Source organism: Litoribacter ruber, assembly GCF_018449405.1.
In the GTDB taxonomy this organism is placed as follows: Bacteria; Bacteroidota; Bacteroidia; order Cytophagales; family Cyclobacteriaceae; genus Litoribacter; species Litoribacter ruber.
Map to the genome: position 1 here is coordinate 1 of NZ_JAHCMY010000006.1, position 57,671 is coordinate 57,671.

Below are 57,671 nucleotides of genomic sequence, written 5' to 3' on the forward strand. Positions count from 1 at the left end.
CAATGACGCGGGGTCTGGCAAAAATCACGAGACCTGGAAGGTTTGATTCTCGTTTAAGATTGCTTCTCCCGACTTGTTTTCTGGGAGAACAGGAGGGTCGGGATCGCAATGACGGGTGGGGACGCCGTGCACCCCCTAAACTCCTAAACCTCCCGCCGCGCACCAGCGCCGGGAATAAACCTCTAAACGGTACTCTTGGTACTAAGGATTTTTTTCCCTTACTTTGCATCACTTCAGGCAACTGATTTATAAAGAAGAGGCGAGAGAATAGGCTCGTGGACCCTCTGGCAACCGTCTCCATACGGGAGAAAGGTGCCAAGACCTACCCAAAAGGAACTATAAATTAGCATTCATGACTTATCAAAACCCAGAGACCAGCGCGGTTAGAACCACTGCTGGCCGTTCGGACCAACGGACGCATTCTTCCCCCATTTATCTTACTTCCAGTTTTACTTTCGACGATGCCGAAGAGGCGCGGCAAATGTTTGCCGAGGAGATTCCCGGCAATATTTATTCCCGCTACAGCAACCCCAATTCCGACGATCTGATCAGCAAAGTTTGTGCTGCTGAAGGCACTGCCGACGGCGTGGCCACCGCTTCCGGCATGGCGGCCATGTTTGGCAGCATCGCCTCGGTTTTGCAGCAAGGCGACCATATTTTGGCAGCCAGATCGCTATTTGGGTCCACCCACCAGCTGCTTACCCGCGTTTTTCCCAAATGGGGAATCACCCATACCTATGGTGACATCAGCGATATAGGCAATTGGGAAAAGCTGCTGCAGCCCAACACCAAGATGCTCTTTGTGGAAACACCGTCCAATCCTGGTCTGGAAATCATAGACCTGGAATGGCTGGGCAACTTTGCCAAGGTCCATGATTTGATTTTGGTGGTGGACAACTGTTTTGCCACCCCCTATCTTCAACAGCCGGCAAAATTTGGGGCACATCTGGTAACCCACTCAGCAACCAAATACATTGACGGGCAGGGAAGGGTGCTGGGAGGCCTGATCCTGGGAACCGAGGAACTGATACAGGAAGTGAGGTTTTTCACCAGACATACAGGCCCTGCCATCTCCCCTTTCAACAGCTGGTTGTTGGCCAAAAGCATGGAAACCCTCCCCGTGAGAATGGACAGGCATTGTGAAAATGCGCTGACCTTGGCCAGGTATTTTGAGGGAAATCCCAAGGTGGATCAGGTGAAATACCCTTTTCTCCCCTCCCACCCACAATATGAGATTGCCAAAAAACAGATGAAACACGGCGGAGGAATCGTCACTCTGGAAATAAAGGGTGGGCTGGAAAAGGCCAAAAATTTTATCGACAGGCTTGAGATGGTCTCCATTACGGCCAACTTGGGCGATAGCAGGACCATTGTTACCCATCCTGCCTCCACCACCCACAGTAAACTTTCTCCGGAGGAAAGGAATCAAGTGGGTATAACCGACGGTTTGGTGAGGATATCTGTTGGCTTGGAGCATGTGGATGACATCATTAAAGATATTGAGCGGGGTTTGGGTTAAATTAAACGTTTATTTTCATGACTAAACATTGACTAGAGCACTGGTTTTCAGTAAATTGAATCATACTTTTTAATTCTTTCTTATCGGTCATCATGAAAAACAATTTCCTTTCTAAGCAATCCAAAAAGCAATTGGGGGTGGCAAAGCTTGCCACCCCTGTTTTGGAACCCAGCGGCAGCGAGATTATCTATGCAAAGTTGAGGCAATTTGCTTGTTACCTCCTGACTCTAATCAATAAAACGTATAGTTTGGTTTTATATAAATTAAACCCACCACCAAAGTTTACCACTGCGCTGATTACGCGATCCGGGAGGGTGCGTTTGATTGATAGTGAGCACCTGTTTGTGTACAGTCCTAAAAGCCGTAACACTTTGCTTCCCCTGTTTTTGGATGATTTTTTTAGGTTTTTCGACAAACCTATGATCTCTACGGCCCGAATAAAAGGGAAATCCTACTTTAAGGAAAGGTTTTATGGCAGGGAGCAACTCCATGAGAGCTATCGCTGCCATGTCTATTTCAGGCAGATTTGTCAGAAGTATTCCCAGTATCTTTCCTATAGAAAGGGGCTTCTTATGCCCGATCTTTTTTGGGGCACGATGAACATACTGGACAGGACACTGAAATCAGAAACCTTTTCGGAATTTATTGCAGAGCAATTTGACAACCTGCTTTGGGCCGAGGAGCATATGCTGTACTATCCAAGCCACGGTAACCTGCGATCAGAAAAAGTCATCGTTTGCAAGAAGCGGTTTTTCATCCTGAACTTGGTGAACTTTGGTATGCTGATGCCCGGCTTTTATGATGTGGTCATCCTACAAAATGATCTCAAATCAAAAGATGTCCTGCTGGATGAAAAAAGTGAGGAATTTATAGAGCAGTGTGTAGCCCTTTCATTTGATGAAAAGTCCAACCTCAGCCCACAGGTAATCCATTTTATAAGTTGGGTATTTTGGGCAGCCAATATGATTGAAAAGCAGGGGTCCGAAATCCTTCCAGAGCTTGTGGAAAGGTGGGAAGGGTTTTACCTGGAGATACTGGAAAGTAATTTGATGGAAAAGTCGAAGGTCCGATGAAAAAGAGGACACATAGGAGTTTTGCAGAGTTTTTCCCGATAGCTATCGGGAGAGTTTCGCGAAGCTTCTTCGGGGAGAAAATTGGTCACCAAGTCGCACAAAGTTTAAAAAATAAGTCGCACGAAGCTTCATCGCGGAAATGCCTTGGTCACAGAGTTTAAAATGAGTTATGGCACTGCGTTACACAGAGTGCCTTTTTCACGAAAGAAACCGGGTTCAATAAAAGTAGCGTTTTTAGTATTTCATTCGTCTTTAAAAGAAAAAGGCGATACCATGAGAACTTTCCTATTCTATTCTGCACTCTTCTTAATTGTGGCATCCTGTGTGGGACAGGAAAACCCGGAGGAGAATTTGCCCAACCTGAGGGCCTTAAGCCATTATGAAAAGGAGCTTTCCAAATCCAGCCAGGCTTTTGCGCTTGATTTTTTTCAGCAGGTCAGCGATCCCAATGAAAATCAATTTTACAGCCCCTACAGTGTCCAATTGGCTTTGGCAATGGCCATGAATGGGAATGTCGATGAAATTCTGGAGGAGTATCTGGAAGCGTTGAGATTCGAAAACTTGGATATTGAAGATGCCAACCGCGCTGCCTTGGAATTAACCCAGTACCTGAAGGATGTGGACCGGAAAGTGAAGCTGAATATTGCCAACGGCATTTGGTACGATCGGAATCTTAATGTGAAGGTTCCCTTCAAAGAGCGGATGGAGCATTATTATCAAGCCAATATTGATGCGGCTGATTTCACTTCTCCCCAGGTAGTTCGAAATATAAACGACTGGATAGACAGACAAACAGAAGGACTGATTAAGGACATGTTGGACAGTATCAGCCCTGATGCTGTGATGCTTCTTGTCAATGCAATATATTTTAAAGCCGAATGGAAATCCCAGTTTGACAGGAACCTGACCACCAAAAAACCTTTCAAATTATCCAATGGAGGAAATGTGCAGGTGGACATGATGAGAACCAAGGAAGCTGCCAGCATACGGGCCTCTTATGGAGTCGATAATTCCTATCTGGAAATCCCTTACAGCACAGGCCAATATAGCATGGGAATTATCTTGCCTGAGAACGTAGGGTTGGAGGGCATTAAAGAAGAGTTGATTCTCAGCAATTTGGAAACCTGGAGGGAAAACTCTCATGAAACCTCGGCCATTCTGGAAATGCCAAAGTTCAAGATGTCCTATAAGGTAGAAAACCTGAACAATGACTTGATAGCAATGGGTCTGAAGACACCTTTTGAGGGTCATCCAAGAAACTTTTCGGAGCTGTTTGAACAGCAACCGGGTCCATTGAAAATCAGCCGTGTGGTACATGAGGCTATAATAGAGGTAGATGAAAAGGGCACTGAAGCGGCTGCCGCCACGGTGGTGGAAATAGTGGTGACGAGCATGCCCTCCGGTCCACGGGTGATCAGCATCGATAGGCCGTTTGTATTTTTCATCCAGGAGAAGGCCTCTGGGGCGATATTGTTTATGGGGCAGCTGGTGAATCCGGGGGAGTTGTAAAGTGGAAGTACGAAAACTTTTTCATCGCGGAAAGAAAGGGGGCACAGAGTTTTTGTACTGCGGTTTACTTAGTACTCTTGGTACCTAGTACTTGGTACCAATCGTAAGTATGAAATTGAAGATGAATGATGAGTGATGAATGATGAATGTTGAATGATGAATGATGAATGGTGAATGGTGAATTATGAATGATGAATGGTGAATGATGAATTATGAATGATGAATTATGAATGATGAATGGTGAATGATGAAGAATTATTCTCGTTACACTGATGCCCCATCCGAGGAGCGGAGCTACCAGGGAGGGTCGCGGGAGTAAGGACGGTAATTATTAAAAAGCCTTCAAATTATACCGTATAGCATCACATAACACTGTCCTGCGGTTTACTTGGTACCTGGTACCTAGTACTTGGTACCAATCGTAAGTATGTAATTGAAGATGAATGATGAATGTTGAATGTTGAATGATGAAGAATTATTCTCGTTACACTGATGCCCCATCCGAGGAGCGGAGCTACCAGGGAGGGTCGCGGGAGTAAGGACGGTAATTATTAAAAAGCCTTCAAATTATACCGTATAGCATCACATAACACTGTCCTGCGGTTTACTTGGTACCTGGTACCTAGTACTTGGTACGAATCGTAAGTATGAAATTGAAGTTGAATGATGAATGATGAATGATGAAGAATTATTCTCGTTACACTGAGGCCCCATCCGAGGAGCGGAGCGCCGAGGGAGGGTCGCGGGAGTAAGGACGGTAAGTATTAAATAGCCTTAAAATTATACCGTATAGCATCACATAACTATGTACTTCGGTTTACTTGGTACCTGGTACCTAGTACTTGGTACCAATCGTAAGTATGAAATTGAAGATGAATGATGAATGATGAATGTTGAATGATGAATGGTGAATGGTGAATGATGAATGATGAATGATGAATGATGAATGATGAATGTTGAATGATGAATGATGAGGAATTATTCTCGTTACACTGATGCCCCATCCGAGGAGCGGAGCGCCGAGGGAGGGTCGCGGGAGTAAGGAGAAAGCCTTCAAATTATACCGTAGAGCATCACACTGTCCTGCGGTTTACTTGGTACCTGGTACCTAGTACTTGGTACCAATCGTAAGTATGAAATTGAAGATGAATGTTGAATGATGAATGTTGAATGATGAATGATGAGGAATTATTCTCGTTACACTGATGCCCCATCCGAGGAGCGGAGCGACGAGGGAGGGTCGCGGGAGTAAGGAGAAAGCCTTCAAATTATACCGTATAGCATCACACTGTCCTGCGGTTTACTTGGTACCTGGTACCTAGTACTAGGTACCAATCGTAATGGCGGGGCAGCCACGGGAGGGCATGATGAATGTTGAATGTTGAATGATGAGGAATTATTCTCGTTACACTGAGGCCCCATCCGAGGAGCGGAGCGACGAGGGAGGGTCGCGGGAGTAAGGAGAAAGCCTTCAAATTATACCGTATAGCATCACACTGTCCTGCGGTTTACTTGGTACCTGGTACCTAGTACTTGGTACCAATCGTAATGGCGGGGCAGCCACGGGAGGGAATGATGAATGTTGAATGTTGAATGATGAATGTTGAATGTTGAATGAGGAATGAGGAATGTTGAATGATGAATGTTGTATGAATATACTTACGGATCAGTCAAGAGCCTTTCGAACCAAGACAAAACCACTCAACATTTTGGTCTTCCATTTTCACTAGATTGAAAGGAAAGTAGATACATTTTTTCTAAATTGGTGTTTAAGCAATTTTGCGAGCCAACTTAACACCAACCTTTTTAGATGAAAAAAGATCAATCACCTAAGCAAAATAATTCAAGAAGAGACTTTCTCAAATCATCGGCCCTGGCTGTGGCGGGATTTTATTTGGTTCCTAGGCATGTGCTAGGCGGACCGGGTTTTACTGCTCCCAGCGACATGCTCAATGTGGCAGGCATCGGCGTGGGCGGCATGGGTTACAATGATGTGACCGGCGTCTACAAAAGTGGAAAGGCAAACATAGCCTACTTATGTGATGTGGATGACAGAAGGGCGGCCAAAGCCCGTCAGGAACATCCAAAGGCAAAATATTATAAGGATTATCGTGAGATGCTGGAAAAGGAACATGGCAATATAGATGCCGTGATCATTTCCACCCCCGATCATAACCATGCCGTGCAGGCCATGGCTGCCATGCAGCTAGGAAAACACGTGTATGTGCAGAAACCACTAACTCATGACATCTATGAGGCGCGGAAGCTTACGGAAGCTGCCGAAGAATACAAGGTGGTGACCCAAATGGGCAACCAAGGATCCTCCGGCGAGGGCGTGCGGCAAATGATGGAATGGTACAATGCCGGTATAATTGGGGAAGCCCATACGGTACGCTGCTGGACGGACCGGCCCGTGTGGCCTCAGGGCATTCCTTGGCCACAGGAAAGCAAGCCCGTGCCGGATGAGTTGGATTGGGATCTATGGTTAGGCACCGCCCCGTATCGTGAGTATGTGGATGGACTTGTGCCCTTCAACTGGCGGGGCTGGTGGGATTATGGAACAGGGGCGCTTGGTGACATGGCCTGCCATATCATGGAGTCCCCATTTCGCGTACTGAATTTAGGTTACCCGACTGAAGCGGAATGCTCTGTAGGTTCAGTGTACGTGGATGAATTTAAGAGGGGGTATTTCCCTGACAGCTGCCCGCCCTCTTCACATGTTACTTTAAACTTTAAAGGAGAAAAGGGCCAGGACATCCAATTCCACTGGATGGATGGAGGTATTCAGCCAACTAGACCGGAAGAGTTGGAGCCAAACGAAACCATGGGTGACGGTGGCAACGGGGTGATCATCGAAGGTACCAAAGGTAAAATGATGGCTTCCACTTATGGCCGAGATCCGAGATTACTCCCTACCTCCCGCACGGATGAGGTAAATGTTCCTAAAACCGTTGCGAGAGTGGAAGATGGAGAAGCTGGCCACTACAAACAATGGGTAAATGCCTGTATAGCTGGTCATGGAAGTGAAGAATTTAACAACCTCAGCTCACCATTCTCTATTGCCGGTCCTCTGACAGAATCAGTATTGATGGGCAATTTGGCAATTAGGAGCTACGATATACGTAAGCCTGCAGGTCAAGAAGGTCGATATAATTATCCAGGAAGACACATCAAGCTGCTTTGGGATGGTGACAACATGAAGGTAACCAATTTTGATGATGCCAATCAGTTTGTCAAAAGAGAGTACCGTGAGGGATGGAGTTTGTAAGTTATAAACGTGAGGGGCGCAGGGGTGAGGAAGAAGTAAGCACCACTGCGCCTTATCTCTCAGTAATCTTTGCGCTTCTTTGAGCACTTTGCGGTTATACATAAATCTCATTAAACTCTGCGGTGAATCCACCTAGTTATTCTCCGAACTCCAGCTCGTGGTCGAGGTCTTTTTGGAAGGCTTCGATGAAGGCGTTGCGGAAGACGTTAAAGATGGTGGGGATGAGTTTGGTATCTGTGCCCGTTGTGTCACCTTCGAAGGGAATCCTGGTGGCAACCTGCTCCTCTTCCGGATTTTCAAAGAGCCCGAATGCCGCCCCTACAATTCCTTCCCAGGCTCTCCTCCAAAAGGACTGGTCTTCTTCCCTTTGGTCGGATATTTTCACATTTGAAAAAATGGGTTTAGTGTAACCCTCAAAAACCCCATCCTTCATTACGATTTCCGTACCCACATACATTTGTCCTTCGCTAAAAGTAAACTTGGCATATGCCTCGGTAAAATCATTCAGGGCAGTCAGATCCACTCCTTCCAGTTCTATATTTGCATCCATATCCGGATGGGCTTTTAAGATATTAAGATCAATGTTGCCGGTGAGAACCCCTCCCCCATTGGTGGTGCCGGTGATAGATACAGAGGAAGGTAAGGCTTTATCCGTTTCCTGTAGGTTGCCCAGATTGGTCGCTTGGATATCCATGGCTTGAATGAAGACATCCACTTTGGGACTCGCTGTGGGATCGAGGTAGTGTATTTCACCGTTTTCCACCGTAAAGGTGTTGATTCTAAAGGGAACCAAATCATCCAAAACTTTCCCCAAGTCTGCCTCATCCCCATCATCCACTTCCTGACCGTCATAAACATAATTGAGCACAGGATTGATCAGCCCCACATCGCCGACAATCTCCCCACGGAACAAGGAGCTCCACTCCAGGGAAATATCAATGGTGGAAACGGCAAAGAAGGGAATGTCTTCCGGGGTTTGCTTATCGGTAAATATATAAAGAGAGTCAACCTGATATGCACCTCTGTAGAGTTGGATACTTACATCATTGACCCTACCGTGCATTCCTTCTAGATTTCCTAGGGCTCGATTTACTTGACGTAGGGCAATAGGCTCCAAGGCAAAATGAAGAAGTAAAAAAATGAACAAAATGATGCTTAAAGGGATCCAATATCTTTTTTTCATAAGAAAGGTTTAAAGTAAAAAATACTCCTTTCCTTTAGGCGTCAAATCTTATACCATTGTCAACTTTGGTTTGGGTTGTACTTCAATTTGCCCAATCCATAGAGATAGAGCACTTTACTGTAGCGCTGCATGAAAGGCAACAATATCACATTGGCCACCACTACCGTTACAATATATACCCACAAATCGGGGTCGTTGAAGAAAATATTGAGGATAATCATCACGTTGACAAATAAGGCAACCGAGAAAGCGTAGCTTATATAGAGGGCACCGTAATAGAAATCCGGCTCAGGGTGTAAGTTTGCTCCACAATGATCGCAATGGTGCCTCACCTCGGAAAGTTTGCGGAAACTGTAAACGGGTACATTGAACATATTGCCGGTCCGGCATTTGGGGCATTTGGCGTGCAACATGGCGTTGCCAAGTGAATTCTGAGACATATAATACGGGTGTAAATACTCGGATATAAAGATAAGTCAATCCGGCTGTATTCCCGAGGGAAGAGGGAGAAAAGGTTTACCGCTTCGGGGAAAGAAAAGGGACGCCCGCCACGGCGGGCAGGCGGAGTTTCACGGGAAGGAATAGGGAAGACGGGAGACGGAGATGAAACAAGAAAAAACCACAGAGGACCAGAGGTACAGACAAAAAAAAACTTGGCGCTCTTTGCGATTCCTTGGCGGCCTTTGCGTGAAATTTTGGGACGGAAGACCGAAGACGGAAGACAGCAAAAGCAAAAACCACAGAGGATCGGAGGCACAGAAAAAAAACTTGGCGATCTTTGCGATTCCTTGGCGGCCTTTGCGTGAAACTTTGGGACGGGAGACCGAAGACGGAAGACAGGAAAAGCAAAAACCACAGAGGACCAGAGGTACAGACAAAAAAAACTTTGCGCTCTTTGCGATTCCTTGGCGGCCTTTGCGTGAAATTTTGGGACGGAAGACCGAAGACGGAAGACAGGAAACACAAAAACCACAGAGGACCAGAGGTACAGACAAAAAAAAACTTTGCGCTCTTTGCGATTCCTAGGCGGCCTTTGCGTGAAATTTTGGCACGGAAGACCGAAGACCTAATACAGGAAACACAAAAACCACAGAGGACCAGAGGTGCAGACAAAAAAAAACTTTGCGCTCTTTGCGATTCCTAGGCGGCCTTTGCGTGAAATTTTGGCACGGAAGACCGAAGACCTAATACAGGAAACACAAAAACCACAGAGGACCAGAGGTGCAGACAAAAAAAAACTTTGCGCTCTTTGCGATTCCTTGGCGGCCTTTGCGTGAAACTTTGGAACGGGAGATCGAACGAAAATTTAATGGTTCTCTAATTGGCATGATTATTTACGATTAAGAACAATTGATTACTTTTGCAGTATGATTAGGAGGTTGAAGGCAGGTATTTGGTACAAGGTGTTGACCTATATGTTATTGGTCAACTTTGTGAACCTGTCTGCCAATTTTTATCATGCCTCGGAACATGATTCTTCGCTTTTGCAATCTCAGGATCCCATTGACTCCCTTGCCGAGTTGATGCTGGAGTACGTTTTTGACATGGATGATGAGACCATTCCTGATACGGAGGTCCCCCACGAAAAACGCAAAATAGCTGATATCAAATTGCTTTATACCGCAGAGTTGATCGCTTTTGACCAATTTCTGCCCATCGTCAAATCCCCAAAAGCCACCCCTTATCAAAACAATTATAAGGATTGGGCAAATGACATCAATTCTCCACCACCCAAACAGGGCTGATTTTTTCCATTCCAAGTAAATCAATTCTTAAAAATTAAGGGCCAATAGATGCAGCCCTTGAAAACTCCATGCCGATGATTTAGGTTATAGGCCATTCTTTCTATTCCAATGAAAATTAAAAGTATCGCACTTAGCTTAATGTTTGGGCTAATGGCAGTTTGTGCATATGCCCAAGATGGCAGGGAAACCAGAAAAGTAATCGACACCCTGACCTATGAAACGCAATCCGGTCTGCCCATTGCAGCCTCAAAGATTTATTTCACCGATTCAAAATTTACCATTTCCGGATACGGAGAGTCCAATTTCATCAACTATTTGGGTCCCAAAAACACCCAAAGTGAAGATTTGGAGCTTTACATGACCAACATGCAGCGTTTTGTGGCCTATGCTGCCTACAAACCGAAGAAATGGCTGGTCCTGTATGCTGAAATATTTGCCGAATACATGATGGATGGGGGAAGAGAGAGGAAGTTTGAGTTTATGCCCGAAATCTTCGCCGACTTCCTTATCAGCCCCAAGTTCAACCTTCGATTGGGGACTCATCAGGCCACAATAGGTTATCTCAACAATAGCGATGAACCTGTCATGTTCTATACCGTAAACAGGCCTGAAGTGGAAAGAATAATCATTCCCTCCACGTGGATAGATCTGGGAATCATGACTTATGGTAGGATTAACAACGATCTGAAGTGGTCTGCCTCGATTTATCAGGGTCTTGACCCTACCCTACTCAATGGAGCCACCTGGATCAGAAGAGGGCGTGATGAGGCGTTGAGGTTCAATCTTAATGGCTACACATTTAATCCAAGCCTTAAATACACAGGCCTGAAAGACACCGAACTGGCCGTCAATGGAATTCTTGCCAGTATGAGCCAAGACGGCATCAGATCCAACACACATATCCTGAGCTCATACGTTCGCCATAACTATGGCAATTGGTCTTTCATGGCTTTGGGGGCTATTGGTGGCACTGATAATACTCAAGGGCTGTTTGAACTTACACAAGCCTATTCACCGGACAATACTGGTCAGGTGTTGGGCAGAAATGTATATGGGTATTATGCTGAAGTAGGTTATGATATTCTTCCATTTTTGGGAGTAAATAAAAGTAAGGCAAGGGATAAAAATTCCTTTCTGATTAAGCCCAGCGAGCTAAAACTCCCCATATTCGTGCGTTATGAGCGACTGGATACCCATGCTCAGATCAGCCCTGAGCTGATGGGTCAACCCTTCTTCCAAAGTGACCTTACCGCCATTACGGTTGGGGCAAATTTCAATCCGAGAAGAAATGTGGTAATGAAGACAAATTATCAATTCCGAAATAACCGGAGTGCTTTGGCGGATGGGGTATATGAGGGAGATAGGTTTGAATTTGGATTAGGGTTTATTTTTTAGGAGACGGAAGACCGAAGACCGAAGACAGTGTAAATGGGCCACAAAGGCCACCAAGTTTTCACGAAGTTTCACAAAGGCCACTTCGCGGAGAAAAATTTAAAAGTTTGAGAAAAAAGTGTCAAGTAAATTTAGGACGTGACACAGGAAAAGCAAAAACCACAGAGGACCAGAGGCACAGAGAGAATTAATGAAGAATTTTTCTCTGGGCGCTTTGGTCCTCTGTGGTTTATAAAGGTTGCTATAGGAGAATTCTACCTGACTTCATCGAGGTCGTAGTCTTTGCCTTTGCCCCAGCGGAGCAGTTCTTCCAGTTCGTAGATTTCCAGGGTATCCAGGTCTTTGACCTTGAAGTTTTCCCCGCTCAAGCGGGACATGACTTGCAGGTTTCGGATTTCACCCATATTTTGAAAGCGGTACACCCTGCCTACTCTTAAGTTATCCAGTGCCAACGGCATATGTATTCTTTTAATTAATTTACAAAACTCAATTCTCCTTGTCACAGGATTAACCTAACAGTAGCATACAAAAAAGGTTTGCTTTCTTAGCTTGCTATGGCACTTTTTAGCAATACACCGTCAGCTTCAAAAGTAAATTCCTCTTTTGGGCCTTGAATAGCCTCCACTTCCTCTGCAGACTTGCCTGCATCTTCGGCGTAGTGTCTCAATGTTTCTTTGCTTGTGGTGGTCTTGGTAGCACGGCCCTCCAAGACGGCCAAATGGCCCTTGGAATCGGTGGGTACAAAGAACCCATAATCCTTGAAAGTTACCCGCATTAGTTCTCCATTTGGAAGTTCGATGCTCAACCAGCAGCCTTTGGATTTGCAGACTTCCTTGATCTCCCCTACCACTTTACCCTCAAAACTGCCTGACTCATTCAGAGCAGCAAACATGGTTTGGACGTTGGCAACATTTTCATCGGCAACGGTCTCCCCATAATTGCCAACAATTCCAGGAGTTTCCTCGGTTGTGGCATCGGAGTTGACGCTGCTACCAGTGTCACAGGCAGAAAGAAGTAATCCTCCGGCCAGGCAAAAAGTAATGATTTGTTTCATGATTTTTTTTGGTTGTATGCTACAAATTTATGGAAAAACATGGAAGATGGAACGAAGATTTAAAAAACCGCAGAATCGCGGAGGGCACAGAGACCAAATTGGATTAAAAAGCATCAAAAAAATATAAATTAACCAGCATGCTTATGATTTAATTGAATAATAATTAATTTCACGTTATAATATTTAACAATTTCACAAATAATGCCGAATAACAAAAAGTTCATCATAGATTTTGACAGCACGTTTACCCAAGTTGAAGCTCTGGATATTTTGGGGGAAATAAGTTTGGAAAACCACCCTGAACGAGATGATAGACTGGAAAAAATCAAGGAGGTAACCGATTTGGGAATGGAGGGCAGGCTGACCCTGCGTGAAAGTATAGAGCAGCGGATTTCCATTCTAGAGGCCAATCGAGGGCAAATTGATGAGCTGGTTAAGGCATTGAAGAAAAAGGTCAGCAAGTCATTTGACCGGAATCAGGAATTTTTTGCTGAAAATGCAGAAGATATTTTTATTATTTCCAACGGTTTTAAGGACTTCATTGTGCCGGTGGTGACAAGTTTTGGCCTGAAAGAAGAAAATGTGTTTGCCAATGAGTTTGTCTATGATGAGAAAGGCAATATTATAGATTTTAACAGGGACAACATCCTTTCCCAAAACAATGGGAAGGCAGCTACCATTAAGAAACTGGAGCTCACCGGAGATATTTTTGTGATCGGTGATGGCTACACGGATTACGAAATCAAGGCCGCGGGGCTGGCCAACAGATTTTATGCATTTACTGAAAACGTGGACCGTCCGTCCGTTACGGCCATGGCAGACCATATTGCCCCGAGTTTGGATGAAATTCTTTATGTGAACAAAATGAACAAGAAATACAGCTATCCCAAAAGCCGCATAAATGTGCTTCTTCTGGAGAACGTGCACCCCGTAGGCATAGAAATGTTGCAGCACGAGGGCTATAACGTAGAAACCTATTCATCTGCGATGAGTGAGGATGAACTGGCGGAAAAGATCCAAAACGTTTCCATTTTGGGCATCAGGTCCAAGACAAATGTGACCGCCAAAGTTCTGGAGAATGCCAACCGGCTGATGGCTATTGGCGCATTCTGCATAGGGACCAATCAGATCGACCTGGAAACCTGTCAGGAAAAGGGAATTGCCGTTTTCAATGCGCCCTTCAGTAATACCCGCTCGGTGGTGGAGTTGGCCATTGCAGAGATTATCTTTCTTATGCGCAACATCAGTGACAAATCCCGCCTCATGCATGAGGGCAAATGGGACAAGTCTGCCAATGGCAGCTTTGAAATCAGAGGCAAAAAACTGGGCATCATCGGCTATGGAAACATTGGCGCCCAATTATCGGTTTTGGCCGAAAACCTGGGTCTGGATGTCTATTATTATGATGTCATTGAGAAACTTGCCTTGAGCAATGCCACCAAACTCAACAGCCTGGACGAACTGCTCAAGGTGGCAGATATAGTAACCCTGCATGTGGACGGAAGACCGGAAAACAAGAATTTGATCGGGGAAAGAGAATTTGACCTGATGAAAGGGGGAGCGGTATTTTTGAACCTCAGCCGGGGCCATGTGGTAGATGTGAAAGCCTTGAAAAAGGCAGTAGAAAGCGGCAAAGTAAGAGGCACGGCAGTGGATGTATTTCCGCAGGAACCGAAAAACAATGAGGAGCCCTTTGAATCTGATTTAAAAGGTCTGCCCAATACCATCCTGACTCCCCACATTGGTGGCAGTACCTTGGAGGCCCAGCAGAATATTGCCCAATTTGTACCCAATAAAATCATTGATTACATCAATACGGGTAATACGTTTAACAGCGTGAATTTTCCCAATATTCAATTGCCGTTTTTGAAGGATGCGCACAGGTTGATCCACATCCACCAGAATGCCCCAGGGGTTTTGGCCAAGATCAACCAAACCCTGGCAAATTATGAAATCAACATCGTGGGTCAATATTTAAAGACCAATGAAAAGATCGGGTACGTGATCACGGATATCAATAAGAAGTATTCCAATGAGGTGATTGAGGCATTGAAGAAAATTGAGGGAACGATTAGGTTTAGAGTTCTTTATTGAAATACAGCCCACGACGCGGAAGGAAATGGGTCACAGAGTTTAAAAAGAGTTAAGCACTGAGTTGCACAGAGTCCCTGCTTCGCGAAGACAATTGGTCACTAAGCCGCATGTAGTTCCACGACGCGGAAGGAAATGGGTCACAGAGTTTAAAAAGAGTTAAGCACTGAGTTGCACAGAGTCCCTGCTTCGCGAAGACAATTGGTCACTAAGCCGCATGTAGTTCCACGACGCGGAAGGAAATGGGTCACAGAGTTTAAAAAGAGTTAAGCACTGAGTTGCACAGAGTCCCTGCTTCGCGAAGACAATTGGTCACTAAGCCGCATGTAGTTCCACGACGCGGAAGGAAATGGGTCACAGAGTTTAAAAAGAGTTAAGCACTGAGTTGCACAGAGTCCCTGCTTCGCGAAGACAATTGGTCACTAAGCCGCATGTAGTTCCACGACGCGGAAGGAAATGGGTCACAGAGTTTAAAAAGAGTTAAGCACTGAGTTGCACAGAGTCCCTGCTTCGCGAAGACAATTGGTCACTAAGCCGCACGTAGTTCCACGACGCGGAAGGAAATGGGTCACGGGGTTTCGCAGAGTTCCCACTTCGCGGAGAAAAAAAGGGGCACAATGGGCACAATGGAAAAGAGGGGCACAAACGAAAATGGTCACTAGGTGACACTAAGTTCAAAAGAAGGCGCACAAAGTGAATAAGTCCCTGAATGGCCACTAACCAACCTCTGATGGTGAAGTATCTTGGTACTTGGTACCTGGTACTTTGTACCAAAAAAAAAATAGAGTTCGGGCCTTAGAGTGTTACAAACCTCTTTTATAGACAAGATTTGAGCTGCCCAGATTTCGCAACCTTCCACTGTTATCCTGCTTCCGAGGAAACGAGGTTCCGAACCGATAAATCGGTGCGGAATGAGGCCTGGTTTTGAAAAGAGGCTTCACCCGGTATTTTGTTAAATTGTGAAGTTTGAACATGTCGGCGACCCGAACTCCTTACAAATATACAAATAAGAATTGCCTTTGTTTAGTTCCTCCTCCAAATCTATTTTTGCCTGAAAGCTATAAACCCGCTTATATTTTTCAGGCAGCTATTAAGGTAAATTATATAGGCTAAAGAAGGGCATTGAGAAAACATAATATCAAAATGGGCCAGCAGTGAATATTTTTGTTAAAATTGGCAAAAGGAAAGTGAGGAGCGTGTTTAAAATTATGGATGAGGAATGATGGATTGTGATAAGAAAGTTTTAACTCGAAGGAGGTAGAAAATATACAAGAACCAAAAGAATAAATGACATAAAAGCCTAGGGTTATGAATAGATGTTTATTTTTGCAATCCAATCCCATTTTATTTAGGAAATGTATCAGATTAAAAAATTGATTGTTTGCCTTGATCAGTCCCCTCTGGATGAGACCCTGGTCAAGTTTGCCTCTTTTGTAGCCTCGATCAACCGTACGGAGAAGGTTTATTTTATCAATGTGATCCGTAACCTCAACATTCCTAAGGAGGTATTGAAGGAATTTCCTAACCTTATTGACAACATGGTGGCTGAGCGAAAATCGCAGATGAAGAATGTGGTGGATGAGCATTTTGACCATGATCTGCCTGCAGATATCGCTTTGGTGGTCAAAGAAGGGCAGCTATCAAAAAAAATACTGAAACTGGCGCATGAGAAATCTGCCGACATGATCATAGTGGGAAGAAAGGTACAATTGCCTGGAACCAGTGTGGTCACCCAAAGATTGGCTAGAAGGGCTAGCTGCTCGCTTCTTATTGTGCCTGAGGGCAGAGTGCCCAAAGTGGATCGTATCCTAGTGCCCAGTGACTTTTCGGACTACTCCAAAGACGCCATGGAGGAAGCTGTTCTCATAGCGGAGAAAAACGGCGGGGATGTGGAGGTATTCTGTCAAAACGTATTTACCGTGCCCTCGGGTTATCATTTCACGGGTAAAAGCTATCAGGAATTTACCCAGATCATGCAAAACCATGCTGAGGTGAATTACAAAAAATTTATCAGGAAAATAGACACCAAGGGGATCAAAATCACACCTCTATACACCAAAGATGAGGATGAGGATCCGGTGGAAGACATATTGCAAATGGCCTTGGATCTCAAAGTGGATGGGATAATCATAGGTGCCAAAGGCAGGACCGCCGCCACGGCTTTGTTTATTGGAAGTTTGGCCGAAAGGCTGATCCAGCTCAACGACAAGCTGCCCTTGATGGTCACTAGACCAAAAGGAAAAAATGCCGGATTGTTAGACTACATCCTTGAAATCTAAAACATTAAGCCTGGCAGGTCTCCCTGTTAAGTTTTTTTTCGTGTTTCGATTAAACCCTTTTCCCCTTCCGCTGTCTAAAGATTCAATGGTTGGCACAACAGATCAAGAGCTTTTAGAATTAATCCAAAACCCTTTTACCAAAGAGAGAGGTTATCGCATGCTTGTTGAAACCTATCAAAGAAGGGTGTACGGGATAATTCGAAAAATGGTAATTGTGCATGAAGATGCCGATGATTTGACGCAAAACACCTTTATAAAGGCCTTTAAGAACTTGGATAAGTTTCAGGGAAATTCAAGTTTATTCACCTGGCTGTATAGGATAGCCACTAATGAAAGCTTGAATTTCTTGGAGAAGAAGAAAAAACGTTTTTTCTTTTCCATTGAGGACCACCATCAGGTGATGAGCACATACTTGGAAAGCTCCCCCGATATTTCTGGCAGCGAGGTGGAAAAGAAACTGCAAAAGTCCCTGCTTGGCCTGCCTGAGAAGCAGCGGTTGGTTTTCAACCTGAAGTATTTTGAGGACATGAGCTATGAGGAAATGTCGCAAGTTACCGACACTTCTGTAGGTGCCTTAAAGGCCAGCTATCACCATGCGGTAAAAAAAATTGAACAAGATTTGACAACGGAATAAACCTTTGGCCAAAAGCCTTGTCTAACCAACTGAATATGAAAAACTTTCCCAAAAACGACATCTTCAAGACTCCGGACGGATATTTCGACCGGTTGCCGGATGAGATTATGGCCAAGCAGAATCAGAAAGGCAAGCAGGTCTACCTAAAGGCCCTTGTTGGAGTAGCGGCGGCTTTGATCATAGGTTTTACCGTGGTGTTTAACCTATTCCGTACTGAGGAACCCGCATTTACAGCCTCGGCCGATATGGATGAGGAAATCGAACTCCTGATCAACAGCGACTATTGGCAAGCAGAAGACATTCTCCTGCTCAGCGACCATCCGGATGACATTTTGGACAACCTGATAGCCATGGAGTGGGACGACTACTACCTGATGGACGAAATGGACGAGGATTGGTGGTATTAATTTGATTGAAACCGAACAACGATGAGAAAAATATTGATTATTCTATTGCTTCTAACAAGCAGCAGCACCCTATGGGCGCAAAGACCACAAAGGGAATACGACAAGGATAAACTGGAGGCCGCCCGCGTGGCTTTTGTCACCAACAGGATCAACCTCACTCCTACTCAGGCTGAAAAATTCTGGCCTCTTTACAACCAGCATTTGGAGGAAAGATCCGGCTACATGAGGGAAATGATGAGCATCAATCGACAGGCTGGGGAGAGCATTTCTGACAGCCAAGCTGAAAAACTGATCGAGCAGAGGTTTCAGATTCAGGAAAAAATGATGCAAAGTGAGAAAGCATTCACCAAAAAGATAACTGAGGTAATTTCTCCAGTCCAAGCTCTCCAACTCAGTAACGTCAATAGGGACTTTACAAGGCAGCTATACAGAATGCAAAGAGATGACAGAAGATCTCGGCACAGTAATTGATTAAAACAATATATTATATAGAAAAAATATTGGTTTAACGAGATTAAAAGGAGTTGCACTAGCAGCTCCTTTTTTGTGTTTCAGAGCCTGTATTGTTGTAGACATTTGTTAATTTGCGTTATGCAAAACCCCATGACGCTTTTTGAGCTAAACCAGCTTGTAAAACAAACCTTAGATCGAAACCTTGCACCTGCCTACTGGGTGGTGGCCGAAATCAGTGATTTCAAGGAAGGCGCCCGCGGCCATGCCTATTTGGATCTGGTAGAAAAAACGGGCAACCAGGTAACCGCTAAAATGAGAGCCAATATATGGGCTTTCACCTATAGGGGATTAGCTGCGCGGTTTAGGGAAATGACTGGGCAGAGCCTTCAGAATGGCATGAAGGTGCTGGCTCAAGTGACCGTGCAGTTCCATGAATTATACGGGCTAAGTCTCAACATTCGGGATATCGATGCCAATTTCACCATTGGAGAAAGGGCCAAGCGTAAGCAGGAAATCATAGAAAAGTTGGCCAAGGCAGGTCTATTGGAAACCAACAAGCAGTTTTCTCTACCCTCTGTCCCCCAAAAAGTGGCCATCATCAGTTCTGCGACTGCGGCCGGTTACGGGGATTTTATCCAACAGGTGGAAAACAACCGGCATGGCTATAAGCTTCATTACAAATTATTCCCAGCGACCATGCAGGGACATGATGCGCCCGATTCCATCATTGCGGCCTTGAAAAGTATAGAACAAGAGCAGGAAAACCAGCAGTATCAACTCATTATTCTTATCCGAGGGGGTGGCGCCCAGATTGACATGGATTGTTTTGATGATTACGAGTTGGCCAAAGCCATTGCCCAAATGAGAATCCCCGTGGTGACCGGTATAGGGCATGAGCGCGATGAGTGTATAGCCGACTTGGTGGCCCATACCAAGGTAAAAACCCCTACTGCGGTGGCTGAATTTATCCTATCCGGTTTCCAGGAATTTGAGGAAACCCTCAATTTTAACCTCAAAAAAATTGAAAGGGCCGCCAACTTTTACCTTACAAAGGAAAAACAGACACTCAGAGACAGGGAGCACATTCTGATCAATCTTTTCAAGAACCAAATCCAAACGGCCAATCAATACTTGGACTCGGCTGCCCGGCACATTAACAGCCAGTGCCAGGGTAGAATACAATATAACCGACGAGAAATCGACAATTTGGCAGGCAGACTTCAGCGACAGGCAAAGGTCTTATTGCAACAGGAATCTACCAAGCTAGAAGGGCTGGAAAAAGACCTGAATAGACTTGATCCCGTGTTCTTCATGAAAAGAGGTTACACGCGAACCGAAAAAGACGGGAAGTCCATCGAGCTCGCTACGCTTAAACCTGGCGATAAAATCAGCACCTATACCCTAACCAACAAATTAGAAAGTACTATTACAAATATTGAAGAACATGGAAAATGATATAAGTTACGACCAGGCATTGGCCAGAATTGAGGAAATTGTGCAATCCCTAGAGCAGGACAACAAAAGTATAGACGAGCTTTCGGCTATGGTAAAGGAGGCCAGCCATCTGATCAAAAGCTGCAAATCCAGATTGAAGATGACCGAAGAAGATATCCTGAAGGCTTTTGAGGAGGATAGGGAGTAGAATATCCTGACATCGAGAAATCCTGGCAGGTTTAACAGACTGTCACCAAAACCTGCCAGGATTAATTTTTATTCATCCTTGAACCACTGGGCGTACATGGGGTAATTGTTGGAAGTTCTTTCGATGACTTCTTTCATGTTGTCCCCGGTATCTTTGACTTTTTTGGCAGGCATGCCTGCATAAATGCTGTTCGCCTCCACTATGGTGTTGGCCAAAACAACGGCTCCAGCGGCAATGACTGCACCGCTATGGACCACTGCCCCATCCATTACAATCGCACCCATCCCAATCAACACATTGTCATGAATGGTGCAACCATGCACAATTGCATTATGCGCAATGGACACCCTGCTTCCAATATAGGTTCCGGCTTTTTGATAGGTACAGTGGATAACCGCCCCGTCCTGAATATTGGTGTAATCCCCAATACGGATTTCATGAACATCACCACGCACGACCGCATTGAACCACACGGTGCAATGTTGGCCCATGATGACATCCCCTACTACGGTTGAATTTTCAGCCAACCAGCAGTCTTTTCCAAATTGGGGAGCTTTACCCCTCACGCTTTTAATTAATGCCATGTGTTGAATTTGATGTGATTTTGTGATTTTTGAGGCGGGAGCCGGAAGACCGGAGACCGGGGACCGCAATGCCTATTTTTTAATTTTAGGTAAAACTACTTTTTTTATATTATTTACGGAACTTTGGGATGCGATTTTGAATTTACATGTATATACATTAATTTTACCCGTACATAAAATCAAACAACCCATTATGAGAGTTTTAAAAATGACAGGTTTGGCTTTGGCCACCGGATTGATGCTCGCTTCTTGCGACCAGGGAAATACAGTAGAAACCAGAGATGCCCAAGAGGTGGCCAATGGTGAAGGTATGGCATATACTGTGGACACACAGGCAAGCCAGGTAACTTGGACAGGCTACAAGCCAGCAGGTAAGCATTATGGTACTATCGCCATCAAGGATGGTGAATTGAATGTGGATGGCAACAACATCACTGGTGGCCGCTTTGTAATGGACCTTACCGCTCTTGAGATCGAAGACTTGAGAGGTGATGAGGAAAACTATCAGAAACTTTATGGACACCTTCAGTCTCCAGACTTTTTTGACACAGAAAACCACCCTGAGGCTGTATTTGAAGTAACTGGTGTGGAGCCTTTTACTTCTTCTGATGATATTCAGGATGAAGAGGAGTATGAAACTGACAACACTCCAAAGTCTAGCTCTGAGCAGGCTATCGACAATCCTACCCACTGGATTTCCGGTAACTTGACCATGAGAGGCAACACCAAAAACATCAAGTTCCCAGCCAGAGTGAACATCAATGATGGTTCGGTAACGGCAAAAGCTGGTTTCAATATCGATAGAACCCAGTGGAAAGTAGCTTACGGGGACGAGAGCTCAGTAACTGACAAAGCCAAAGATTCATTCATCTACAACACCGTGAATGTTGGTTTTGAATTGAACGCCAACTAATTAGAAGTTGCCCACATAGAAAGAGGAGCCAAAAGGCTTCTCTTTCTTTTTTTAGTGGTATTTTTATGACATGGTCAAACAAGTAATTTCTGATTATAACCCGAAAGATTTTGTAAAGATCCTGACATGGGCATGCGATAAACATCCCTATTCGGCATTTTTCACCAACAACAATATTCCATATCCCCATGATGGATTCAAAAAGGTGCTATTTGCCGGGGATGAGTCTGTAAGCTTTGATGAGATAAGAGAAAATGCAGATCTGGTAGGCATCTTATCCTATGATTTAAAAAATAGCTTTGAACAGCTGAAGAGTGAGAATCCTGCCATCCTCAAGCATCCCATAAGCCTGTTTTTCCGCCCTTCGCTTAAAATTGAATTTACGGAAGGATCCATTATGATACATGCTGCGCATCCCGAGCAAATATGGGCGCAAATTAAAAACTTTACCCAGGAGCAAAAAGGCACTGCGCTAACCTCTCTTACGGCATTGACGTCAAAGGAACAATATCTCGAGCATGTAGGACGAATCAAAGACCATATTGAAGAGGGTGATGTATATGAAATGAATTATTGCATGGCTTTTCAGGCTGAGGTGCAAAGCTTATCCCCAATAGATTTATTTTTAAAGCTCAACGCCAAATCCCCAATGCCTTTTGCGGCGTTTTTAAAAACGAATGACCAGTATTTGATAGGTGCCTCTCCGGAAAGATTTCTCAAAAGAGAGGGTTATAAATTAATTGCCCAACCCATAAAAGGCACTGCTAAGCGCGGCCAGGATGACCTTGAGGATCAAAAACTGAAAGAGGATCTACTGAATTCAGAAAAGGAAAGAGCGGAAAATCTGATGATTGTGGACCTGATGCGCAATGATTTGAGCAGGGTTTCCAAAACCGGGTCTGTGGAGGTGGAGGAGCTTTTTGGTATCTACACCTTCAAAAACTTACACCAAATGATCAGTACGGTGTCATCCACCCTAAAAGAACCAATTTCCTTTCCAGAAATTATTTCAAAAACCTTCCCCATGGGTAGCATGACCGGTGCTCCGAAAATCAAATGCATGGAATTGATTGAGAAATATGAGAATTTCAAAAGAGGCTGGTATTCTGGAAGTGTAGGCTATCTGGAAAAATCCGGCGATTTTGACTTCAATGTCATCATTAGGAGCATATTCTTTGATGAAAAGGCGGGGCAGTTGTATTTTGCGGTGGGAAGTGCTATTACTTTCGATGCGGATGCCGAGGCGGAGTATGAAGAGTGTTTATTAAAGGCTAAGGCGATAATTGAGGTATTGGGTTAGAAACGAGACGGGAGACCGAAGACTGAAGGCCAATTGGCAACTAAGGGAACAAAGTTATAAAGAAGTAGCACAAAGACTTCTTTGCGGAGAATAATTGTAGTGAATATTTTAAGAAGAGATAAAGCACAAAAAAACCTCGATTCAGGAAACCGAGGTTTAAAAAATTAAACTTATCGTTACAAGTATGAAGAAATAAATCAATTTTCCCGTCTAGGTTGTAGATCATAGGTAAGGCCGGATTCCTCATCATCTTCTACAAGTTTTTCCCTGTCGGCACCCAGCACTCTCAGCTGTCCATTTTCTTGGAGCCAAAAATATCGAGGCGCATCGGTCCCAGGGTTCAGCTGGTAAACTACCGCTTCAGAATCTCCTCTATAGCCGGTCAGTCGAGCATACACGCCTTCCAACTCTTCCTCAATATCCCCTTGGGCGGTATTTCTATGAATGGTTTTGATTCTATAATCATTTGTCTCCTGGATGCTATCCTTTTCCAGCCAGAGGGTCACCTCTATTTTATCGCAGTCCACGCAAGGGATTTCCCCTTCAAAGACTAACCACCGTTCGGTGGTTCTTTCTTGGATCGGTGCGGCAATTTCTTGCAAGCCACCTTCTCCTTCCCTGTTTTCACCGTTTCCACAGGATGCTAAGAGGATTACACTAAATAATGCTAATGAAAGTCTATACATGAATATGAGGTTTTAGTTAAAGAAATTATACTTCCGGCTGTCTGGAATGGGCAGCGGGAATATTGATAAATTCTTTAAACCGAAGTTCCTTACTCAGTTTGATATTGATAATTTCCCTTGCCTGCAGGCATGCCATAGAAAAAGATTCGGAAATGACATCCACTCTGAATTCGTTGTGGATCATGTTGATTTTGACAGTAAAGCCAAATTTGGATCTGCTCTCGCTGATTATTTTTTTGATGTCGACATAGACATCCATTAAAAACGGTAGATCTTTTTTATCAAAAGAAAAAGTAGATTTCACTTGGTCTAACAAGGAAGTTTCAGAAAAACTTGGTGAGAAATTGATTGTAGGTTCTATCATGATAATCTATTTTGATAAAGTTCATGTTCGGTAATTATGTCGATAATTTCTTCAAAGTCGTTTTGTATCACCCCAAACACCATCTGGTGGTTGGTTTCGGTAACTTGGTTATAGGTGGCACCGTTAAAATTTTTCAGGTTTGCGATCACCTCCAAATCTTCTGGAAAAGTATTGTGACGGGTAAGTTCATCTGCAGCCTGTCCGATTTCCTGAAGATTTTCATAAACGGTATCTTTGACCTGTTCATTGGATTCAAAAGTCTGATAATCCATCCCCTTTACTTGGGCGAGTACTTCTCCTAAAAGATCTACTATCCGTACTAGATGTTGGTTTATTATTTCTTGATTGTCCATAGGTAAAACTAACAATAGGAAAAACTATTTGTTTTAATTGAAAGATTTATTTTACCAATCAATACCAATTTCGTACCGAGTTTGAAATATACAAGGTTTTTATTAAATAAAAAATGGATGTAAAAAAAATTATTCATGTGGACATGGATGCCTTTTATGCATCGGTGGAACAGATGGATAATCCGGAATTGCGGGGAAAACCGCTCGCTGTGGGCGGGAAAAGCGACCGGGGAGTGGTAGCTGCCGCAAGCTATGAGGCGCGCAAGTATGGCGTAAGATCTGCCATGCCTGGCAAAATCGCGGCATTAAAATGTCCCCACCTTATTTTTATCAAGCCCCGTTTTGAGAGGTACAAGGAAATTTCCACCCAGATCCGGAGCATCTTCTTGGAGTATACCGACCTGGTGGAGCCGTTGTCCCTGGATGAGGCTTTTTTGGATGTCACCATCGCCAAAAAGGGAAAACCTTCCGCCACGTTGATCGCTAAGGAAATCAGGGACAGAATTAAATCGGAGGTGGGTCTAAATGCCTCCGCTGGCATCTCCTACAATAAATTCCTGGCCAAGGTGGCCTCAGATCTCAACAAACCCAATGGTCAAGCAGTGATCCTGCCCGCCGAAGCCGAGTCTTTTTTGGAGCGGCTGCCTATTGAGAAATTTTATGGGGTTGGGGAAAAAACGGCCGACAAGATGAAGAAATTTGGTATTTATACCGGCCATCATCTCAAACAGTTTTCCCTACAGTTTCTGGTCAAACACTTTGGGAAAGCTGGGGTGCATTACCATGACATTGTGAGGGGAATACACCTCAGCGAGGTGAAGCCCGACAGGATAAGAAAGTCCATCAGCGCGGAAAATACCTTCATGGAGGACTTGCATGGACTGGAGCCAATACGGATGGCTTTGGAGCCGATTCTGCAAGATTTGAAAAGACGAATCGAACGGGTGGAAGCAAAAGGACGGACCATTACGCTGAAAATAAAATATAATGATTTTACCGTGCAAACACGGAGTAAGAGTCTTACTTCTTTTATCCCTGAGGAAAAGTATGCCGAAATGATTGAAGAATTATTAAATCAGGCCCCGATCAAACAACCGGTAAGGCTATTGGGTTTAGGTATTTCAAACCTTAACCTCTCAGAAAACCAGGATTATCAATTAAAGATTGAATACACCGATTTTTGAAGGTTATTATTTTAACAACCATAAACCTTACTTAGCTATGAAACTAGGGAAAAATTATTTTGAATTTGGCGTCAAATATGGCGTACCATTGATGATTATAGGTTCCACATTGGCCATGAGAAAAGCCAAAGGACTGGGAAACCTACTTGTTTTCAGTATCGTGACACCGGCCATGCTGGCCTATGTTTACTCGCTATCCAAAGCCAAAGGCGAGATTGACTAGAAAAAACATAGCATAAAATGCAAAAAGACCTCAAACTGAGGTCTTTTTTTGTTTAGAATGGATAGCCGATCGCAAAGTTAAAGATGAGGTTTTCCCGCCTCCACTCACTGCTGCCAATGTCAAAAGTATTGCCCCAGCGTTCATTCTCAGGCAGATAAGGACGTCTTATCGGGGTGGCTATATCAAATCGGATCACAAAGAAATCGATGTCTATCCTCGCACCAAATCCGGTACCCACCGCCAGTTCCTTGTACCACTGCGAAGAAAATGTACCTCCAGGGAGGGCTTCGTTCTCGTTTTGAAGCCAAATGTTGCCTGCATCCAAGAAGAGGGCCCCTTTCAGTACTGAAACTATCGGGAAGCGGTATTCAATATTACCTTCCAAGCGGATGTCCCCCGCCTGATCGAAAAAGGAACCGATGTCAAACTGCTCAGGTCTGTAAGTTCCCGGTCCAAGCGACCTGATCCTAAAGGCCCTAATGCTATTTGGCCCGCCTGCAAAGTATTGTTTTACAAATGGCAGAGACACGGAATTCCCATAAGGGATACCCAATCCGCCGAATAGGCGTGTAGCAATAGTGTTATTGGAGTCAATTTTCCAGTAATATCTGAAATCCACATCCCCTCGGGCGTATTGGGCATAATTAAGCCCAAAAAATGTCGATGGATCTTCTCCAAAAGTCCGGGTGATAAGATTTAAACCATTTCCGGCAATATCAATGGTAGTCCCCACAAAAATGCTGTGGGTACGGTGGGCATCCACCATTTGATTATAGTTAAAGGTATAATTGATACCGGCGATGAACTGCTGCTCAAAACTGTTTCTTAAAAACGGGTTCCCATCAAGAATCGCCTCAAACTCGGGAGAGGCATTGGTCATGTTTACAAAGCTGATGCTGATGGGATTGATCTCGTGGTAGACAAACCTGTTTTGATTCCAGAAGTAGCCATACGAGGCCAAATAACTATAGAGCCTATACAGGTCCCCCCTGTTCAGGTATTCTGCCCCCAAAGACATTTTTGTTTTGGGCACAGAGTAGGAAAATCTTTCACTGATCGGAATAGGAAAGATGACTCGGGGAAAAATAAGGTCTGCTTTCAAGCCCAGCTCCAAGGAATTTAGCCCTTGTCGTTCTCCGGCCGCAATTTGGGTTTCATAGGCGATCTTGGCCGATAGGTTGAGCACCTCGCCCCCATTCCAGAGGTTGCGGTTTTGCAGGGAAACCTGTAGCCCCGGGCCGGCAAAGTTGTTGGATTTTGAAAGCCCTTGAAGCTCGGCCCTAAGTGCCCTTCTGGTAACTGGGGAGAGGTAAATGTTACCGTCTAGCTTTCCATATCCATCTTCGGCAATGCTATCCAGCTCAGAGAATCGCACATTTACATATCTATAATTTCCTATACCACTTAGCCTATTCCTAGTCAACCTGGATTGAGTAGAGCTGTAGGTGTCACCAGGCTGGATCAAAATGTATTCATCCAAAAGGTGTGGCTTGAATACTTTGTTGCCCTGTATGTACTTCTTGTCGTTGATTATTGTGGTATCCAGTTTCCCCCCGTCTTCAAGTACAGAGTAATTAGGGAAAATCTTAATTTCGTTGATTCTGTAGGGAAGGATGCCTGATGAGGGCGCTTCATTTTTTAACCTTAAAAAAAGGTCGATTTTTTTAGCCTCATCCCCACTTGAATCGGCTTCAAAAATCAGGTAGTCGGAATTGAAATTGTAATATCCTCTGGTTTTTAATTCGTTGTCAATTCTGATTCTTTCGGCCTGCAGTTTCTGCAAATCAAATCTGTCTCCTGACTTGATGTCAGCTTCCTCGAGGAGTGCTTTCATCTCCTTTTCGATAGGCAATGAATCCCGGTCGATCTGCACATTGCCGATCAGGTAAGGGGAAGGCAAGTAGGCTTTGAATTCAATTTCGGCAAATTGGTCTTTGCGGATAACCTCAGAGGAGGTCCTGCCAAAGAAGTATCCCATATTTTCCATACGGTTGACCAAAAGCTGTTCGGTTCTCGTGGCACTTATATCGCTTAGGTAAACGGGTTCTTCCCCCAATCTATTTTTCAGAAAACGGTTAATAAAACCCGGCTTTTCCTGACTGCCTTTGTAATGTGCCCAAAGTCCAATCCGTTGCCCTAAAAAGGTGCTGTTCGGCTCGGGTAATAAGGAATTGAGCCTTCCCCGTACTTCGTTGAAGTCTCGCACCTCCCCTTCTTTTATATATTCTACCTCAGATCCCGTGTATAGATACTCCCCTTCGGGAATAAACTTTTTCACGTTACAGGATTCCAGAAGGAAAAAAGTCATGATGGCTATATAGAAAAATAAACTTCTAGTCATTTTCTTCTTGATTTTCTTCAGTTCTACTAGGTGTATTGTTGGAGTTGTTTTCCCTTCTTTCCCTATCTCTTTTTTCCTTCTCGCCGTTTCTGTTTTCTTCTTCTTTCTTAGAAATCGGGTTGACAGGATCACCTTGCTTGGAAAGGTCACTTCCCGACCAAAGCTCTCTAAACATGTTGAACTCCCTATTGAATATCACCGAAATGCCGGTAACGATGAGTTGGCCATCCACGATACTTTCAAATTGGTTTCTTCTAAAACCTCTAAGCCTGTATCTCCCATTTTCGGTCAGCAAGTATTCCACGCTGACATTTCCAATCACTTGGCTGGATTGGTCTTCCATCTGGCTGCTGCCTTCGATATCCATCTGGCTACCTACCTGCACGATGAGGCGGTCATCCATCATCCTTTTCCGGGCACTTACGTTAAGCTGGGTCCTATCCTGGGGGGCTCCGGTCTGATAATCCTGGAAACTGTCCAAATCAAAATCCAGCTCTATACCGGTACCTCCGAGGAGGTTTCCGGCAAGATCGTTCAGCTGACCGGAGAGCACTTGGCTCACACTTGACCTGGCCAGTGTAGACATTCCGCCGCCGGTCCCATCCCCACCTGTATCAGGGAAAAACCGGTTTAAAACCAAGAGGGAGAACACCTGTCTATTCAATTCATCTTCCTGTTGGTTGACCTGTTGTACACGGGTGTACACGTTGCCCCCGATGGCTCCGCGCTGTTCTTCAGGCATATCAAGGCCAAAAGATATTTCGGGTCTTAGCATTTCGCCCTCCACATTCAAGAACACCATAAACGGCAATTCCTGTCTGTAGCGGTTTCTCATATCCGCATCGGCACCCGTAAGCTGGGAGGACATCAATTCAGATGGCGAGGTACGAATCCTATAGATGGCACTTATATCTAGCATAGCATCCATAGGGTCACCTGACCAGGTGATCCTTGAACCCTCATAAAGTTCAAACCTTCTGTTTACCAATTGGTAAAGGCTCATTTCATAATGGCCTTCCATTATTTCATAGGATCCAGACAGATACATCCTACCGTTGGGGTCGATGTCAAAACTAAGGTCTGCCTCTCCCACCACTCGGAGATTGTCACCACTTCTTTCATCAACGACTACATTGAACTCGGCATTTCTATCGATTCCCAAAATGGAGGTCAACCGGAACCCTGAGAAGTTGGTAGCTGCCTCAGGGATTTTTCGGGTCATGATATCATCTGGGTCGGAGCGGTTCACAAATATTACCGTGCCGTCTCTTTCCACCAAGTCCAATTGGGTTTCCGGAACTATAAAGGTCAGTTTGGTTCCCTCCCTTACTTTTAGCCTTCCATCAATAACCGGCAGATTCAAGTCCCCACCGATGGTGACATCCGCATCAATTGCGGCTCTGCCGAAAAAGAGTTCGTTGTCATCACTGGTGGAGTTTATAACCTGAAAATTGGAAGCGGTAAGTCTGAGGTCAAAAGTTGGGTTGGCCATGTCTTCGGTTAATACTTCTCCATCCAAGGTAAAGGCATCCCCTTTTTCATCCAAAATGGTGAACTTATTTACATACAGGCCGGAGTTGTCCACCCTCAAATCCTCTTCTGATAATTTGAATCGGGAATTGAGCTCGGCCACCGTGAATGCCGCCCCGGAAAATTTCAGCACCCCATCGTATTCAAGATCGGCGGTGGTTCCCTGCACATCAACGTTGCCGGATAAATATCCTTCACCATTCAACAATTGATCACCGGAAAGGCCTGTAATGACTTCCATCAATACCTCATTGATGTCCAAATTTAAATTAAGCCTGGCCCCTTCCGGATCGGCTATATAATCTCCTACCAGATCCAAATCAATCCCCCCATCTTTGAGGGCAAGGTTGAAATCATATTGATCTCCTTCCACTGACTTGGCATCCAGGGATAGGTTGCCCAAAAGCACATCCATCGCCCTGAGCTCATTGATGTTCAGATCGGCCAGGATCCCCGTGGCGCCAAATGGCTCCTTGACGACCAGCCTGCCCTTAAGGGCTCCACTAGCAAGCGGTTCATCTGGATTCAACAGGGTCAAGAACGTGCTCAGCTGGAAGTTTTCAAATGTCACCCCAACATGGTCCTCCTCAATGCCTTCTACCCCACAGGTAATATGCATGCGCTGATTGGCCCGTGACCATATGAAATTGTTGAAATTTATGAATTGATCGGCAAGCTGGATTTCGTTGTCCTGCGGTATATCCCAAGTCCGCTTGTTAAACACCAAATCTTCAGGATCAATATGGATACTCAATGTATCCCCCCGGTAGCCTATATCGGTAGCCAGGTGGATAAGCCGCTCTTCCCCGTCAAAGGAATTGAAATCTATAAACAGCCGGTCTCCTTCCACCTCCCCGCTAAAATATGTCCTACCCATGGACACAGGCCCCGTCTCGAGGGCCACCAATCCAAAGCCGAAACGCAAGTCATCCCCCACGCCATTGACCCTAAAGCCTATGCTGTCAATTTCCAGATTGCTGTAATTGACATATGGGAGCAGCATTTCGGCGGCAAATATATTTTCTGCTTCATTGAAATCCACTTCCAGAAAAAGAGAATCCATTTCCTCCAGCCCGGGGAGAAAGACCTCATTCAGCAATTGCGTCTGCCAAAATGCCATTTCCATCCGCATTTCCACCGGTTTCCCGATTGTATCTGTGTACACCGAATCGGAAAGGTATGTTCTAAACTGCCGCTGGATTCCGGCCACCAGTTCTTCAGGTGATGAATTTGATCTCAATTTGGTAAAAAGCATTTCGCTGCTTAGGTCCACGCTTGTTGAGTCTTCCTTAATCCTAGCCGTCAGACCAAATGGACCCAAGGAATACAGTCTTCTTTCTTTTAAAATTGCGCCTTCCTCAATTCGGGCCGTGACATTATAATCCTCCAAATTCCCTTCAAATGTGGCTGTGAGGTACCCACTTGCCCTCAAGATGTCGCTGGTCATACCTAATTCATATAAATCAGCTCCTTTCAAGTCTAGAATAATTTCAGCTTCGGTGTACACTGAATCTAGGTTAACCCAACCGGTGAAATCAAAATCAAGGTGGTCATTTTCAAGTTCTAGCTCCAGGTCTCCCCTACCGTTTTTCATGGTTCCAGAGATGGAAAGATCGGATAGATCCTGACCGTACATCTGGAAGGTGCGGAAATCGGAAGTCAGATAGGCGTCGAGTTCATTCAAACTTCTACCTTGGCCCTCAGATTCCAGCGAGAAGCTTAGCATGCCCATTTCAGGATCCATCAGCAGTTGTCCTAGATTCAAGTCGATCACGTCCAGCTTGGCCCTGTACACCAATTGGTCTTGGTCTTTATAATAGGCACCAAGATTTATCCTGCTATCCGGCAAAATAAGATCTGCAGTGGCTTCAATTTCGGAGGGACTGCCTGTCACATTGCTTTCCAGCCGGATGTTTTTGGGTAGTCTCACACCCATTTCCTCCTCGTTTACAAAGGCCAAAAGCTCTTCTCTCTCGGACTCAAAAAGGATTTTGTCAAAATTCAGGAAAAGCTTGTCCTCATCGAGAGGGTTTCTGACAAGTCCATTTGCAATCAACCTTGTGCGGTCGGCCCATCGGAGTTCGAAGGAGGGAATTTGGAGCTCGCTTAAGTTCCCGGTGACGTTCAGGTTGCCTCTAAGGGGGTGCTGGGCAGCGGCGACGAAGTATTCATTTTGCCTCAATTCTGGAGCAAACACAAAAGCTTCATCCAGGAAAAGTCGGATGGTGGGAATATTGATTCTCATGCCGGAATTTTCGGGATTGTCCATCAGGTCCTGAAGGGAAGCATAAGTAAGGCCCACATCCCCTTGCAAAGTACTTTTATTGGTTTTTAGGGAAAGATTCGCCAAATCAAATGCCCGCTCGGACACGTTGATTTTCAACCCAAACTCATCCAGTCGAAAACCGCTTTTCTCTACGAAATCAAATCTATCTAAGCGCAAGCCCGCTTCTTGGTCTTTGAGAAACAGGTTACTGACTACTAGGTTGAAATCATCAATAGCTACCGCGTTGGGATTGAAATACCCCTCACGTGGCTCCACATCTCCTGCCTGATAGAGAATCCGGTTGTCCCTCAGGGAAACTTCCCCGATTTCCACTATCCATTCCGGCCATTCAAATGGGGTGGATTCCTGGACTTCCTCGATTGGCTCTTCGGTGGTATCGGCTTCTGTTTCCTCCACCATTTCATCCCGGGTTTTGAAAGTGATGAAACTGTCATGCAGCCTAAACTCCTTCAATAAAATCTTATTCTTTTCCAGGTCCGCCTCCGGAAGGTTGACTCTCACATCACCCAAAAACACATCGGCAAGCATTCCGTCTGGTTCAGATTCATAGAACATTTTTACATTTCTGACCTGAAAATTGTCCAGGATCAACAATGGTAATGCTCCGGCTTCGGTGGTATCTTCATCGGTGGGTTCAAATGGTTTGGTTTGCTTGTAAAAGCCCTCACTGTCCAAGAATTCGACATTTGAAATGTAATAGGACATCTTTTCCATGTCCATCCGCTCTATGTCCACGTTGAGTTGGCCGAGGGTAAAGAAGCTTTCAATGCCCATCACCCCGTCATTATATGTCAGGTGAAAATCGCTGAACCGAATCGGTCCAAGTTCAATTTTCATTGGCTCCCCTTCCTCGTCGGTCACTTCCCGTTCTTCGGTCTGCGGTTCCTCACTGGTAAAAGCATCAATGATGTAGTCAAAGTTGAAGCGTTCGGTTTCCTCATCGCGGTGGACATTGGCCCGCAGGCCGTCCCATTCCAAACGGGGCACGTGGATTTCATTGGAGGTAATCAGAGGCCATAGGGCCACGCCAGTCTCAAGTGAACGGGTGTAGAACAGGGTGTCGCCCTGCTGGTCTTCCATGTAGAAATCCTCAATGAAAAGGTTGCCCCTGAAGGTGAAAAACAGGCGGCCAATATCCACCCTAGTCCCAATTTCACCTTCCAGGTAATTGGTAGCTTTGCTGACGATGATATTCTGCCCCCATGGGCTTCTTATGAATAATAATAGGATGACGATCAGGGTGATCACCCCAACAAAAAACCATCCTAGTATTTTTAATATCTTTATAAAAATTTGCTTTCCTTTTTTCAAACTCTTACAATGCTGTAGGCCAATGATGTTAATAATAAGACTTTGTTGGACTAAATTGTTTTTACAAACAATCCAATATTTTTAAAATAAGTACATAAAATCCATGTCCTGAGACAGTTCATACCCGTTTTTTGAAAAACCTGGGGAATTCTGACAATAAAGATTTATGACTATTTAACTGTCATTTTGTCGGTATTTTCTTAATTTCGCAGTCTGAAAGTAAGGACTATTATGGAGAATATTATTAAGGATATAGATATCATTTCGGCTGAGGAGGCGCAAGCCTGTGATTTTAAGACCACAGCAGACGAGAATACCGGCAAGAGCAAAAGGCTTTACATTGAAAGTTATGGTTGCCAAATGAATTTCTCTGACAGTGAGATCGTGGCTTCCATTATGAAGGAAAACGGTTATGATACCACTTCTGAATTTGAGCTGGCGGATGTGATTTTCCTTAACACATGTTCTATCCGGGACAAGGCCGAGCAGACTGTCAGAAAGCGCCTGAGCCAGTTCAATACGATCAAAAAGGAAAAGCCGGAATTGACCATAGGGGTCTTGGGCTGCATGGCCGAAAGGCTGAAGGAGAAGCTTCTGGAAGAAGAAAAGCTCGTGGACGTGGTAGTGGGCCCAGATGCCTACCGTGACCTTCCCAACTTGGTATCCCAAGCAGAAGAGGGAAGCAAAGGGGTAAACACTTTCCTTTCAAGAGAGGAAACCTACGCCGATATTGCTCCTGTAAGGCTAAACTCCAACGGCATTTCAGCATTTATTTCCATCATGCGTGGCTGTGACAATATGTGCTCTTTCTGTGTGGTGCCTTTTACAAGGGGCCGGGAGAGAAGCCGCGACCCGCACTCCATCGTACAGGAGGCCGAGCAGCTATTTGCCCAGGGCTATAAAGAAGTCACCCTTCTGGGCCAGAATGTGGACAGCTACAAATGGTCACCGGAAGAGAACAACAAAGCTAGACTTAATAAAAAAGGTGAGGTTACCGAAATTGTCAATTTTGCCAATTTACTAGAAATGGTGGCAGAGGTCAGCCCTCAACTTAGGGTAAGGTTCTCCACCTCCCACCCCAAAGACATTACGGATGAAGTGCTTTACACCATGAAAAAGTACGACAACATCTGCAAATACATACACCTGCCTGTGCAGAGCGGTAACAGCAGGGTGCTAGACCTGATGAACAGAACCTACGACCGTGAATGGTATTTGGAAAGAGTATCCAAGATCAGGGAAATCCTGGGAGATGAATGCGGTATTTCATCGGACATGATAGCAGGTTTCTGCACTGAAACCGAAGAGGAGCATCAGGACACCTTGACCATCATGGACATTGTAAAATACGATTTTTCTTACATGTTCTATTATTCAGAAAGACCAGGCACCCTGGCTGCCAAGAAGTTTGTGGACGATATTCCATTGGAAATCAAAAAACGCAGACTCCAGGAAATCATTGATAAGCAGAGCAAGTTGAGTCTTGAGAGAAATCAGATGGATGTGGGCCGGATTCAGGAAATCCTCGTCGAGGGTACTTCAAAAAGATCTGAGGAGCAACTGAAGGGCCGAAACTCTGCCAATAAGGTGGTCATCATACCGGCAGGCGACTTGAAGCCGGGCGATTATGTGAAGGTAAAAATCACCGATTGCACTCCTGCCACTTTATTCGGGGAGGTTGTAGCATAAGCTTATGATTAAAGATTCTGAAATATTATCCGTCAAGCAACGGTACGGAATTATCGGCAACAGCCCCCTACTCAACCATGCCATCCGGGTGGCCATGCAGGCTGCTCCTACGGACATGACCGTACTCATCACCGGTGAGAGCGGTAGCGGGAAGGAGTCATTTTCCAAAATCATCCATTCCCTCAGCACCAGAAAGCACGGAAAATTCATTGCCATCAACTGTGGGGCAATCCCGGAAGGCACTATAGACTCTGAGCTTTTTGGTCATGAAAAAGGCTCCTTTACCGGTGCCCATGAAGCCCGAAAGGGATATTTCGAGGTGACCGATGGTGGCTCAATTTTCCTTGATGAAATCGGCGAAATGCCTTTGGGAACCCAAGCCAGGTTGCTGCGGGTTTTGGAAAACGGGGAATTCATCAAAGTCGGGAGTTCGAAAGTACTCAAGACCAATGTACGGGTGATAGCCGCCACCAACGTTAACCTGATTAAAGCCGTAGAAAAAGGCAAGTTCAGGGAAGACCTGTATTACCGTCTCAACACGGTGCCGATATATGTGCCCCCGTTGCGTGAGCGAGGCGAAGATGTGGTTTTGCTTTTCAGGAAATTCACCACTGACTTTTCTGAAAAATACCAAGTCAAGCCTATAGCTCTGAATGCCGAAGCCCAGCAGTTGCTGATAAAGTTTCCTTTTCCTGGAAATATTCGTCAGCTGAAAAACCTTGCTGAGCAGATCAGTTTGTTGGAGACCGAAAGGGACGTGGACGCCATTACCCTTTCCAAATATCTGCCTACAGACCAGTCTAGGCTGCCGGCTGCCTATGTAGGCTCATCGGCAGGTGCTGAATCGGCTGATTTCTCCGAAAGGGAAATTCTATATAAAGTTCTTTTTGATATGAAAAAGGACATGACAGAGCTTAAAAAGCTGGTGTTGGAGTCCTATCATTCTGGCGGACTGAACCAAAACATCATCAAGAAACACCAGACCTTATTTGAGGACATGGATAGTTCTCAGCCTTTTGACAGTAGCCAAGGCCCTTCTTCCTCCCTCCCGTTGGTATTGGATTCCAGCAATTCCAGTAAAGAAAAGGAGGATTATTCAAACAATTATGAGGATGACTCCATAGAGGACATTATCCACGAGGAAGATGACAATTCACTTTCTATTGAGAAGAAAGAAAAGGAATTAATCATCAGAGCGTTAAAGAAACACAACAATAAGAGGAAATACGCAGCCCAGGATCTTGGCATCTCGGAGCGCACCTTATACAGAAAGATTAAGCAGTATGATATCAGTGAATAAAAAGGCTCTTCTGACGCTGTTCATTCCCATTTTTTTATTCTCGGCTTGTCGGATTGAATACAGTTTTACGGGTACTACCCTGGATTATGACGTGACCAGGACCTTTTCGGTAGAAAACTTCTTCAACGATGCCGGAGGCGGGCCGGCGAATATGGGCCAGCTGTTTACGGAATCCTTGAAGGAATATTTCCAGCGTAACACCCAGCTGGAGCTGATCAGGACCAATGGGGACCTGCAATTTGAGGGATCAATCACACGATACAGCATTGATCCCCAAGCAACCGTAAGTAGCCCAGACCCCAACCTTCCAGACCGGGCAGGCCAGATGCGTCTGAGTATCGCGGTTCAGGTGGACTTTGTCAATATGCAAAATGACGAAGAAAGCTTAAGCCGAACTTTCTCCTTTTTCCAGGATTATGACCCAAGAAACACCTCCTTGCTACAGGTGGAAACAGAATTAATCGAGGTGATATTCGAAAACATTATTCAGGATATTTTTACCGCCACTGTAGCCAACTGGTAAAAAAATGTTTAATTTGGAATCTAAACCACTGTAAACCGTGAACTCAAGTCAATTTTTATCGCTTATTGAGAAAGGCAACGAGCTTCAAAGGGATGATCTGCACCACTTAATAAAGCTGCACCAATCCTTCCCTTACTTCCAGATACCGATGGTGCTGGCGGCCAAGATTGAGTATGCCCGGGATTCCACGAATGAGGAATTCCTACATTGGGCGGCAGCTTTAAGCCCCAACAGGGTTTGGCTCAAGAAAATACTGGAGCAGGATATTGACTTCAAAAAAGTTTACACGGAACCGGTAATTGAGAAGATAGAGGAACCTGAGGTAAAGGATCAGCCGGAGATCATAATCCCACAGGAGGCCCAGAATGAACCTTCAGGTGACCAACCGGAAATTGTTGAAAGTCAGGAACAGGCTGATAAGAAGGAGGAAAAACCTGAAATCGTAACTTCTCCTGAGGAGGCAGAAAAAGAAACCCAGAAACCTAGACTTATTACCGGGGAGGAGGTCAAGAGCAAAACTGAAGAAGAAAAACCCGAGGTAAACCTAGAGCCGGCCAAAGAGGATGAAGATAAAAGTATCATAGAACCCCTACCCGGCCCTCCGAGCAACCGGGTGGATATCTTGAGACAGCTGGAGGAGAACCTATCAAAACTTAAGAAGGAAACACCTTCAAATAGCCCAGATACGCCAACGGAGAAGAAAGCGGAAGTGGACCCTGATGCCAAGCCTGCCCCTAAGAAAAAACCTATCAAAAGGAAAAAGCGGCAGACGGATGAGATCCTAGAGTCCATCAAGAAGAGGGACAAAAAGGAAATCAAGGACACCAAAAAGCTGGCTCAAAGTGATATAATCAAGGAGTTTAGCAAAAAATCCATCAAGATGGCAGCCATTCGGGAAAACGAGGATGTAAACAAGCTTGAGGATCTGTCCACGAAAAGTACGCAGATAAATGAGAGGCTGGTATCTGAATCATACGCCAAATTGCTTACCCAACAAGGCAAAACCGCTGCGGCCAAGGAAATATATCAAAAATTAATTTTGAAATTTCCACAGAAAAAAGCTTACTTTGCGGACTTAATGAAGAAATTAGAAGATTAAAATATATAGATTATGTTTACTATAATTATTAGCATTACCCTTATCCTTGCCGTATTATTGATTTTGGTGATTTTGGGTCAAAACTCAAAAGGTGGAGTTGGAGCGGCATTTGGTGGAAGTGCTTCTCAGATTATGGGGGTTACCAAAACTGGTAATATTTTGGAGAAAGCCACATGGGTATTGGCCATTGGCATCCTATTGCTTTCACTAGGTTCTACTGCATTCTATGACACCAGCGCAGGCAGCAACTTTGTGTCTCCAAATGTGGAAAGCGCAAGACAGCAAAGAGGCGTGGCTCCTACCTTCGGTGGAGAAGGCCAGCAGCAGGAATTGCTTCCATCCCAGGAGGCTCCAGCTACAGAAGAGCAACCACAAGAGGGCGGAGAATAATAAAATCCGTATCAAAACTTTCAATAAGGCTATTTTCGAATAGCCTTATTTTTTTGCGGTCACTTCAAATCTGAATACTCCAATTTAGTTTTTTATTATATTTTATGCACATTTTTATATATTTATCAAAGACTCTCCATTTTTCTTTGCTTGGATTGTGCCAATATTCTTTGTAAATTAAGGGTTATATAAAAACCAATTACAAACTAACTACCATCATTTATGTTTGAAAATCACCTAACCCTAGAGGAAATAGGCGTGCATGACTGGCCAAATATTATCCTATGGGCAGCTCCTGTGATGTTTGCCCTAGTGTTTCTGGAATGGGGAATTAGCCTCTACAAAAATCAAAAGGACGCCTATGACAAAAAAGATTTCCTTGCCGCTTCTACAATTGGCTTTATCAATGTGGGTATAAGCGCACTAATCAAAGTAGCCATCTTTGGTATTGTACTTTTCTTTTGGAACGTTGTACCTTGGAAAATTCCAGCTACTTGGTGGTCTTTCATCGCCTGCTTTATTGCTATTGATTTTGCCAGATACTGGGCGCATAGGATTTCTCACGAAAACCGCTTTTGGTGGGCAACGCACGTGACCCATCACAACTCCAAAAAATACAACTTTTCGGTATCTTTCCGCTTGAGTTGGACCCAGCATATTAAATTCATATTCTTTGTACCAGTGGTGATGATGGGTTTTGATCCATTTGTGTTTTTCATCTGTCATCAAATTGCCGTGCTTTACCAATTCTGGATCCATACTGAATATATTAAAAAGCTGCCAGCACCTATCGAATACATTTTCACCACGCCTAGCCACCACCGTGTGCACCATGCCAGTGATGAAAAATATTTGGACAAAAATTACGGTTCCACCTTTATCATTTGGGACAGGATGTTTGGCACCTTTATGCCTGAGGAAGAAAGACCGACTTATGGTATCACTAAGGAGCTGAATACCTACAACCCAGTAACCTTGGTTTTCCATGAATTTGTAGATATCTGGAAAGACTTGAGACAGGCTGAAAACGCGAAGGAAGCCAGAGAGATACTGTTTGGCAGACCGGGTGCGGAAGTCATAAAAAATAGGACTTTAAGAAGACAGCAAGAGGCTTTGGCCAAAGTTGAGGCGCAACATGGAGAGGAGAAAGTCATCGCCTCCCCTCCTTCCCCAGGGCTTCATGAGAAATCTTTGATGAAGAAGAAGAATGGGTATCCTTGAGGAGAAGGAAACCCATTCTCGGAAACTAAAGGGACACAGTGTTTCTCAGAGTTTGCCAAAGAGTTGCACAGAGCCTTTCCGTCGACAAAACAGGCCTCTTCAGTGATAGATGTTGAAATTATTAATAACAGTAGGGTCAGATACAAATAGAATGTGCCACTTAAGAAAAAACACCGGGTATGAAGCCCGGTGTTTTTTTTATGGTATATGCTGGAGCAGCAGTCTTTTGCTGATTGGAATTAGGCTTTCGTCTAGGGGTACCTGATGCCTGGAGTGGATTCGCCAGGTGGCAGGGTTGGGCAGTTCCTGATAGGTTCTGGCCAAGTCAAGCTTGATTTGTTCAATGGTATTGACCAGACTCCTATTGACGCGCTTTACGAACTTCAACAAAATTGATCTGAATTTATCCATGCTATACTGGAACAGGCTGACCTCATAGCGGTAAATATAAATTTGGCTATCCTTTTCCTGAGTCAGCAACACATATCCTTCCCTTTGATAAATGGGTGTGAGTCCCACAGACTCGATTTCCAGATGCTGCTCGATAAAATTATAAATATCTTTCCCGCTTTCGATATGAGATTTGAGCTTTGGGATGGCAAACTCAATTATTTGCTCAAGTTCCTGCATCATTTCCCCATCTTCTACTAATTTTTCGTAATTGAGCTTTAATTTGGAAATATCCGTACCTGTGAGCTTTTTGGGAAAAGCATTGTTGAGGTTGGATTTTTGTTTTTGAAAAGCTGAAAGGGTCTGATGCTGCTTGATCAAATCTCCCAAAACCGGATAAAGCTTGACATGGTCAAATTCTTTTTTGGCATGTTGCAGGTAGGCGAGCAGCAGGTATTTTTTGTACTCAAAATCAACCAGCCCTTCGGCAAACCAATTGTCTGACAAAGTTTTCATAGGCTAACATTTTTAAAAATTTACAAAAAAACTGACAGTTTATCGCACTGTCCCCTAGAAAAATTGACAGTAATAATGCCAATTAATTTTGCTTCTGACATGGCTACTGGGCAAAGAAGGACTTTATGTCAGTATTTAGGCCATGGCACATAAAATGCAATGAGAGGGATAAAAGAAACTAACCTTTAAAAATTAATAACTATGTCAAAAGTGAACATCAGACCACTTGCAGACAGAGTTCTGGTAGAACCTGCTGCTGCTGAAGAGAAAACTGCATCTGGACTTTACATCCCGGACACTGCGAAAGAGAAGCCACAAAAAGGCACCGTAGTAGCAGTTGGAAACGGCAAAAAAGATGAACCATTGACTGTACAAGTTGGCGACACCGTGCTTTACGGAAAATATGCCGGCACCGAGCTATCTGTAGACGGTAGCGATTATTTGATCATGAGAGAAGCGGACATCTTCGCTATTCTTTAATCAATCTCATTACCCTCAAAAACAAGTTCGAAAACTTAAAAAATTCATTCAAAAATGGCTAAAGAATTATTTTTCAATACCGACGCGAGAGACAAACTGAAAAAAGGTGTAGATGCTCTTGCTGACGCAGTAAAAGTTACCTTGGGACCAAAAGGTCGTAATGTAATCATCGACAAGAAATTTGGCGCTCCTACTATCACTAAAGATGGTGTTTCCGTAGCTAAGGAAATCGAATTGGAAGAGCCAATCGAAAACATGGGTGCTCAGTTGGTGAAAGAGGTTGCCTCTAAAACTGCTGATAACGCCGGTGACGGTACTACCACCGCTACCGTGCTTACCCAGTCTATCTTCAACGTAGGGATCAAAAACGTAGCCGCAGGTGCCAACCCAATGGATCTGAAAAGAGGTATCGACAAAGCTGTAGCAGCGGTTGTGAACCAATTGAAGGCTAACTCCAAAGAAATCTCTACTTCTAAGGAAATCCAGCAAGTAGCTACAGTTTCTGCCAACAATGACGAGGAAATCGGCAAGATGATCGCCGATGCCATGGACAAAGTTGGTAAGGACGGTGTGATCACTGTAGAAGAAGCAAAAGGTACCGAAACTGAAGTGAAAACTGTAGAAGGTATGCAGTTTGACAGAGGTTACCTTTCTCCATACTTCACTACCAACACTGAAAGAATGGAAGCTGAATTGGAGAACCCATACATCTTGATCTATGACAAGAAGATTTCTTCCATGAAGGAATTGCTTCCGGTATTGGAGCCAGTGGCGCAGTCCGGCAGACCCTTGTTGATCATCGCTGAAGATGTGGACGGTGAAGCTTTGGCTACCCTTGTGGTAAACAAAATCAGAGGTGCGCTGAAAGTTGCGGCTGTTAAGGCTCCAGGTTTCGGTGACAGAAGAAAAGCTATGTTGGAAGACATCGCGATTTTGACTGGCGGTACCGTGATTTCTGAAGAAAGAGGTTACAAGCTTGAAAACGCAACTGTTGAGTATCTTGGTACTGCTGAGAAAATCAACATTGACAAAGATAACACCACCATCGTAAACGGTGCCGGTGACTCCTCTGCTATCCAAGGCAGAATCTCTGAAATCAAATCTCAGATCGAGAAGACTACTTCTGATTATGACAGAGAGAAACTTCAGGAAAGGCTTGCCAAACTTTCTGGCGGTGTAGCTATCCTTTATATCGGTGCGGCTACTGAAGTTGAAATGAAAGAGAAGAAAGACAGAGTGGATGATGCGCTTCACGCTACCAGAGCTGCTGTACAAGAAGGTGTAGTAGTAGGTGGGGGTGTTGCCTTGATCAGAGCTGCTTCAGCTTTGGATTCACTGAAAGGTGACAACGAAGATCAGGATACGGGTATCAACATCATAAGACTGGCGATTGAGTCTCCATTGAGAACTATCGTTTCCAACGCTGGCGGTGAAGGTTCTGTGATCATCAACAGAATCAGAGAAAACCAAGGAAACTATGGTTATAACGCTAGAACGGATGAGTTTGAAGACCTCTTCGAAGCCGGTGTTATCGACCCTACCAAGGTTACCCGATTGGCTTTGGAAAACGCAGCTTCTATCGCAGCTCTATTGCTTACTACCGAATGTGTGGTAGCTGATGTGAAAGAAGAAGGCGGAGCAGCCATGCCTCCAATGGGCGGCGGCGGAATGGGCGGTATGATGTAATACCAACTTTCTCAATATTAGAGCGAGGATATCAGCAGGTATCCTCGCTTTTTTTTATACACTTTTTTGGCTTCTGCAACATGTGTACATTTCTAAGTAGAATTTAATATGATATTTTTTTTATAATAAATTTATAATTGTAACTTACCTGCTACTGGTGATAAAACTATAGACCAACTAAGCTTAAAACGATTGATGTATTCATTTGATTCAATTGTATTAATTGACGACGACCCCATTAATAACCTGATTAACAAAAGGTTGATTAGTAAATTGGACATTAGTCCGAGGGTGGCCGAATACCTGGAAGCCGAGAAGGCTTTGGGTTGCATACAATCTTTGCACAAGGAAGAAAGGCTTCTCATTCTTTTGGACATCAACATGCCCGTAATGAACGGCTGGGACTTTTTGAGCCAGTATTTGGATTCGTGCAACTGCAGAAAGGACAAAATCGTAATGCTTTCCAGTTCCATTGATTTTCAGGACAGGCAAAAAGCTGAGGAATATGACTGTGTAAGTGGGTTTATAGAAAAACCGCTAACACCTGAAAAACTAAAAAAGCTTCTTTAAATGAATATGGAGGCTCAAATAGAATCAATAAGCTCCCCTATGGAGCTTTATTTGTTTGGAGAAAATTTTTTCGAGAAACACCTTCTCACCAGTGCCGGGCAATTAACCGAACTCCTGAAAGGCCCCCACAAAATATGGCTTAACATTTCCGGCCTAGGCGATCATAAGCTGATATCTGAACTTGGCAATCTTTTAAACATCCACTCCCTTACCATTGAGGACATCATGGACGCGGGACAGCGGCCAAAATTTGAGGAATTTGATGATTTTGTTTTCGTCAGTACCAAAATGATTTACACCAAACGAGCTTTGGAAGAGTTGGAAATTGAGCAAATCAGCCTTTTGATAGGCCCCAATTATGTGATCACTTTTCAGGAAAACCACAAGGATGTGTTTGACCCTATCAGGACCAGATTAGAAAACCCAACCGGCCGGATGAGGAAATTAGGTTCCGATTATTTTGCCTACACCCTGATCAACGCCATCACCGACCATTATTACAAGGTAATGGAAATGGTAAGTGAAGCCAATGAAGATTTAGAGGATCAAATCATAAAGGCAAGGAAAAAAGTGAAACTGGAGGATTTATACATCCACCGAAAAACTCTCCAGGAGATCCGAAAGAACACCTGGCCCATGCGGGAAATCATTTCTGATTGGAAAAAATCAGACCACCCGGTCCTTAATGAAAAGAACCAGATCTATCTCAATGACACCTATGAGCACACCATAGAGATTCTGGAAAATCTGGAACTGCAAAGGGAAACAATCACAACACTGGTGGAAATTTACATGACGCAGTTGAGCATCAAACAAAACGAGGTGATGAAAACGCTGACCATAATAGCCACCATTTTCATCCCTCTGACATTCATTGCTGGTGTTTACGGTATGAACTTCACCTATATGCCCGAGCTGGAATGGGAATACAGTTATTTAATTGTCTGGGTGTTTTTCATCCTCAGCGCTGGGTTGATGTTGTATTATTTCAAAAAGAAAAATTGGTTTTGATCCAACCTATTCCTTTCCGTTTTTGAAAACCTCCCCGCCCTTCATCACAAACACCACTTTCTCCATCACTGCTATATCCTGCTCGGGATCCCCCTCCACGGCTATGATATCGGCAAGCATTCCCTCTTCCAGTACACCCATTTTATCTTCCTCTCCCAATAGTTCAGCTGCCCTCAAGGTAGCTGACTGAATGGCCTCTAGGTTGGGCATCCCCACTTCAGTCATATAGATAAATTCTCTGTAATTTTCGCCATGAGGAAATACCCCCGCATCGGTCCCAAAAGCCACTTTTACTCCTTTTTTATAGGCTTTTTCAAAAGTGCCCTGTATCTGGGGGCCAATAGCTTCTGCTTTGGCCTTTACGGCCGGATGATAGTACCCCGGGATTTTGGCATATTCGGCCACGGACATGCCCGCGGTGATGGTAGCAACATACCAGGTCCCGTTTTCTTTCATCATTTCCATAGTTTTTTCCGTCATCATCGTGCCGTGTTCTATGGAATGGATTCCTCCCTCCACGGCACGCTGCATGCCTTCATCCCCATGGGCATGTGCGGCTACATGGATTCCAAAATCCTTGGCTGTCTGGATTACGGCGTTTATTTCATCTTGCTGAAACTGGGGTGCTGAACCATCCCGGGCCACGCTTAGCACCCCACCCGTAGCTGTGATTTTGATTAGATCGGCTCCTCGTTTTACTTGATGGCGAACAGCTTTTCTGGCGTCTGACTCTCCATTGATTACTCCAACTTCTGGCCCCGGATCCCCCATCAGTGATTCTTTCATGCCATTAGTTGGATCGGCATGCCCTCCAGTGGGAGCGATTGATTTGCCGGAAGTGTATATTCTGGGACCTTTTATTTTGTTGGCATTGATAGCGTTTCGAAGGGAAATATTCACCCCAGAGCCTCCCAGGTCCCGAACGGTTGTAAAACCAGCCATAAGGGTTCGTTCAGCATATACCGCCGCATTGAAAGCTATATCAGCCTCGTTGTTGGTAAACCTCTCTATGTACTGTGAAGGACCGGTCTCGCTTTCCATGTGCACATGCATATCCATCAAGCCGGGCATCACGGTATAGTCCGTTAGGTTGATTACTTTATCCTCCTCCCCACCCGAATGGTACCCGCTGGTGATGGAAATAATCTTGTCATCCTCCACCAGGATGGTTCTCTCCTGGAGCATACTATTGTTTCTCACATCCACCACTTTGCCGGCGTGTATGTAAGTTTTTTGGGCAAATGTTCCTACCTGAAACAGGGCTAGACCTGCTATTGTCAACAGTAATTTTCTTTTCATATTTAATTAGTTGTATGGCTTTTATTCAAATCATAAATATGAATATAGAAATTTTTCATTGAATTTTGTAGAAAAAGATAGTAAGGGAAAAATGATGTGCCGGTTATCAAATGAGTAAAATTAAACTCTTTGTAGATACATCAGTTGTTAGTACAGACCCCTAAACTTAACTACTTTTCCCTTTCATGGACCAACATTCAAGATTCAACAACAAAATTTTATCAGCAGCCATAATCGTTTTATTTTTAATCGGGTTGTTTTGGCTTATTGGTTATGCCATCCAGTTTTTCCTTTTAATTTTTACGGCCATATTGATGGCTGTCATGCTTCGGGCAGGGACAAATTTCCTCAAGAGAAAATTCAATCTTCCTGATTGGGCCGGCCTTACTATTAGCCTATTTACCTTCCTTATTGTCTTGGGTGGTATTTTTACTTTGATCATTCCAACGGTGGCCAACCAAGCGGCAGAGGTACGTGAACAACTTCCTGAAGCTTGGTCAAATATTGAATCCACAATAAAGGAAACTGAGTTGGGAAAAACTTTATTTGAAAGAGTAGAGGAAAACAAGGATGACCTTATTCCTGAAGATGAAAAACTCATGCAATATGCCAGAAGCTTTTTTGCGGGGACTTTTGGGGTTATTGGTGATTTGCTGGTCATATTTATTATGGGGATCTTTTTTGCTGCAAGCCCCCAGCTATATGTCCAGGGCGTGGTAGTGTTGGCTGCCCCACGATTTCGAAGGCGGCTGGAAGATGTGCTGAACCAAGTTTATCTCGCGCTGAAGGCGTGGCTTCTAGGCAAGTTTATCGCCATGCTGTTTATAGGTATTGCCACAGCAATTGGATTGATGTTATTTGGGGTACCAGCCCCCTTTGCTCTGGGCTTTTTAGCCTTTCTTATGGATTTTATTCCAAACATAGGTCCTATCCTAGCCTCTATACCAGCCGTTTTGCTTGCATTTCTGGTAAGCCCGATGACAGCCCTTTGGGTGGGCATCTTCTTCTTGGTCATTCAGCAATTGGAAAGCTATGTCTTAGTGCCATACATCTATAAAAAGACGGTATCCATTTCTCCTGTCATCACCCTTGCATCTCTGATCCTTCTTGGCATCCTAGCTGGTCCTCTCGGGGTAATCATGGCCACTCCACTGGTAGCGGTGATACAGGTCATGTTGAGAGAGCTCTACATCAAGGACTACCTTGAAAAGGATCTGGATGAAAAGGATGATAACAGTTTTGAGAAAAGGATGGAAGATGTCTAATTTCTAGTCTTCACGATCAAAAAGCTTCCATCCTCAAGGTCTAAATAACCAAAATCATAGCAGAACTTATACAGGTTGTTCTTTTTATTAGCGTAGATGTGGGTATGGTATTTAAAATGGAAGCCGTCGACTAGTAATTTGTCACGACTGACTCTGCAGGTTTCCCGCTCTGAAAGAATTTCCTCCAGAATATGCCTGTTTTTCTTGAGGGCATAATTGATGTTTCTAATACTGTTGTTGGTCACCGACTTGAGTTGGTTGTTGTAATGGTTGCGACAATAATCATCACAGAATTTTTTGTCAGCCCTTCCTTTCAGGGCTTTGTGACAGCTTACGCAGGTTTTGGTGTTGGTATCTATCATAAAAAATGGGTTATAGTTGAAAAAACAACTGAAGATAGTAAGTAAATTACAGTAACGCAAACGTTTACAACCGTTTACAAATAGATTTAAGCAATTTTTACCCGCCTAAGCTGCAGGACTCTTCCCAACTTTGTCGCAAGCCTCTCGGGGTGATAAATCAATTTCAAACTTTTTATCATTTATAACCATGAACAGTGTAAAACTAATCGGAAGACTGGGATCAAAACCAGATGTGAAAACATTCGAAAACAACAGAAAGATGGTCAGGTTAAATCTGGCCACCAATGAAAGCTACAAAACCGCCAAAGGCGAATTTGCCACAGAAACCAATTGGCACAACGTGGTGGCATGGGGAAAGCAGGCAGAATACTTGGAAGAAAAAGCCGATAAAGGAAGTGAAATAAGCGTGGAAGGCAAACTGGTGACCCGGACCTATAACGATAAGGACGGGGCCAAAAAGTGGATTACCGAGGTGGTGGCAAATGAGGTATCCATAGTGGAGAAAAAAGAGGCATCCGTTTGATTTTCCTTCCGGTCAGGGCTTGGAGTCCTGACCGGATTTATTTCAAATCCCCCTGAATAAGGGCAATTCATTTTATGATTAAAGGTATAATTTAAAATAATTCTTTATTTTGTAGAAATTTTATAGTTGGTTTTTGGGCCCATACAAGAGAATTTCGCTATATCTACATATTTATGCAGTCAAAACGATAAACTTGTAATGCCAAATGCAAAAATAAGTGAGTTATGAAAAAGTCGGTTTTAGTGGGATTTCAAATGCTGATGTTAATTCCATTGCTTTCCTTCAGTGTCAGATACCAGGACATCCAGATTTCCTCCCCTTCAACCGAAAAAATCGACAGTCTTAATAAATGGTCAACTGAGCATATTGAAAGCGACATCAAAGAGGCTTTGGAAAATTCCGAACTCGCCTATGAGCAGTCCAAAAAATTAAGCTATGAATACGGCCAAACGGAAAGTCTAATCAACTTGGGCTGGATACACTACCGACAGGATAATTATGGAAAGGCCTTGGAGTATGCGCTGGAAGCACACGAGAAGACAAATTTGCTAAACCACCCCAAGTTAAGCGTCCGCTCAGCTTTTAATATCGGGGCCATTTACAGTGATGGTAGCAAGGATCATCAGGCAGCATTGAAATATATGAAGGAGGCCTATGAAGAAAGTGTCGCAATTGGAGACAGTCTATTAATTGTGAGGTCTTTAAACAATATGGCTTATCTCCATAATATGAACAAGGAATATGACAGTGCATTATATACCCTTAACAAGGTAGAGAACTTTACCCAGATTGATTACCACAAAGGATTTGCTTACAGGACTTACGGGGATATATATTTAGCCAAAGGGGATTTTACCTTGGCCCAAAGTTATTTTGAAAAGGCATATGCCTTTTTACAAAACCCCAATTCCAAATCGTCATGGGCATCCGTGATGGTTAGATTGGGAAAAATCCATCTACGGAATGGCAATTACATAAAGGCTAAGGAATATTTTCGTGAAGGCTTGGAGTTAAGTTTGGAAAACGAGTTTAAGGATCACATTGTTACTCTTTACAACTACATGGCAGATATTGAGGCGCGTTTGGGTGACTGGCAACAAGCCTATCGATACCGGTCTCTATATGCAGCGTGGTCCGATTCCTTATCCAGCCAAGTCAACTCCAGGAATATGGGAAGGCTGGAGGCCAAATTCGATTTTGACCAAAAGCTGAAGGAAATCAATCATGAGGCTTTGACTAATGAGCTCATGGCACAGGAGCAGCTTAACCAGCAGATTTTTAAACGGAATGTATTCATTTTGCTATTCGTCACAGTGCTCATTCTGTTGATCATTATTGGATTCAGCATGAAGAGAGTCAGGAAGGCCAAAGCAATTGCGGAAAAGGCAAACAAAGCGAAATCGGATTTCATTTCCGTGATGAGTCATGAAATTCGCACTCCACTGAATGGCGTAATTGGCTTTTCCGAATTGCTTTCCGGCACACCGCTCAATCCTGAACAGAAGCAGTATGTGGGTTTGATTAACCAGTCTGCAAGCTCCCTGATAGGAATAATCAACGACATTTTGGATTTCTCCAAAATAGAAGCTGGCAAAATGGAACTGGAAATTCAGCCTGTGGATTTGAAGAAACTTGGGGCGGTAAGCAAGGATTTGATCGCCTATCAGGCATATCAGAAAAACATTACCCTGAAATACAGTTTCGATTCCAATATTGACAGCTTGGTTTTAGCGGACGAATTGAGAATCAAACAAGTGCTGATCAATTTATTGAGCAATGCTATTAAATTTACTGAGAAAGGGGAAATAGAGTTATCCATTCTGCAGCTTCGAAAAATCAATAACCAGCGCGTAATCAGGATTTCGGTGAAGGACACAGGCTGCGGAATATCAAAAGAAAACCAAAGCAAGATCTTCGAGGCTTTCAGCCAGGAAGATACTTCTACCACACGAAAATTTGGAGGTACGGGCCTTGGGCTTACCATAAGCAATAAAATATTGGCACTTATGGGCTCCAAATTAAAACTTAAAAGCATCCTTGGAGAAGGCAGTAGGTTTTATTGCGATATTAATTTTGTTAGTGTGGATAGGGCTATCAAACAGAATCCCGACAGCATAACAGTTCAAAGTGATATTGGGGTGTCTGAATTGAATGTACTTGAGAGCCTGGATGTGAAAGTCCTGGTGGCGGAAGACAATCCGGTAAACATGATTTTGACCAAAAAGATCGTCAAAAAACTCTTGCCAAAAGTGAAAGTTTACGAAGCTCAAAATGGTAGAGAGGCAGTTGAAATTTTCAGCTCCCACCCTATCAACTTAGTGCTAATGGATATTCAAATGCCAGAGTTGAACGGCTATGAGGCAACTGGGGAAATAAGAAAGCTTCCCAACGGCGAAAACGTCCCTATCATCGCTTTGACAGCCTCAGCACTCAATAATGAAAGGGAGCGTTGCCTTGAAGCGGGATTGGATGACTGCACTACCAAACCCATCAATAAAACGGCTCTAGAAAAACTGATCATTCAATTTTTGCTAGAGCCGATTAAGAGCTAATTAAATTTCTAGAATACTATTGCACTTTTTCAATCACGAGGTTGTGATTAGTGTAAATGCAGACGTCTGCCGCTATTCCCAAGCTTTCCCTTACCATGTCCTCAGCGGACAGCTGGGGTGCAAACTTTTTGAGTGCGCGTGCAGCTGATTGGGCATACATGCTTCCTGAGCCGATGGTTGCAATATATTCATCCGGTTCGATCACGTCTCCGGTACCCGAAATGATCAGAATATCCTCACTGTCTGCCACGATCATCATGGCCTCCAGCTTGCTCAGCATCCTATCAGTTCGCCATTCTTTGGCCAGCTCCACTGCGGCCCTTTTCATATTGTTGCCGAAGGCTCCTAGCTTCTCCTCGAATTTCTCCAAAAGTGTGAAAGCATCGGCGGTAGACCCGGCAAAACCTGTTACAATTTTACCGTTTTGCAGTTTACGGATTTTGTTTACGCTGCTTTTGGCCACAGTGTTACCCAAAGTGGCTTGCCCATCGGCACCGATTACTACCTGATTGTTATGTTTGATGGCCACCACGGTGGTGGATTTGATCTTTTCCATATCTAGTGTTTAAGAATTGCTAAAAGTATCGATTCCTTTTGTCCTAATGTATCAAATGGCGTACTAAAGCAAAAAGTCCCGAAAGATCAGGACTTTTTGACAGAAGTTATTTTTAAGTACGTAGCACGAGGTACGATGTACGAAGTATTATATCAGGATTCTAACTGGATCTTCAAGTAGGTTTTTGAAGGTTTGAAGGAAAGCAGATCCTACTGCACCATCGACTACTCTGTGGTCACAGGATAAGGTTACTTTCATGACATTTCCTACTTTCATCTCACCGTTTTTCACTACTACGGTTTCCTTAATACCCCCAACAGCCATGATACAAGCATCTGGCGGGTTGATGATAGCGGTAAATTCATCTATACCGAACATTCCCAAATTGGAAACTGTAAAGGTATTGCCTTCCCAATCCTTTGGCTGAAGTTCCTTGTTCTTGGCTTTGGCTCCTAGGGACTTGGCCTCCTGTGAAATCTGCGACAATGACTTATTGTCCGCAAAACGGATCACCGGCACCAACAATCCTTCTTCCACCGCTACTGCCATACCAATATTGATGTGGTCATTGTATCGGATTTTGTCACCCAACCAAGAGGAGTTCACTTTAGGGTTTTGTCTCAAAGCTGCCGCTGCGGCTTTGATTACCATATCGTTGAAGCTGATCTTGACAGGAGCAATTTCATTCATGCTCTTGCGCGCCTCGATAGCCTTGTCCATGTTGATTTCCATGGTCAGGTAGAAGTGCGGTGCGGAGAATTTGCTTTCTGCCAAGCGCTTGGCGATGGTCTTTCTCATTTGAGAGACTTTCTCCTCTCTAAATGATTCCTGTCCGATCGCTGGAGCACCTGCCTGGGCTGAAGCTGCAGCTGGTTGCTGTACGGAGGCTGGGTCAAACTGCTCCACATCCCTACGGATGATTCGGCCATTTTCACCTGTTCCTTTTATCAGTGAAATATCCACGCCTTTATCCTCTGCCATTTTCTTGGCCAAAGGAGATGCTTTCACTCTGCCACCTTCAGTAGTAGAAGGAGCGGATGAAGTGGCCTGCTTAGACTCTTCTTTTTTGCTTTCGGCTGGCTTATCTTCCTTTTTGGATTCTGCTTTTGGTTCTTCTTTTTTAGCAGGCTTATCTTCTTTTTTGCCAGAGGACTTGCTTTCATGCGCTTTGAGAAGTTTCTCGTAGTCTGCACCTTTTTCACCAATGATAGCAATAACACCGTCAATGGCTACTGATTCGCCTTCCTCTACGCCCACATAAAGCAATGTACCATCTTCATATGATTCGAGCTCCATGGTAGCCTTATCGGTTTCCACTTCAGCCAAGATATCTCCGGATTTGACATCATCACCTACCTTTTTCAACCAGCTGGCAATGGTACCCTCCTGCATGGTGTCACTCATCTTAGGCATGGTGATCAATGTGGCATTGATGTCAGAAGTATCCACTTCTTCATCGGAGCTTTCCGTTTCTTCAGAAGAGGATTCTTCTTTCTCTTCCTCTTTTTTGCTTTCTTCTTTAGGCTGACTATCTGACTGGCCGCCGCCATTGCCAGCTTCTTTCAATAGGTCATCTATATTCTCGCCCTTTTCTCCTATAATAGCAATCACGCCATTTACCGGGACGGAGTCTTTCTCTTCTACACCAATATGAAGCAAGGTGCCTTCCTCGTAAGATTCCAGCTCCATAGTAGCTTTATCTGTTTCCACCTCGGCAAGGATATCGCCTGGCTTCACTTCATCACCTACTTTTTTTAACCATGCTGCGATCACCCCTTCTTCCATGGTGTCGCTCATTTTGGGCATTCGTATTATTTCGGCCATAAGTTTGATTTATTCCAATTCAATATTCAGGAGTCCAAAAATAGTTCTTAAATGTCTTTATTCAAATTTAATAGTCGTATTTTCATGACTCCAAAACTTCCCACAGCGCAGAAAGTTACCCTTTATGCCTCTTATTGAAAATATAGATTACCTCAAACCCAGATTCTTGTTCAACGGGCATTTGCAAACCATCGTGCCCAGCCTTTTCCGCAAGGTCAACCTACTACCTTTTGAAAGAGAGCGGATTACTACTTCTGACGGTGATTTTCTTGATCTAGATTGGCTCAGAAAAGGGAACAGAAAACTGGTTATCATCAGCCATGGTTTGGAGGGCAACAGTCGTCGCCCGTACATGCAAGGCATGGCGCATCAATTTTACACCCAAGGGTATGATGTGCTCAACTGGAATTTCCGCGGCTGCAGTGAGGAGCAAAACCTGCGGCCCATATTTTATAACAGCGGCGCCACTTACGATCTGGACACGGTGATTGCCCATGCCCAGAAAAATTATGAAGAGATCAACCTGGTGGGGTTCTCCTTGGGAGGAAATTTGATTCTAAAATATCTGGGAGAAGAAAGACAAAGAGTCACCATTTTGAATAAGGCAGTGGCAATCTCTGTCCCTTTGCACTTGGAAAGCTCCTGTATCCAGATATCCAAAGGGCAAAACCTTATCTATTCAAACAAATTTCTCAGAACCCTTAAAGATAAAATAATAAGGAAAGCCGCCTCCCACCCCTCGGATATTGACATAAGTTTACTCAAAAGGGTCAAAACCTTAAAGGACTTTGATGATGTCTATACCGGACCTCTGCACGGATATGATGATGCCCACGATTATTATGAAAAGTGCTCCAGTTTGTATTTTTTGGAAGGAATTGAAATCCCCACCCTAATTTTAAATGCAGTCAACGATCCCTTTTTGAGCCCTCTTTGTTACCCCAAAGAATTGGCACAAAAGCTCGAAAAAGTCTATATGGAGTTTCCAGAGCAAGGGGGACACGTTGGTTTTAGCCCCAGAAGCCGAGGGGAAATTTACTGGTCAGAAAAACGCGCATTTGAATTTATCAGTTCGGATGAGTAACTTCAAAAACTTTAATAAACAACCACCACCATGTGCGGAAGATATTCATTAGCAAAATCAAAGATAGAATTAGAGGAAAGGTTTCAGGCCGAGATGCCAGGGGAGTTCAACCCCCGGTACAACGTGGCCCCTACCCAGCTCATGCCGGTCATCACCTCTGACAGCCCTGAAGGCTTTTCCCATTTTTATTGGGGCATTACCCCAGAGTTTTCCAAAAACAAGCCTGTGAGCCAAAAATTCATTAATGCACGAGGGGAAACCATTTCGGAGAAAGTCTCTTTTAAGACAGCATTTCAAAAAAGAAGATGCATCATTCCGGCTGATGGTTTCTACGAATGGAAACAGTTGGGCAAAAAATCCAAGAGTCCTTACAGGTTTGTTTTGGAAAATGAAAAAGCCTTTGCCTTTGCAGGAATTTGGGAGGAATATGAAAATGAGAATGGGGAAAACAAGCACACCTTTCTGATCATCACTACTGAAGCCAACCCCATGGTTTCCGAAATACATGATCGGATGCCTGTGATCCTCACTCCCGAAACGGAGAAATTATGGCTTGACAAACAAACGGAATTGGAGGCTCTCAAAAGCTGCCTTCAGCCTTATGACCAAGCCAAAATGATGAGTTACCCAGTTTCACCCATGGTCAACCAGGTGAGCAACGATAGCCCTTCATTGATCAAGAAAACCTCCCCAATGGACCAATTTGGCAACTATACCCTCTTTGGATAATGGACACTGTTCACATCATAGACCTGCAGTTTAAGAAAATCCCCAACTCTATTGCTGCTTTTCTGGTGGAAACCAGCGAGGGGCCTATTTTGATTGAGTCGGGACCTGAAAGCACTTTTGAGGCCTTACAGTCTGGGGTCGAAAAAATAGGCTATCAGATAGAAGACATTCAACATGTCTTCCTCAGCCACATTCATTTTGACCATGCGGGTGCCGCTTGGAAATTTGCGAATCATGGTGCCAAGATTTACCTTCATCCCAAAGGCGCACCCCATTTGGCAAATCCCGATAAACTCTGGAATTCAGCCAAGATGATCTATGGGGATCAGATGGAGGAGCTTTGGGGTGAAATGAAAGCCATTCCACCCTCGCAGTTAATTTCCATGACCGATGGGCAAACCATAAGCATTGGCTCCACTTCCCTGAAAGCCTGGTTTACGCCCGGGCACGCAGTACACCACATTGCCTGGCAACATGGGGACACCGTATTTACCGGTGATGTGGCTGGGGTGAAAATTGACGGGGGGCCGGTCACACCACCTTGTCCTCCACCTGACATCCATATTGAGGATTGGAAGAAATCCATTGAAAGAATAAAAGCCCTCCAACCTACTGCCCTTTACCTTACGCATTATGGAAAAGTGATTGAAATTGACACCCATTTTGAAGAACTCGAACTTATTCTGGATGATTGGGCTGTATGGATAAAGGGATATTATGAGAAAAAGGTGGAACAGCAGGAAGTAGTACCTCTTTTCATAACCTATACCCAAAACCAATTGAAAAAATCCGGTCTGAGCAAGGAGACCCTTGATAAATACGAGAAAGCCAATCCCAGCTGGATGTCTGTGGCGGGCCTGTACCGCTATTGGAAAATCAAAGAGAAGCTGGCCAAAACAGAACAGTAGATTACCTGTTATTCTTTAATAAAGATTTTTATAATTGACTATAAACCCATGAAAAAATCACGAATAGTTGGCGTTGGCCATTATTTGCCTGACCGTGTGGTCACCAATGATGAGCTGTCCAAAATGATGAACACAAATGATGAGTGGATCGTCGAAAGAACCGGAATCCACGAAAGAAGATGGTTTACCCCAGGAAAGGACACTGTTACCAGCATGTCGGTAGAGGCCTCCAAAATGGCAATAGAACGTGCCGGTATAGATACTAAGGACATAGATTTTATAGTTTTTGCCACCAGCACACCGGATTATTTCGCTCCGGGAAATGGTGTATTGGTACAGCGGGAGCTAGGGCTTCAGGGCATCGGTGCTTTGGACATCCGAAATGCCTGCTCCGGCTTTATATATGCCTTATCCATTGCTGATCAATATATCAAAACCGGCATGTATAAGAATATTTTAATTATAGGAGCTGAGATCCAATCTTCGGCCTTAAACAAGACTGATGAGGGAAGGTCAAGTGCGGTGATTTTTGCCGATGGAGCTGGAGCAGCAGTGTTACAGGCCACTGAAACCTCCGATCATGGGATTTTGTCCACCCATCTCCACGCCGATGGGGACTATTGCGAGGAACTTTATGTCAAAGATCCGGGTAGCAGCCGTGAAAATCGACTATCACCGGATATTGTGGAGGGCCCAAGCTTCAAGCTGCAGATGAACGGAAACGCCGTTTTCAAGCATGCCGTAGTCAAATTCCAGGAGGTAATCGAAGAGGCCCTGGAAGCAAATGGAAAAGACAAATCAGAAATTGACCTGCTTGTCCCCCATCAGGCCAACTTGAGAATCAGCAAATTCATCCAAGAAAAATTGCAGCTTCCCGATGACAAGGTTTTTAATAACATTATGTATTATGGGAATACCACAGCGGCCACCATTCCAATAGCCCTGAGTGAGGCTTTTGAGCAGGGAAAATTGAAATCCGGTGACTTGGTTTGTCTTGCCGCCTTCGGTAGCGGATTTGCTTGGGCCTCCGCACTTCTCAATTGGTAGGATGGGAGAACCTAAATTGAACATCCAGTTATTACAGAACAGGGACATCCATGAAGAGATCTTTGAGCTGAAGTCAGCCTTTAAGCATCTCTTCACGGATATTGCCAACCATTTTCCACAAAGCCAACTTTCAGACATGTATCCCGAAAGCAAGGGATGCAAGGTCAGTATGGGCAATGAGCTGGGCCATTGTCCCTATCAGGTTTTGGACATATTCAGGGATTTTGACAAAACCCATGGACACAACATCAGGGTATTGAACTGGTGGGGCCATGGGCTTTTTGTATTGGTATTCTTTGGGGAAAAATTTGGAAAGGAATTAGTCGAAAAGAAAAAGGCTGCGAAATTTCTGGAAAACGGGTTTATTCTTCCAAAAGGAAAGAATCCATATGATTATGCAAACTTTTTCAAACAGCTTTCTGGAACTCCTACCCCAATTCTAAGTTGTGAAGAACACATTTCGAAATTCAGGTATCTCCAGTTTGCTAAAAAATTAGAAATGAGCGGGTCCATGGGAAATTTGAAGTCTCAGGTTTTAGAAGAATTGGAACGTATTTTGCGATTTTGCCGAATTTAGCCTACTTTTTAAAGATTATAAGTTAATTTAGTAACCTAGTAGCTTTGACTGTCGTAACATCCTAAGGAATTAATTACCTCATTGTCCATGAAATATATTTTTGCAAAAGTCTTATTCCTCCTTGCCTTCCTAATCCCCGCGATTTCCACCGAGGCCCAAACCGTAACCCTATACAACTCTGACTCCACCATAATGGGCACCGGTGTGATGGCCGAGGGGAAAATGGAAGGTTTATGGAAATTCATGAATCCCACCAACAATAGGGTCATCCAGCAGGGAAAATTTGTTGAAGGTCAAAAGGATGGCGAATGGGTGGCATTCCACTCGAATGGCCAACCCCAAATGAGGGCTGATTACCGCAACAATGTGTTGAATGGACAATACAAGGAATTTGACCAGAAGGGAAATGTATTGCTAGAGTCGGTTTTCCAAGATAGTGTCTTGGTGGGCCCGTATAAGCAATATTATAATATCAACGAAACTCAAGGCCGGTCCCCACAGTTAAAGCTGGAAGGGCAGTTTGAAAATGGCAAGAAATCAGGGACCTGGAACTCTTACTTCCCAAACGGGCAACTAGCTATTGTGCAAACATTTAAAAATGACAAACTGGAGGGCAGATACCGCGAATATAGCCAATATGGCAATATATTGGTAGAGGCCAACTATCAAAACAATAAGCCCCACGGAGATTTCAAAAGATACGATGATGAAAATAATGTACAGGAAGAGGGTGAGTTTAACTTGG

Annotated in this window: 51 protein-coding genes and 1 riboswitch (1 of these 52 running past the window's edge); of the genes, 36 read left to right on the forward strand and 15 right to left on the reverse strand. The window is 44.2% G+C overall.

Going from position 1 to position 57,671, the window contains the following annotated elements; translation table 11 throughout:
• Positions 1-243: 243 nt before the first annotated feature.
• A riboswitch (SAM riboswitch) is annotated at positions 244-345 on the forward strand.
• Between the two features lie 7 nt (positions 346-352).
• From KI659_RS11600 to KI659_RS11615, 4 genes are all read left to right on the forward strand, one after another.
• On the forward strand, positions 353-1,519 hold the full coding sequence (locus KI659_RS11600; protein WP_213945519.1) for a trans-sulfuration enzyme family protein: 1,167 nt from the start codon (positions 353-355) through the stop codon (positions 1,517-1,519).
• Between the two features lie 92 nt (positions 1,520-1,611).
• Positions 1,612-2,592, forward strand: coding sequence for a hypothetical protein (locus tag KI659_RS11605; protein ID WP_213945520.1), 981 nt, complete (start codon positions 1,612-1,614; stop codon positions 2,590-2,592).
• A 273-nt stretch (positions 2,593-2,865) separates the two neighbouring features.
• Positions 2,866-4,101: a serpin family protein gene (locus KI659_RS11610; RefSeq protein WP_213945521.1), complete on the forward strand. Its 1,236-nt coding sequence runs from the start codon at positions 2,866-2,868 to the stop codon at positions 4,099-4,101.
• Between the two features lie 1,810 nt (positions 4,102-5,911).
• Positions 5,912-7,369, forward strand: a complete 1,458-nt coding sequence (locus KI659_RS11615) for a Gfo/Idh/MocA family protein (protein ID WP_213945522.1) — start codon at positions 5,912-5,914, stop codon at positions 7,367-7,369.
• A gap of 136 nt (positions 7,370-7,505) precedes the next feature.
• Here KI659_RS11615 and KI659_RS11620 read toward each other — a convergent pair whose 3' ends face one another.
• Both KI659_RS11620 and KI659_RS11625 read right to left on the reverse strand, forming a co-directional pair.
• Positions 7,506-8,552 carry a DUF748 domain-containing protein gene (locus KI659_RS11620; RefSeq protein WP_213945523.1) on the reverse strand — a complete coding sequence of 349 codons (1,047 nt, stop codon included), beginning with the start codon at positions 8,550-8,552 and terminating at the stop codon, positions 7,506-7,508.
• A 59-nt stretch (positions 8,553-8,611) separates the two neighbouring features.
• The gene (locus KI659_RS11625; protein ID WP_213945524.1) at positions 8,612-8,992 is read right to left on the reverse strand and encodes a DUF983 domain-containing protein; all 381 of its coding nucleotides are present in this window, start codon (positions 8,990-8,992) and stop codon (positions 8,612-8,614) included.
• 927 nt (positions 8,993-9,919) lie between these two features.
• Here KI659_RS11625 and KI659_RS18620 point away from each other — a divergent pair.
• On the forward strand, positions 9,920-10,297 hold the full coding sequence (locus KI659_RS18620; RefSeq protein ID WP_246535383.1) for a hypothetical protein: 378 nt from the start codon (positions 9,920-9,922) through the stop codon (positions 10,295-10,297).
• Positions 10,298-10,447: 150 nt separating this feature from the next.
• A complete protein-coding gene (locus KI659_RS11635) occupies positions 10,448-11,692 on the forward strand; it encodes a hypothetical protein (protein WP_213945525.1) in 1,245 nt (414 codons plus the stop codon).
• Between the two features lie 251 nt (positions 11,693-11,943).
• On the opposite strand, the gene KI659_RS11640 is transcribed toward KI659_RS11635, so the two are convergent.
• Together KI659_RS11640 and KI659_RS11645 are read right to left on the reverse strand one after the other, a co-directional pair.
• On the reverse strand, positions 11,944-12,147 hold the full coding sequence (locus KI659_RS11640) for a hypothetical protein (RefSeq protein ID WP_213945526.1): 204 nt from the start codon (positions 12,145-12,147) through the stop codon (positions 11,944-11,946).
• A gap of 86 nt (positions 12,148-12,233) precedes the next feature.
• Complete coding sequence (locus tag KI659_RS11645; RefSeq protein ID WP_213945527.1) at positions 12,234-12,743, reverse strand: DUF4920 domain-containing protein; 510 nt, start codon at positions 12,741-12,743, stop codon at positions 12,234-12,236.
• A gap of 201 nt (positions 12,744-12,944) precedes the next feature.
• On the opposite strand from KI659_RS11645, the gene serA reads away from it, so the two are divergent.
• The 7 genes from serA (at position 12,945) to xseB (ending at position 20,249) form a co-directional block, all read left to right on the forward strand.
• A complete protein-coding gene (gene serA / locus KI659_RS11650) occupies positions 12,945-14,837 on the forward strand; it encodes a phosphoglycerate dehydrogenase (protein WP_213945528.1) in 1,893 nt (630 codons plus the stop codon).
• A gap of 1,352 nt (positions 14,838-16,189) precedes the next feature.
• On the forward strand, positions 16,190-17,113 hold the full coding sequence (locus tag KI659_RS11655; protein ID WP_213945529.1) for a universal stress protein: 924 nt from the start codon (positions 16,190-16,192) through the stop codon (positions 17,111-17,113).
• 85 nt (positions 17,114-17,198) lie between these two features.
• Positions 17,199-17,747 (forward strand): RNA polymerase sigma factor, encoded by a 549-nt coding sequence (locus KI659_RS11660; RefSeq protein ID WP_213945530.1) that lies wholly within the window; start codon positions 17,199-17,201, stop codon positions 17,745-17,747.
• Between the two features lie 35 nt (positions 17,748-17,782).
• Positions 17,783-18,154 (forward strand): hypothetical protein, encoded by a 372-nt coding sequence (locus KI659_RS11665; protein ID WP_213945531.1) that lies wholly within the window; start codon positions 17,783-17,785, stop codon positions 18,152-18,154.
• 21 nt (positions 18,155-18,175) lie between these two features.
• On the forward strand, positions 18,176-18,625 hold the full coding sequence (locus KI659_RS11670) for a Spy/CpxP family protein refolding chaperone (RefSeq protein WP_213945532.1): 450 nt from the start codon (positions 18,176-18,178) through the stop codon (positions 18,623-18,625).
• 120 nt (positions 18,626-18,745) lie between these two features.
• Complete coding sequence (gene xseA / locus KI659_RS11675; RefSeq protein WP_213945533.1) at positions 18,746-20,062, forward strand: exodeoxyribonuclease VII large subunit; 1,317 nt, start codon at positions 18,746-18,748, stop codon at positions 20,060-20,062.
• Complete coding sequence (gene xseB / locus KI659_RS11680; protein ID WP_213945534.1) at positions 20,052-20,249, forward strand: exodeoxyribonuclease VII small subunit; 198 nt, start codon at positions 20,052-20,054, stop codon at positions 20,247-20,249. The genes xseA and xseB overlap by 11 nt, the downstream gene beginning before the upstream one ends.
• A gap of 68 nt (positions 20,250-20,317) precedes the next feature.
• On the opposite strand, the gene KI659_RS11685 is transcribed toward xseB, so the two are convergent.
• The gene (locus tag KI659_RS11685; RefSeq protein WP_213945535.1) at positions 20,318-20,833 is read right to left on the reverse strand and encodes a gamma carbonic anhydrase family protein; all 516 of its coding nucleotides are present in this window, start codon (positions 20,831-20,833) and stop codon (positions 20,318-20,320) included.
• Positions 20,834-21,026: 193 nt separating this feature from the next.
• On the opposite strand from KI659_RS11685, the gene KI659_RS11690 reads away from it, so the two are divergent.
• Both KI659_RS11690 and pabB read left to right on the forward strand, forming a co-directional pair.
• Positions 21,027-21,746 (forward strand): YceI family protein, encoded by a 720-nt coding sequence (locus KI659_RS11690; protein ID WP_213945536.1) that lies wholly within the window; start codon positions 21,027-21,029, stop codon positions 21,744-21,746.
• A 70-nt stretch (positions 21,747-21,816) separates the two neighbouring features.
• A complete protein-coding gene (gene pabB, locus KI659_RS11695; protein ID WP_213945537.1) occupies positions 21,817-23,046 on the forward strand; it encodes an aminodeoxychorismate synthase component I in 1,230 nt (409 codons plus the stop codon).
• A gap of 197 nt (positions 23,047-23,243) precedes the next feature.
• On the opposite strand, the gene KI659_RS11700 is transcribed toward pabB, so the two are convergent.
• Genes KI659_RS11700 through KI659_RS11710 form a run of 3 tightly spaced genes read right to left on the reverse strand, consistent with a single transcriptional unit; the run spans position 23,244 to position 24,449 of the window.
• Positions 23,244-23,732 carry a copper resistance protein NlpE N-terminal domain-containing protein gene (locus KI659_RS11700; protein ID WP_213945538.1) on the reverse strand — a complete coding sequence of 163 codons (489 nt, stop codon included), beginning with the start codon at positions 23,730-23,732 and terminating at the stop codon, positions 23,244-23,246.
• 25 nt (positions 23,733-23,757) lie between these two features.
• Positions 23,758-24,096, reverse strand: coding sequence for a hypothetical protein (locus KI659_RS11705; RefSeq protein ID WP_213945539.1), 339 nt, complete (start codon positions 24,094-24,096; stop codon positions 23,758-23,760).
• On the reverse strand, positions 24,093-24,449 hold the full coding sequence (locus tag KI659_RS11710; RefSeq protein ID WP_213945540.1) for a hypothetical protein: 357 nt from the start codon (positions 24,447-24,449) through the stop codon (positions 24,093-24,095). Before KI659_RS11710 ends, KI659_RS11705 begins: the two co-directional genes overlap by 4 nt.
• Before the next feature lie 113 nt (positions 24,450-24,562).
• On the opposite strand from KI659_RS11710, the gene dinB reads away from it, so the two are divergent.
• Together dinB and KI659_RS11720 are read left to right on the forward strand one after the other, a co-directional pair.
• Complete coding sequence (gene dinB / locus KI659_RS11715; RefSeq protein ID WP_213945541.1) at positions 24,563-25,633, forward strand: DNA polymerase IV; 1,071 nt, start codon at positions 24,563-24,565, stop codon at positions 25,631-25,633.
• A gap of 37 nt (positions 25,634-25,670) precedes the next feature.
• The gene (locus KI659_RS11720) at positions 25,671-25,856 is read left to right on the forward strand and encodes a hypothetical protein (protein ID WP_213945542.1); all 186 of its coding nucleotides are present in this window, start codon (positions 25,671-25,673) and stop codon (positions 25,854-25,856) included.
• A gap of 52 nt (positions 25,857-25,908) precedes the next feature.
• On the opposite strand, the gene tamL is transcribed toward KI659_RS11720, so the two are convergent.
• Positions 25,909-28,197 carry a translocation and assembly module lipoprotein TamL gene (gene tamL / locus KI659_RS11725; RefSeq protein WP_246535384.1) on the reverse strand — a complete coding sequence of 763 codons (2,289 nt, stop codon included), beginning with the start codon at positions 28,195-28,197 and terminating at the stop codon, positions 25,909-25,911.
• Complete coding sequence (locus tag KI659_RS11730; RefSeq protein ID WP_246535385.1) at positions 28,190-33,325, reverse strand: translocation/assembly module TamB domain-containing protein; 5,136 nt, start codon at positions 33,323-33,325, stop codon at positions 28,190-28,192. Before KI659_RS11730 ends, tamL begins: the two co-directional genes overlap by 8 nt.
• 231 nt (positions 33,326-33,556) lie before the next feature.
• Here KI659_RS11730 and miaB point away from each other — a divergent pair, with 231 nt between their 5' ends.
• The 6 genes from miaB (at position 33,557) to KI659_RS11760 (ending at position 39,547) form a co-directional block, all read left to right on the forward strand.
• Positions 33,557-35,014, forward strand: coding sequence for a tRNA (N6-isopentenyl adenosine(37)-C2)-methylthiotransferase MiaB (gene miaB / locus KI659_RS11735; RefSeq protein WP_213945543.1), 1,458 nt, complete (start codon positions 33,557-33,559; stop codon positions 35,012-35,014).
• Positions 35,015-35,018: 4 nt separating this feature from the next.
• On the forward strand, positions 35,019-36,314 hold the full coding sequence (locus KI659_RS11740; protein ID WP_213945544.1) for a sigma-54 interaction domain-containing protein: 1,296 nt from the start codon (positions 35,019-35,021) through the stop codon (positions 36,312-36,314).
• The gene (lptE, locus tag KI659_RS11745; RefSeq protein WP_213945545.1) at positions 36,298-36,837 is read left to right on the forward strand and encodes an LPS assembly lipoprotein LptE; all 540 of its coding nucleotides are present in this window, start codon (positions 36,298-36,300) and stop codon (positions 36,835-36,837) included. Before KI659_RS11740 ends, lptE begins: the two co-directional genes overlap by 17 nt.
• A gap of 37 nt (positions 36,838-36,874) precedes the next feature.
• The gene (locus KI659_RS11750) at positions 36,875-37,936 is read left to right on the forward strand and encodes a hypothetical protein (protein WP_213945546.1); all 1,062 of its coding nucleotides are present in this window, start codon (positions 36,875-36,877) and stop codon (positions 37,934-37,936) included.
• Positions 37,937-37,948: 12 nt separating this feature from the next.
• On the forward strand, positions 37,949-38,326 hold the full coding sequence (gene secG / locus KI659_RS11755; RefSeq protein WP_213945547.1) for a preprotein translocase subunit SecG: 378 nt from the start codon (positions 37,949-37,951) through the stop codon (positions 38,324-38,326).
• Positions 38,327-38,548: 222 nt separating this feature from the next.
• A complete protein-coding gene (locus tag KI659_RS11760; RefSeq protein ID WP_213945548.1) occupies positions 38,549-39,547 on the forward strand; it encodes a sterol desaturase family protein in 999 nt (332 codons plus the stop codon).
• Positions 39,548-39,745: 198 nt separating this feature from the next.
• Here KI659_RS11760 and KI659_RS11765 read toward each other — a convergent pair whose 3' ends face one another.
• Entirely contained in the window at positions 39,746-40,453 is a 708-nt protein-coding gene (locus tag KI659_RS11765) for a hypothetical protein (protein ID WP_213945549.1), read from the reverse strand.
• 201 nt (positions 40,454-40,654) lie between these two features.
• Here KI659_RS11765 and KI659_RS11770 point away from each other — a divergent pair, with 201 nt between their 5' ends.
• The 4 genes from KI659_RS11770 (at position 40,655) to corA (ending at position 44,200) form a co-directional block, all read left to right on the forward strand.
• Positions 40,655-40,933: a co-chaperone GroES gene (locus KI659_RS11770; protein ID WP_143961663.1), complete on the forward strand. Its 279-nt coding sequence runs from the start codon at positions 40,655-40,657 to the stop codon at positions 40,931-40,933.
• A gap of 54 nt (positions 40,934-40,987) precedes the next feature.
• Positions 40,988-42,619, forward strand: coding sequence for a chaperonin GroEL (gene groL, locus KI659_RS11775; RefSeq protein WP_213945550.1), 1,632 nt, complete (start codon positions 40,988-40,990; stop codon positions 42,617-42,619).
• A gap of 195 nt (positions 42,620-42,814) precedes the next feature.
• Positions 42,815-43,189 (forward strand): response regulator, encoded by a 375-nt coding sequence (locus tag KI659_RS11780; protein ID WP_213945551.1) that lies wholly within the window; start codon positions 42,815-42,817, stop codon positions 43,187-43,189.
• Between the two features lie 39 nt (positions 43,190-43,228).
• Positions 43,229-44,200: a magnesium/cobalt transporter CorA gene (corA, locus tag KI659_RS11785; RefSeq protein WP_213945552.1), complete on the forward strand. Its 972-nt coding sequence runs from the start codon at positions 43,229-43,231 to the stop codon at positions 44,198-44,200.
• A 6-nt stretch (positions 44,201-44,206) separates the two neighbouring features.
• Here corA and KI659_RS11790 read toward each other — a convergent pair whose 3' ends face one another.
• Positions 44,207-45,499, reverse strand: coding sequence for a metal-dependent hydrolase family protein (locus KI659_RS11790; protein ID WP_213945553.1), 1,293 nt, complete (start codon positions 45,497-45,499; stop codon positions 44,207-44,209).
• A 185-nt stretch (positions 45,500-45,684) separates the two neighbouring features.
• Between KI659_RS11790 and KI659_RS11795 the strand changes: the two genes are divergently transcribed.
• Positions 45,685-46,764, forward strand: coding sequence for an AI-2E family transporter (locus tag KI659_RS11795; RefSeq protein WP_213945554.1), 1,080 nt, complete (start codon positions 45,685-45,687; stop codon positions 46,762-46,764).
• Here the strand turns inward: KI659_RS11795 and KI659_RS11800 are convergent.
• A complete protein-coding gene (locus KI659_RS11800) occupies positions 46,761-47,126 on the reverse strand; it encodes a BTB/POZ domain-containing protein (protein WP_213945555.1) in 366 nt (121 codons plus the stop codon). The genes KI659_RS11795 and KI659_RS11800 overlap by 4 nt on opposite strands.
• 187 nt (positions 47,127-47,313) lie before the next feature.
• On the opposite strand from KI659_RS11800, the gene KI659_RS11805 reads away from it, so the two are divergent.
• The gene (locus KI659_RS11805; protein ID WP_213945556.1) at positions 47,314-47,649 is read left to right on the forward strand and encodes a single-stranded DNA-binding protein; all 336 of its coding nucleotides are present in this window, start codon (positions 47,314-47,316) and stop codon (positions 47,647-47,649) included.
• Positions 47,650-47,873: 224 nt separating this feature from the next.
• Entirely contained in the window at positions 47,874-50,201 is a 2,328-nt protein-coding gene (locus KI659_RS11810) for a tetratricopeptide repeat-containing hybrid sensor histidine kinase/response regulator (protein WP_213945557.1), read from the forward strand.
• A 16-nt stretch (positions 50,202-50,217) separates the two neighbouring features.
• Here the strand turns inward: KI659_RS11810 and hslV are convergent, their stop codons facing one another.
• Together hslV and KI659_RS11820 are read right to left on the reverse strand one after the other, a co-directional pair.
• Positions 50,218-50,757, reverse strand: coding sequence for an ATP-dependent protease subunit HslV (gene hslV, locus KI659_RS11815; RefSeq protein WP_213945558.1), 540 nt, complete (start codon positions 50,755-50,757; stop codon positions 50,218-50,220).
• Positions 50,758-50,904: 147 nt separating this feature from the next.
• Positions 50,905-52,581 carry a pyruvate dehydrogenase complex dihydrolipoamide acetyltransferase gene (locus tag KI659_RS11820; protein ID WP_213945559.1) on the reverse strand — a complete coding sequence of 559 codons (1,677 nt, stop codon included), beginning with the start codon at positions 52,579-52,581 and terminating at the stop codon, positions 50,905-50,907.
• A 124-nt stretch (positions 52,582-52,705) separates the two neighbouring features.
• Here KI659_RS11820 and KI659_RS11825 point away from each other — a divergent pair, with 124 nt between their 5' ends.
• From KI659_RS11825 to KI659_RS11850, 6 genes are all read left to right on the forward strand, one after another.
• Entirely contained in the window at positions 52,706-53,665 is a 960-nt protein-coding gene (locus tag KI659_RS11825; RefSeq protein WP_213945560.1) for a YheT family hydrolase, read from the forward strand.
• Between the two features lie 30 nt (positions 53,666-53,695).
• Entirely contained in the window at positions 53,696-54,394 is a 699-nt protein-coding gene (locus tag KI659_RS11830; protein ID WP_213945561.1) for an SOS response-associated peptidase, read from the forward strand.
• On the forward strand, positions 54,394-55,302 hold the full coding sequence (locus tag KI659_RS11835; protein WP_213945562.1) for an MBL fold metallo-hydrolase: 909 nt from the start codon (positions 54,394-54,396) through the stop codon (positions 55,300-55,302). The genes KI659_RS11830 and KI659_RS11835 overlap by 1 nt, the downstream gene beginning before the upstream one ends.
• Positions 55,303-55,350: 48 nt before the next feature.
• The gene (locus KI659_RS11840; RefSeq protein WP_213945563.1) at positions 55,351-56,349 is read left to right on the forward strand and encodes a 3-oxoacyl-ACP synthase III family protein; all 999 of its coding nucleotides are present in this window, start codon (positions 55,351-55,353) and stop codon (positions 56,347-56,349) included.
• A 1-nt stretch (position 56,350) separates the two neighbouring features.
• Positions 56,351-56,926 (forward strand): hypothetical protein, encoded by a 576-nt coding sequence (locus KI659_RS11845; protein WP_213945564.1) that lies wholly within the window; start codon positions 56,351-56,353, stop codon positions 56,924-56,926.
• Positions 56,927-57,013: 87 nt separating this feature from the next.
• Positions 57,014-57,671 carry the 5' portion of a toxin-antitoxin system YwqK family antitoxin gene (locus KI659_RS11850; RefSeq protein ID WP_213945565.1) on the forward strand. 929 nt of this gene lie beyond the right edge of the window, so 658 of the gene's 1,587 nt are visible here — the first part of the coding sequence; its start codon is at positions 57,014-57,016; the stop codon falls past the right edge of the window.

What these genes read in the sequence shown, in the direction of transcription:
- KI659_RS11600 (WP_213945519.1), top strand. Translation starts at nt 353, where the DNA reads ATGACTTATCAAAACCCAGAGACCAGCGCGGTTAGAACCACTGCTGGC.
- KI659_RS11605 (WP_213945520.1), top strand. Translation starts at nt 1,612, where the DNA reads ATGAAAAACAATTTCCTTTCTAAGCAATCCAAAAAGCAATTGGGGGTG.
- KI659_RS11610 (WP_213945521.1), top strand. Translation starts at nt 2,866, where the DNA reads ATGAGAACTTTCCTATTCTATTCTGCACTCTTCTTAATTGTGGCATCC.
- KI659_RS11615 (WP_213945522.1), top strand. Translation starts at nt 5,912, where the DNA reads ATGAAAAAAGATCAATCACCTAAGCAAAATAATTCAAGAAGAGACTTT.
- KI659_RS11620 (WP_213945523.1), bottom strand. Translation starts at nt 8,552, where the DNA reads ATGAAAAAAAGATATTGGATCCCTTTAAGCATCATTTTGTTCATTTTT.
- KI659_RS11625 (WP_213945524.1), bottom strand. Translation starts at nt 8,992, where the DNA reads ATGTCTCAGAATTCACTTGGCAACGCCATGTTGCACGCCAAATGCCCC.
- KI659_RS18620 (WP_246535383.1), top strand. Translation starts at nt 9,920, where the DNA reads ATGATTAGGAGGTTGAAGGCAGGTATTTGGTACAAGGTGTTGACCTAT.
- KI659_RS11635 (WP_213945525.1), top strand. Translation starts at nt 10,448, where the DNA reads ATGGCAGTTTGTGCATATGCCCAAGATGGCAGGGAAACCAGAAAAGTA.
- KI659_RS11640 (WP_213945526.1), bottom strand. Translation starts at nt 12,147, where the DNA reads ATGCCGTTGGCACTGGATAACTTAAGAGTAGGCAGGGTGTACCGCTTT.
- KI659_RS11645 (WP_213945527.1), bottom strand. Translation starts at nt 12,743, where the DNA reads ATGAAACAAATCATTACTTTTTGCCTGGCCGGAGGATTACTTCTTTCT.
- serA (WP_213945528.1), top strand. Translation starts at nt 12,945, where the DNA reads ATGCCGAATAACAAAAAGTTCATCATAGATTTTGACAGCACGTTTACC.
- KI659_RS11655 (WP_213945529.1), top strand. Translation starts at nt 16,190, where the DNA reads ATGTATCAGATTAAAAAATTGATTGTTTGCCTTGATCAGTCCCCTCTG.
- KI659_RS11660 (WP_213945530.1), top strand. Translation starts at nt 17,199, where the DNA reads ATGGTTGGCACAACAGATCAAGAGCTTTTAGAATTAATCCAAAACCCT.
- KI659_RS11665 (WP_213945531.1), top strand. Translation starts at nt 17,783, where the DNA reads ATGAAAAACTTTCCCAAAAACGACATCTTCAAGACTCCGGACGGATAT.
- KI659_RS11670 (WP_213945532.1), top strand. Translation starts at nt 18,176, where the DNA reads ATGAGAAAAATATTGATTATTCTATTGCTTCTAACAAGCAGCAGCACC.
- xseA (WP_213945533.1), top strand. Translation starts at nt 18,746, where the DNA reads ATGCAAAACCCCATGACGCTTTTTGAGCTAAACCAGCTTGTAAAACAA.
- xseB (WP_213945534.1), top strand. Translation starts at nt 20,052, where the DNA reads ATGGAAAATGATATAAGTTACGACCAGGCATTGGCCAGAATTGAGGAA.
- KI659_RS11685 (WP_213945535.1), bottom strand. Translation starts at nt 20,833, where the DNA reads ATGGCATTAATTAAAAGCGTGAGGGGTAAAGCTCCCCAATTTGGAAAA.
- KI659_RS11690 (WP_213945536.1), top strand. Translation starts at nt 21,027, where the DNA reads ATGAGAGTTTTAAAAATGACAGGTTTGGCTTTGGCCACCGGATTGATG.
- pabB (WP_213945537.1), top strand. Translation starts at nt 21,817, where the DNA reads ATGGTCAAACAAGTAATTTCTGATTATAACCCGAAAGATTTTGTAAAG.
- KI659_RS11700 (WP_213945538.1), bottom strand. Translation starts at nt 23,732, where the DNA reads ATGTATAGACTTTCATTAGCATTATTTAGTGTAATCCTCTTAGCATCC.
- KI659_RS11705 (WP_213945539.1), bottom strand. Translation starts at nt 24,096, where the DNA reads ATGATAGAACCTACAATCAATTTCTCACCAAGTTTTTCTGAAACTTCC.
- KI659_RS11710 (WP_213945540.1), bottom strand. Translation starts at nt 24,449, where the DNA reads ATGGACAATCAAGAAATAATAAACCAACATCTAGTACGGATAGTAGAT.
- dinB (WP_213945541.1), top strand. Translation starts at nt 24,563, where the DNA reads ATGGATGTAAAAAAAATTATTCATGTGGACATGGATGCCTTTTATGCA.
- KI659_RS11720 (WP_213945542.1), top strand. Translation starts at nt 25,671, where the DNA reads ATGAAACTAGGGAAAAATTATTTTGAATTTGGCGTCAAATATGGCGTA.
- tamL (WP_246535384.1), bottom strand. Translation starts at nt 28,197, where the DNA reads ATGACTAGAAGTTTATTTTTCTATATAGCCATCATGACTTTTTTCCTT.
- miaB (WP_213945543.1), top strand. Translation starts at nt 33,557, where the DNA reads ATGGAGAATATTATTAAGGATATAGATATCATTTCGGCTGAGGAGGCG.
- KI659_RS11740 (WP_213945544.1), top strand. Translation starts at nt 35,019, where the DNA reads ATGATTAAAGATTCTGAAATATTATCCGTCAAGCAACGGTACGGAATT.
- lptE (WP_213945545.1), top strand. Translation starts at nt 36,298, where the DNA reads ATGATATCAGTGAATAAAAAGGCTCTTCTGACGCTGTTCATTCCCATT.
- secG (WP_213945547.1), top strand. Translation starts at nt 37,949, where the DNA reads ATGTTTACTATAATTATTAGCATTACCCTTATCCTTGCCGTATTATTG.
- KI659_RS11760 (WP_213945548.1), top strand. Translation starts at nt 38,549, where the DNA reads ATGTTTGAAAATCACCTAACCCTAGAGGAAATAGGCGTGCATGACTGG.
- KI659_RS11765 (WP_213945549.1), bottom strand. Translation starts at nt 40,453, where the DNA reads ATGAAAACTTTGTCAGACAATTGGTTTGCCGAAGGGCTGGTTGATTTT.
- KI659_RS11770 (WP_143961663.1), top strand. Translation starts at nt 40,655, where the DNA reads ATGTCAAAAGTGAACATCAGACCACTTGCAGACAGAGTTCTGGTAGAA.
- groL (WP_213945550.1), top strand. Translation starts at nt 40,988, where the DNA reads ATGGCTAAAGAATTATTTTTCAATACCGACGCGAGAGACAAACTGAAA.
- KI659_RS11780 (WP_213945551.1), top strand. Translation starts at nt 42,815, where the DNA reads ATGTATTCATTTGATTCAATTGTATTAATTGACGACGACCCCATTAAT.
- corA (WP_213945552.1), top strand. Translation starts at nt 43,229, where the DNA reads ATGGAGCTTTATTTGTTTGGAGAAAATTTTTTCGAGAAACACCTTCTC.
- KI659_RS11790 (WP_213945553.1), bottom strand. Translation starts at nt 45,499, where the DNA reads ATGAAAAGAAAATTACTGTTGACAATAGCAGGTCTAGCCCTGTTTCAG.
- KI659_RS11795 (WP_213945554.1), top strand. Translation starts at nt 45,685, where the DNA reads ATGGACCAACATTCAAGATTCAACAACAAAATTTTATCAGCAGCCATA.
- KI659_RS11800 (WP_213945555.1), bottom strand. Translation starts at nt 47,126, where the DNA reads ATGATAGATACCAACACCAAAACCTGCGTAAGCTGTCACAAAGCCCTG.
- KI659_RS11805 (WP_213945556.1), top strand. Translation starts at nt 47,314, where the DNA reads ATGAACAGTGTAAAACTAATCGGAAGACTGGGATCAAAACCAGATGTG.
- KI659_RS11810 (WP_213945557.1), top strand. Translation starts at nt 47,874, where the DNA reads ATGAAAAAGTCGGTTTTAGTGGGATTTCAAATGCTGATGTTAATTCCA.
- hslV (WP_213945558.1), bottom strand. Translation starts at nt 50,757, where the DNA reads ATGGAAAAGATCAAATCCACCACCGTGGTGGCCATCAAACATAACAAT.
- KI659_RS11820 (WP_213945559.1), bottom strand. Translation starts at nt 52,581, where the DNA reads ATGGCCGAAATAATACGAATGCCCAAAATGAGCGACACCATGGAAGAA.
- KI659_RS11825 (WP_213945560.1), top strand. Translation starts at nt 52,706, where the DNA reads ATGCCTCTTATTGAAAATATAGATTACCTCAAACCCAGATTCTTGTTC.
- KI659_RS11830 (WP_213945561.1), top strand. Translation starts at nt 53,696, where the DNA reads ATGTGCGGAAGATATTCATTAGCAAAATCAAAGATAGAATTAGAGGAA.
- KI659_RS11835 (WP_213945562.1), top strand. Translation starts at nt 54,394, where the DNA reads ATGGACACTGTTCACATCATAGACCTGCAGTTTAAGAAAATCCCCAAC.
- KI659_RS11840 (WP_213945563.1), top strand. Translation starts at nt 55,351, where the DNA reads ATGAAAAAATCACGAATAGTTGGCGTTGGCCATTATTTGCCTGACCGT.
- KI659_RS11845 (WP_213945564.1), top strand. Translation starts at nt 56,351, where the DNA reads ATGGGAGAACCTAAATTGAACATCCAGTTATTACAGAACAGGGACATC.